The organism is Desulfosporosinus sp. HMP52 (assembly GCF_000765145.1).
Classification (GTDB): Bacteria; Bacillota; Desulfitobacteriia; order Desulfitobacteriales; family Desulfitobacteriaceae; genus Desulfosporosinus.
This window is the reverse complement of record NZ_JMGA01000032.1, coordinates 1-57,671: the sequence shown is the minus strand read 5'-3', so window position 1 is coordinate 57,671 and position 57,671 is coordinate 1. Positions and strand designations below refer to the sequence as shown.

At 40.1% G+C, this 57,671-nt stretch carries 64 protein-coding genes and 1 other annotated feature (1 of these 65 running past the window's edge); of the genes, 10 read left to right on the top strand and 54 right to left on the bottom strand.

From position 1 onward, the window contains the following. Positions 1-9, top strand: the 3' portion of a protein-coding gene (locus DP73_RS13690; RefSeq protein WP_034600231.1) for an NlpC/P60 family protein. Its footprint begins 663 nt before the window's first position; 9 of the gene's 672 nt are visible here — the last part of the coding sequence; its start codon lies beyond the left edge, outside the window; the stop codon is at positions 7-9. Positions 10-120: 111 nt separating this feature from the next. On the opposite strand, the gene DP73_RS13685 is transcribed toward DP73_RS13690, so the two are convergent. The 13 genes from DP73_RS13685 to ilvE form a co-directional block, all read right to left on the bottom strand. Then, on the bottom strand, positions 121-798 hold the full coding sequence (locus DP73_RS13685) for a YjgB family protein (RefSeq protein ID WP_034600230.1): 678 nt from the start codon (positions 796-798) through the stop codon (positions 121-123). Positions 799-1,258: 460 nt separating this feature from the next. Continuing rightward, the gene (locus tag DP73_RS13680; protein WP_034600228.1) at positions 1,259-2,458 is read right to left on the bottom strand and encodes an RNA-guided endonuclease TnpB family protein; all 1,200 of its coding nucleotides are present in this window, start codon (positions 2,456-2,458) and stop codon (positions 1,259-1,261) included. A gap of 737 nt (positions 2,459-3,195) precedes the next feature. Beyond that, complete coding sequence (locus DP73_RS13670) at positions 3,196-4,416, bottom strand: MFS transporter (RefSeq protein WP_205623394.1); 1,221 nt, start codon at positions 4,414-4,416, stop codon at positions 3,196-3,198. Positions 4,417-4,562: 146 nt separating this feature from the next. Beyond that, positions 4,563-5,240 carry a serine/threonine protein kinase gene (locus DP73_RS13665; protein ID WP_034600261.1) on the bottom strand — a complete coding sequence of 226 codons (678 nt, stop codon included), beginning with the start codon at positions 5,238-5,240 and terminating at the stop codon, positions 4,563-4,565. A 331-nt stretch (positions 5,241-5,571) separates the two neighbouring features. After that, positions 5,572-6,825 carry a glutamate-5-semialdehyde dehydrogenase gene (locus DP73_RS13660; RefSeq protein WP_034600225.1) on the bottom strand — a complete coding sequence of 418 codons (1,254 nt, stop codon included), beginning with the start codon at positions 6,823-6,825 and terminating at the stop codon, positions 5,572-5,574. A gap of 52 nt (positions 6,826-6,877) precedes the next feature. Next, positions 6,878-7,993 (bottom strand): glutamate 5-kinase, encoded by a 1,116-nt coding sequence (gene proB / locus DP73_RS13655; RefSeq protein WP_034600260.1) that lies wholly within the window; start codon positions 7,991-7,993, stop codon positions 6,878-6,880. Between the two features lie 2 nt (positions 7,994-7,995). Further along, positions 7,996-8,805: a pyrroline-5-carboxylate reductase gene (gene proC / locus DP73_RS13650; protein ID WP_034600224.1), complete on the bottom strand. Its 810-nt coding sequence runs from the start codon at positions 8,803-8,805 to the stop codon at positions 7,996-7,998. A 746-nt stretch (positions 8,806-9,551) separates the two neighbouring features. Further along, positions 9,552-9,774: a binding site (T-box leader), on the bottom strand. A gap of 126 nt (positions 9,775-9,900) precedes the next feature. Further along, positions 9,901-10,962: a 3-isopropylmalate dehydrogenase gene (gene leuB, locus DP73_RS13645; RefSeq protein WP_034600223.1), complete on the bottom strand. Its 1,062-nt coding sequence runs from the start codon at positions 10,960-10,962 to the stop codon at positions 9,901-9,903. 50 nt (positions 10,963-11,012) lie between these two features. Next, on the bottom strand, positions 11,013-12,533 hold the full coding sequence (locus DP73_RS13640) for a 2-isopropylmalate synthase (protein ID WP_034600222.1): 1,521 nt from the start codon (positions 12,531-12,533) through the stop codon (positions 11,013-11,015). 209 nt (positions 12,534-12,742) lie between these two features. Then, positions 12,743-13,741, bottom strand: a complete 999-nt coding sequence (gene ilvC / locus DP73_RS13635) for a ketol-acid reductoisomerase (RefSeq protein ID WP_034600220.1) — start codon at positions 13,739-13,741, stop codon at positions 12,743-12,745. 86 nt (positions 13,742-13,827) lie between these two features. Beyond that, positions 13,828-14,307 carry an acetolactate synthase small subunit gene (ilvN, locus tag DP73_RS13630; RefSeq protein WP_014903616.1) on the bottom strand — a complete coding sequence of 160 codons (480 nt, stop codon included), beginning with the start codon at positions 14,305-14,307 and terminating at the stop codon, positions 13,828-13,830. Between the two features lie 4 nt (positions 14,308-14,311). Beyond that, positions 14,312-16,003: a biosynthetic-type acetolactate synthase large subunit gene (gene ilvB, locus DP73_RS13625; RefSeq protein WP_034600219.1), complete on the bottom strand. Its 1,692-nt coding sequence runs from the start codon at positions 16,001-16,003 to the stop codon at positions 14,312-14,314. A 26-nt stretch (positions 16,004-16,029) separates the two neighbouring features. Beyond that, positions 16,030-16,911, bottom strand: coding sequence for a branched-chain-amino-acid transaminase (gene ilvE / locus DP73_RS13620; protein WP_128751415.1), 882 nt, complete (start codon positions 16,909-16,911; stop codon positions 16,030-16,032). 367 nt (positions 16,912-17,278) lie between these two features. Between ilvE and DP73_RS13615 the strand changes: the two genes are divergently transcribed. The 4 genes from DP73_RS13615 to DP73_RS13600 all read left to right on the top strand — a co-directional run bounded on the left by DP73_RS13615 (position 17,279) and on the right by DP73_RS13600 (position 20,283). Further along, a complete protein-coding gene (locus tag DP73_RS13615; protein ID WP_034600216.1) occupies positions 17,279-18,571 on the top strand; it encodes a homoserine dehydrogenase in 1,293 nt (430 codons plus the stop codon). A gap of 30 nt (positions 18,572-18,601) precedes the next feature. Beyond that, positions 18,602-19,501 (top strand): homoserine kinase, encoded by a 900-nt coding sequence (gene thrB, locus DP73_RS13610; protein WP_034600215.1) that lies wholly within the window; start codon positions 18,602-18,604, stop codon positions 19,499-19,501. Between the two features lie 79 nt (positions 19,502-19,580). Continuing rightward, positions 19,581-19,772, top strand: coding sequence for a hypothetical protein (locus DP73_RS13605; RefSeq protein ID WP_034600214.1), 192 nt, complete (start codon positions 19,581-19,583; stop codon positions 19,770-19,772). A gap of 187 nt (positions 19,773-19,959) precedes the next feature. After that, the gene (locus tag DP73_RS13600; RefSeq protein ID WP_034600213.1) at positions 19,960-20,283 is read left to right on the top strand and encodes a hypothetical protein; all 324 of its coding nucleotides are present in this window, start codon (positions 19,960-19,962) and stop codon (positions 20,281-20,283) included. Positions 20,284-20,341: 58 nt separating this feature from the next. Here the strand turns inward: DP73_RS13600 and DP73_RS13595 are convergent, their stop codons facing one another. Further along, positions 20,342-21,268 carry an NAD(P)/FAD-dependent oxidoreductase gene (locus tag DP73_RS13595; RefSeq protein WP_034600212.1) on the bottom strand — a complete coding sequence of 309 codons (927 nt, stop codon included), beginning with the start codon at positions 21,266-21,268 and terminating at the stop codon, positions 20,342-20,344. Positions 21,269-21,503: 235 nt separating this feature from the next. Between DP73_RS13595 and DP73_RS13590 the strand changes: the two genes are divergently transcribed. Further along, a complete protein-coding gene (locus DP73_RS13590; protein ID WP_034600211.1) occupies positions 21,504-23,072 on the top strand; it encodes an amidohydrolase family protein in 1,569 nt (522 codons plus the stop codon). Positions 23,073-23,098: 26 nt separating this feature from the next. On the opposite strand, the gene thpR is transcribed toward DP73_RS13590, so the two are convergent. The 4 genes from thpR to DP73_RS13570 form a co-directional block, all read right to left on the bottom strand. Further along, entirely contained in the window at positions 23,099-23,644 is a 546-nt protein-coding gene (gene thpR, locus DP73_RS13585) for an RNA 2',3'-cyclic phosphodiesterase (RefSeq protein ID WP_034600209.1), read from the bottom strand. A gap of 22 nt (positions 23,645-23,666) precedes the next feature. After that, a complete protein-coding gene (locus DP73_RS23955) occupies positions 23,667-23,930 on the bottom strand; it encodes a YcxB family protein (protein ID WP_242865763.1) in 264 nt (87 codons plus the stop codon). A 383-nt stretch (positions 23,931-24,313) separates the two neighbouring features. After that, positions 24,314-24,760 (bottom strand): GNAT family N-acetyltransferase, encoded by a 447-nt coding sequence (locus DP73_RS13575; protein WP_034600207.1) that lies wholly within the window; start codon positions 24,758-24,760, stop codon positions 24,314-24,316. A 101-nt stretch (positions 24,761-24,861) separates the two neighbouring features. Next, the gene (locus DP73_RS13570; RefSeq protein WP_034600259.1) at positions 24,862-25,476 is read right to left on the bottom strand and encodes a LysE family transporter; all 615 of its coding nucleotides are present in this window, start codon (positions 25,474-25,476) and stop codon (positions 24,862-24,864) included. A 253-nt stretch (positions 25,477-25,729) separates the two neighbouring features. Between DP73_RS13570 and ilvD the strand changes: the two genes are divergently transcribed. Then, positions 25,730-27,385 carry a dihydroxy-acid dehydratase gene (gene ilvD, locus DP73_RS13565; protein ID WP_034600205.1) on the top strand — a complete coding sequence of 552 codons (1,656 nt, stop codon included), beginning with the start codon at positions 25,730-25,732 and terminating at the stop codon, positions 27,383-27,385. A gap of 63 nt (positions 27,386-27,448) precedes the next feature. Here the strand turns inward: ilvD and DP73_RS13560 are convergent, their stop codons facing one another. The 4 genes from DP73_RS13560 to DP73_RS13545 all read right to left on the bottom strand — a co-directional run bounded on the left by DP73_RS13560 (position 27,449) and on the right by DP73_RS13545 (position 29,857). Further along, on the bottom strand, positions 27,449-27,877 hold the full coding sequence (locus DP73_RS13560; protein WP_034600203.1) for a GNAT family N-acetyltransferase: 429 nt from the start codon (positions 27,875-27,877) through the stop codon (positions 27,449-27,451). After that, on the bottom strand, positions 27,874-28,632 hold the full coding sequence (locus DP73_RS13555; RefSeq protein WP_034600202.1) for a YoaP domain-containing protein: 759 nt from the start codon (positions 28,630-28,632) through the stop codon (positions 27,874-27,876). The genes DP73_RS13560 and DP73_RS13555 overlap by 4 nt, the downstream gene beginning before the upstream one ends. A 66-nt stretch (positions 28,633-28,698) precedes the next feature. Continuing rightward, positions 28,699-29,175 carry an MGMT family protein gene (locus DP73_RS13550; RefSeq protein WP_034600200.1) on the bottom strand — a complete coding sequence of 159 codons (477 nt, stop codon included), beginning with the start codon at positions 29,173-29,175 and terminating at the stop codon, positions 28,699-28,701. Between the two features lie 16 nt (positions 29,176-29,191). Then, the gene (locus DP73_RS13545) at positions 29,192-29,857 is read right to left on the bottom strand and encodes an NAD-dependent epimerase/dehydratase family protein (protein ID WP_034600199.1); all 666 of its coding nucleotides are present in this window, start codon (positions 29,855-29,857) and stop codon (positions 29,192-29,194) included. A 107-nt stretch (positions 29,858-29,964) separates the two neighbouring features. Here DP73_RS13545 and DP73_RS13540 point away from each other — a divergent pair, with 107 nt between their 5' ends. Beyond that, complete coding sequence (locus DP73_RS13540; RefSeq protein WP_282432683.1) at positions 29,965-30,219, top strand: DUF6143 family protein; 255 nt, start codon at positions 29,965-29,967, stop codon at positions 30,217-30,219. An 82-nt stretch (positions 30,220-30,301) separates the two neighbouring features. Here DP73_RS13540 and DP73_RS13535 read toward each other — a convergent pair whose 3' ends face one another. From DP73_RS13535 to DP73_RS13515, 6 genes are all read right to left on the bottom strand, one after another. Continuing rightward, positions 30,302-30,691: a hypothetical protein gene (locus tag DP73_RS13535; protein WP_034600198.1), complete on the bottom strand. Its 390-nt coding sequence runs from the start codon at positions 30,689-30,691 to the stop codon at positions 30,302-30,304. A gap of 112 nt (positions 30,692-30,803) precedes the next feature. After that, on the bottom strand, positions 30,804-31,706 hold the full coding sequence (locus tag DP73_RS13530; RefSeq protein ID WP_034600197.1) for a PhzF family isomerase: 903 nt from the start codon (positions 31,704-31,706) through the stop codon (positions 30,804-30,806). A 39-nt stretch (positions 31,707-31,745) separates the two neighbouring features. Continuing rightward, positions 31,746-32,279 (bottom strand): hypothetical protein, encoded by a 534-nt coding sequence (locus tag DP73_RS13525; protein WP_034600195.1) that lies wholly within the window; start codon positions 32,277-32,279, stop codon positions 31,746-31,748. 22 nt (positions 32,280-32,301) lie between these two features. After that, positions 32,302-32,904: an NnrU family protein gene (locus DP73_RS13520; protein ID WP_034600194.1), complete on the bottom strand. Its 603-nt coding sequence runs from the start codon at positions 32,902-32,904 to the stop codon at positions 32,302-32,304. 219 nt (positions 32,905-33,123) lie between these two features. Beyond that, positions 33,124-33,297: a hypothetical protein gene (locus tag DP73_RS23475; RefSeq protein ID WP_165574413.1), complete on the bottom strand. Its 174-nt coding sequence runs from the start codon at positions 33,295-33,297 to the stop codon at positions 33,124-33,126. 16 nt (positions 33,298-33,313) lie between these two features. Further along, complete coding sequence (locus DP73_RS13515) at positions 33,314-33,490, bottom strand: 4Fe-4S binding protein (RefSeq protein ID WP_034600193.1); 177 nt, start codon at positions 33,488-33,490, stop codon at positions 33,314-33,316. 203 nt (positions 33,491-33,693) lie between these two features. Between DP73_RS13515 and DP73_RS13510 the strand changes: the two genes are divergently transcribed. Next, positions 33,694-33,918, top strand: a complete 225-nt coding sequence (locus DP73_RS13510; protein WP_034600192.1) for a hypothetical protein — start codon at positions 33,694-33,696, stop codon at positions 33,916-33,918. Between the two features lie 86 nt (positions 33,919-34,004). On the opposite strand, the gene DP73_RS13505 is transcribed toward DP73_RS13510, so the two are convergent. The 26 genes from DP73_RS13505 to polA all read right to left on the bottom strand — a co-directional run bounded on the left by DP73_RS13505 (position 34,005) and on the right by polA (position 56,064). Next, the gene (locus tag DP73_RS13505) at positions 34,005-34,859 is read right to left on the bottom strand and encodes an Mrp/NBP35 family ATP-binding protein (protein ID WP_034600191.1); all 855 of its coding nucleotides are present in this window, start codon (positions 34,857-34,859) and stop codon (positions 34,005-34,007) included. A gap of 138 nt (positions 34,860-34,997) precedes the next feature. Continuing rightward, positions 34,998-35,372 (bottom strand): NifB/NifX family molybdenum-iron cluster-binding protein, encoded by a 375-nt coding sequence (locus DP73_RS13500; RefSeq protein ID WP_034600189.1) that lies wholly within the window; start codon positions 35,370-35,372, stop codon positions 34,998-35,000. An 87-nt stretch (positions 35,373-35,459) separates the two neighbouring features. Further along, positions 35,460-35,912 carry a DUF134 domain-containing protein gene (locus DP73_RS13495; protein ID WP_014903640.1) on the bottom strand — a complete coding sequence of 151 codons (453 nt, stop codon included), beginning with the start codon at positions 35,910-35,912 and terminating at the stop codon, positions 35,460-35,462. A 226-nt stretch (positions 35,913-36,138) separates the two neighbouring features. Next, entirely contained in the window at positions 36,139-36,426 is a 288-nt protein-coding gene (locus DP73_RS13490; protein WP_242865762.1) for a metal-sensitive transcriptional regulator, read from the bottom strand. Positions 36,427-36,480: 54 nt separating this feature from the next. Next, positions 36,481-37,062 carry a lytic transglycosylase domain-containing protein gene (locus DP73_RS13485; protein ID WP_034600187.1) on the bottom strand — a complete coding sequence of 194 codons (582 nt, stop codon included), beginning with the start codon at positions 37,060-37,062 and terminating at the stop codon, positions 36,481-36,483. A gap of 70 nt (positions 37,063-37,132) precedes the next feature. Beyond that, positions 37,133-37,741 (bottom strand): dephospho-CoA kinase, encoded by a 609-nt coding sequence (coaE, locus tag DP73_RS13480; protein WP_034600185.1) that lies wholly within the window; start codon positions 37,739-37,741, stop codon positions 37,133-37,135. Positions 37,742-37,751: 10 nt separating this feature from the next. Further along, on the bottom strand, positions 37,752-38,411 hold the full coding sequence (gene ytaF / locus DP73_RS13475) for a sporulation membrane protein YtaF (RefSeq protein WP_034600183.1): 660 nt from the start codon (positions 38,409-38,411) through the stop codon (positions 37,752-37,754). Positions 38,412-38,475: 64 nt separating this feature from the next. After that, complete coding sequence (locus tag DP73_RS13470) at positions 38,476-40,320, bottom strand: ABC-F family ATP-binding cassette domain-containing protein (protein WP_034600182.1); 1,845 nt, start codon at positions 40,318-40,320, stop codon at positions 38,476-38,478. A gap of 218 nt (positions 40,321-40,538) precedes the next feature. Beyond that, positions 40,539-40,919 (bottom strand): DUF2809 domain-containing protein, encoded by a 381-nt coding sequence (locus DP73_RS13465; RefSeq protein WP_034600181.1) that lies wholly within the window; start codon positions 40,917-40,919, stop codon positions 40,539-40,541. A 138-nt stretch (positions 40,920-41,057) separates the two neighbouring features. Next, a complete protein-coding gene (locus DP73_RS13460) occupies positions 41,058-41,507 on the bottom strand; it encodes a GNAT family N-acetyltransferase (protein WP_034600178.1) in 450 nt (149 codons plus the stop codon). 57 nt (positions 41,508-41,564) lie between these two features. Continuing rightward, positions 41,565-42,434: a pentapeptide repeat-containing protein gene (locus tag DP73_RS13455; RefSeq protein WP_034600176.1), complete on the bottom strand. Its 870-nt coding sequence runs from the start codon at positions 42,432-42,434 to the stop codon at positions 41,565-41,567. A 52-nt stretch (positions 42,435-42,486) separates the two neighbouring features. Further along, entirely contained in the window at positions 42,487-43,323 is an 837-nt protein-coding gene (locus DP73_RS13450) for a VanW family protein (protein ID WP_034600175.1), read from the bottom strand. Between the two features lie 156 nt (positions 43,324-43,479). Next, positions 43,480-44,112 carry a tRNA-uridine aminocarboxypropyltransferase gene (locus DP73_RS13445; RefSeq protein ID WP_034600174.1) on the bottom strand — a complete coding sequence of 211 codons (633 nt, stop codon included), beginning with the start codon at positions 44,110-44,112 and terminating at the stop codon, positions 43,480-43,482. 58 nt (positions 44,113-44,170) lie between these two features. Then, a complete protein-coding gene (locus DP73_RS13440; protein WP_034600172.1) occupies positions 44,171-44,653 on the bottom strand; it encodes a GNAT family N-acetyltransferase in 483 nt (160 codons plus the stop codon). Positions 44,654-44,698: 45 nt separating this feature from the next. Beyond that, positions 44,699-44,944, bottom strand: a complete 246-nt coding sequence (locus DP73_RS13435) for a hypothetical protein (RefSeq protein ID WP_034600171.1) — start codon at positions 44,942-44,944, stop codon at positions 44,699-44,701. A gap of 417 nt (positions 44,945-45,361) precedes the next feature. Continuing rightward, a complete protein-coding gene (locus DP73_RS13430) occupies positions 45,362-45,727 on the bottom strand; it encodes a DUF4180 domain-containing protein (RefSeq protein ID WP_034600170.1) in 366 nt (121 codons plus the stop codon). Positions 45,728-45,818: 91 nt separating this feature from the next. Next, the gene (locus DP73_RS13425) at positions 45,819-46,508 is read right to left on the bottom strand and encodes an aspartate/glutamate racemase family protein (protein ID WP_034600168.1); all 690 of its coding nucleotides are present in this window, start codon (positions 46,506-46,508) and stop codon (positions 45,819-45,821) included. Between the two features lie 31 nt (positions 46,509-46,539). Then, the gene (locus DP73_RS13420; RefSeq protein ID WP_052090673.1) at positions 46,540-47,763 is read right to left on the bottom strand and encodes an alpha/beta hydrolase-fold protein; all 1,224 of its coding nucleotides are present in this window, start codon (positions 47,761-47,763) and stop codon (positions 46,540-46,542) included. 58 nt (positions 47,764-47,821) lie between these two features. Then, positions 47,822-48,442, bottom strand: coding sequence for a DUF2238 domain-containing protein (locus DP73_RS13415; RefSeq protein ID WP_081963052.1), 621 nt, complete (start codon positions 48,440-48,442; stop codon positions 47,822-47,824). An 82-nt stretch (positions 48,443-48,524) separates the two neighbouring features. Then, positions 48,525-49,121, bottom strand: a complete 597-nt coding sequence (locus DP73_RS13410) for a dienelactone hydrolase family protein (protein WP_034600167.1) — start codon at positions 49,119-49,121, stop codon at positions 48,525-48,527. Positions 49,122-49,252: 131 nt separating this feature from the next. After that, the gene (locus DP73_RS13405) at positions 49,253-49,972 is read right to left on the bottom strand and encodes an AAA family ATPase (protein ID WP_034600166.1); all 720 of its coding nucleotides are present in this window, start codon (positions 49,970-49,972) and stop codon (positions 49,253-49,255) included. 206 nt (positions 49,973-50,178) lie between these two features. Continuing rightward, on the bottom strand, positions 50,179-50,598 hold the full coding sequence (locus DP73_RS13400; RefSeq protein WP_242865761.1) for a nitroreductase family protein: 420 nt from the start codon (positions 50,596-50,598) through the stop codon (positions 50,179-50,181). Positions 50,599-50,936: 338 nt separating this feature from the next. Further along, entirely contained in the window at positions 50,937-51,596 is a 660-nt protein-coding gene (locus DP73_RS13395) for a pentapeptide repeat-containing protein (protein WP_034600165.1), read from the bottom strand. Positions 51,597-51,744: 148 nt separating this feature from the next. Continuing rightward, the gene (locus DP73_RS13390; RefSeq protein WP_034600164.1) at positions 51,745-52,149 is read right to left on the bottom strand and encodes a molybdenum cofactor biosynthesis protein MoaE; all 405 of its coding nucleotides are present in this window, start codon (positions 52,147-52,149) and stop codon (positions 51,745-51,747) included. A gap of 458 nt (positions 52,150-52,607) precedes the next feature. Further along, a complete protein-coding gene (gene mutM / locus DP73_RS13385) occupies positions 52,608-53,429 on the bottom strand; it encodes a bifunctional DNA-formamidopyrimidine glycosylase/DNA-(apurinic or apyrimidinic site) lyase (protein ID WP_034600163.1) in 822 nt (273 codons plus the stop codon). A 16-nt stretch (positions 53,430-53,445) separates the two neighbouring features. Continuing rightward, the gene (polA, locus tag DP73_RS13380) at positions 53,446-56,064 is read right to left on the bottom strand and encodes a DNA polymerase I (protein WP_034600162.1); all 2,619 of its coding nucleotides are present in this window, start codon (positions 56,062-56,064) and stop codon (positions 53,446-53,448) included. 536 nt (positions 56,065-56,600) lie between these two features. Here polA and DP73_RS13375 point away from each other — a divergent pair. Further along, positions 56,601-57,527 (top strand): DMT family transporter, encoded by a 927-nt coding sequence (locus tag DP73_RS13375; protein ID WP_034600161.1) that lies wholly within the window; start codon positions 56,601-56,603, stop codon positions 57,525-57,527. The last annotated feature ends 144 nt before the right edge of the window (positions 57,528-57,671 follow it).

Here is a 57,671-nt window from a genome sequence, read left to right as displayed (position 1 = left end):
GTCTATTAATACTCTGAGAACCAACCTGAAGCTTATTGTGAGCTTACCACTTACAAGAAGTGGGTGCTTACAAATCTAAAGGCCACGCATTGCGTGGCCTTTACTTAGTTCCTTACTCAATTACCATTGCCGCCCCGGATCATCTGCCATATTGTTCACAGTACCCCTCGGATAAAGAACAAGATAATGATCCATCATTGGATTCGAATCAGTAGCTGTTGGTATTGGGAACACAAACTCAATTTTATATTCCGAACCCACTGTATAGCCAATAATTTCCTCTCCATTTACTTTTTTATTATAAAAGGGCCCATTCTCAACTTTGGTTTTAGCATTATAAGCCGGATCCCCGAATAGTTCCTTTGTTTTAGCCATGGATAGCTGCTGTAATCGTGGATCAAAAGATCGGACTTCGAAGATTTGAGAACCTTTGTTGAAGCCAAAAACCATTGCCTGTTTTGAGTAGGTAGCGTAGTTCCCCTTAGCGGCGGACACCCAGTCAACCTTTTCGGGCTCTCCCCATTGACTCGTAACATCTTCAATCACGGTTGTCTTCACAGGAAAATTACAGTTAATCACTTTCCCTTGCTCCGCTGCTCCCATAATATTTAGCAATAACTCCTTGGCCTCATCCCTGGCTTGGGGTGCAGAGGATGAGTGAGTAGTTTGAGGAGCCGAATCCGTCGTCTTTGAGGGGGTATCCTTAGGATAGTTTAAGGGTGAACACCCGACTATCAGCGCCAAAGCAAGTGAAACAACTACGTACTTTAAGAGTCGTTTTTGGGCTAAATTGATCATGACTTTACTCCTTTTTATTGATTGAGTGATGATTTAAGTATCCTCTTGTTAAGAGACGTCAGTAAAGCTTAATATCTGACGCCTAATTGCTGGCTTGGATTTTTCAACTCATCAATATCATTTATCGATCTCTTTCTCACACTTAACCATAGACATTGTTTCTTCAACCAGGCGCCCAGTCTCTCAAGGTTAATATGAAATACAAGGTCGAATATTAAACCACCTAATACTACGGAGGATAATAGATCTAAGATAACATGCTGTTTAATAAACTGGGTTGCTAATGTGAACCTCCCCCACCTACACTACATTAGAGGTAGGGGCTTCCGGCGAGCCCAAAATATATGTCTCAATGGCATCTCGCTTCACCCGAGGCGCGAGTACATTATTTCGGTAAGGCCGGCAACTATATGCAATTGTTGCATACGGGCCAGGTTCATGGCTTCTACTACCTCCCGCTTTAGGCGATCCGTAGATACTTTTGTTGATCCAATGATAGTTCCCGGAACTTCCCATATTTGTAGTTGCTCAAGATGTTCTTCGCTCCGTGGATATCCCGGTGTTCCTGATATCCGCAAGTACAACTGTAATTCCTAGATGTTGGTTTCTTTCTCCTCCCACAAACGGGACACGTTTGTGTTGTATAGGATTCATCGACTTTTTGTAGACTTATTCCCTCGGCTGCCAATTTGTATTGCAGGTAGGTTGTGATTCGACCAAATTGCCATTGAGACATCTTTTGATTATGTTTGCAAGAACGTTTGTGCTTGTTCTTTTTCTTTTTAGGAGAAGTATTTCGCTGTACACCCTCCATGTTGCCTACAACGACTCTTTTCGCTTTATTTTCCAAGCACCAATTTGCAAATTTACGGGTGGTTTTGTGAAGGGCATCTGTCAACTGGGCATCACTCTTACCCAAGACGTAGTACAAAGCTCGCCGGTACTTTTTCCATTGACGAGAACCTTTTTGACATTTGGCTATCTTCTTTTGCAGTTCCTTCATTTTCTTATTACGTAATCGTTTGAGACTTCGGATCTTCCGACCGGTAATGATCACTCCTTGACCATTATCACACACTGAAGCTATGGTGTGGATTTCACCCAGGTCTATTGCCGCAATGCCAAGATGATCATTTTCTTTTGGAGTTATGCCGTCATCATAGGCTATAGCTAACCGCAAACCCCGGTCATAGACAAGTTCAATCTCCTTAATTTTGCCGGTGGGCAAATCCTTTACCCGAACCACTATAGGTTTTTGTCGTTTACCCCTGAAAAGCCCCAAACTTAACTCGATTTTTCCGTTTTCGCCAACCCGAAACCCATCTTTTTTCCATTTAGTATTGAAATGCTTTTTTTCTTTGTAAGGGTACCGAATTTGGGTGAATCCCAATGCCCTTGCTTTATGAGCATTTTCTCGAGCATCAATGTATTTTTCGTAGACCGCCTGTATGGACTGACTATGGACTTGGTATTGACCTTTGGTTGCTAAATGCAACGTCCCTCTGTCAATCCAGCTACCGTTTTTTTGAAAATGCTCTTTGTCCAATCCTAAACAGTCATTCCAAACATTAGCAGATGTGCGATTACAGGCAAAGAGACGTTCTATGTTGTCTTTAGTAGTATGGAACGTTGTCTTTAAGACTCGGATTATTGTGAACACCCCCTCTAATGTTCTATACCCTTATTTTACCACAGAGAGAACAGTTTCGGAACAGGTGTTCTTGTAATATTTTGGGTCGGCGATTCATCTCACCACCTATAGAGGATGGGAGTCTTCTCGCCGCGCGATGATAATTAAAATAGCAATTGTATAAACTCCACACATTGTAAAAACTTAATAATACATGAATACTTGGAAATGCATTAAAGGTTGGTCATTATTATAAACGAAAGCGATCAGCATGGTCAAAAAGTCGTTACCTACTAAACTGGTCTTGGAACATTTATTAGAAAGTAGAAATAAATCACGTAAGATATTAATAAACCAAAATTGAAAGCTATAAGGGTTCTGTAATATGTCCATTCCCAAAGGCTGCATAAAACACAAGAATTTTTAACTGTTTCATAGAATATCTCCTCTCTCACTTAAGCCACCTAACTTTTAATAATTAAGGCACATCTCTTTTATATGTCGTTCAAATTTGAAGGCTGAACCATATAATTTATAATTGTATTATAGAGTTGAGATCTTAAAAAAAACTTAGTTAAATCTTAGGAATTTCTTAAAATCTAATTAAAACTATTCTGTAGAACATAGAACAATCGTACTCAATCGGCGAAGAGGTCACACATTATAAAGCCTCGATTTTACAAGTTAATTACCCTGCTCATACGCAAAAAAGGACTTGAATCAAAATTTTGATCTCAAGTCCTTTTACTAGGAATTACTTTAGCTAATTAAAGTTTGGGGATTGGTTTTCCTGCTTCTATTAATACTTTGTTACCTAACAAGAAAAATCCTTGAATAAACATTAACAAGCCTGTACCAATAAGCAACCATTCAATCATAATAATGTCTGATAATGGTCCGAACAAGAGCATTCCTAAAGGCATCATGGAGCTTGAAATCATCCCTAGAACTCCAAACACTCTTCCCAGAAAATCTTCCTCTACTTTTTCTTGCAATAGGACTGTTGAAGGCGTGTTGAAAACCGGCATTGCAATTCCTACCAACCCCATAAAAATAAGGTAAATCCAAAAAACCGGAATCATTCCTAGGGCAAAGGTGCAGATTCCAATTACGAGACTTGATAGTGTCATGGTGTGAACCTTGTTCTTAAAACCACCCCAAGAAGCCATAATAATGCCGCCAAGCATCATCCCAATTGAAAAAGTAATTTCTATTGCCGTCAAACGCCAAACATCGTTACCGAAACTACGAGTAACTTGCAGAGGAGTTAAAAAGGCAACAGGTGCTGCTAAGAAAAAGAAGCCGGCACAAAACAAAAAAAACCTCTTCACATATCCATGACTTCTGATGTAATTGAATCCGTCACTCAGATCTCTAAAATAACTCAGAGTTTGTTTTTCTAATGCTTTCGCGTGGACAGGGACATGCAAAAATAAAAGCAAAACTAAAACAGCAATAACTGCTGTGATCACATCTATAAAAAATATTAATTCGATACTAGCCATTGTCAGTAGGACACCACTTAACATTGGGGACAGCAACATAACTAGCGCTTGTATTGTTCCATTCGTGGCGTTCACCTGAGTTAGTTTATCCTCCGGTACTAGTTGGGGGAGGAATGCTCCTACCGCAGGCATTTGAATAGCTGATCCAAGTGCACGTATAGCGGACATTACGAAAAGGAGCCAAAGAGCATCATGGCCTAGTAGAAACAAAATTGCCAGAACCAGCGTCGATAATGCAATCAATGAATCGGATAAAATGATGAGGGTCTTACGATTATAACGATCCGCCCATACCCCAGCAAATGGTGAAAGAAATAAGGTAGGCAAAAAACCGCAGACAATGGCTAATGTCATCATTATTCCAGACTGGGATTTTAAGGTAATATGCCACATAATTGCATACTGAACCAGGGATGATCCAAAGAGGGAAACGGTCTGACTAACTAAAAAAAGTATAATGTTTCTTTTCCAACTTACATTCATATCGATTATTTTCTCCAAATCACTTTGTTGCTGTTTCAGTTTTTTATTCTCACTAAGCATTCAAAACACCATTGTCACTAGTACCAATCGATTATCATTAATTACATTATTTCCCGATCTTTTGACTAGTATAAAAAAAACTTGCATCAGAAGTGAAGTCTTTCCTGAAAAGGATTAATGAGATCTTTCACAAAATCTTGAATATTTAGGCTCTCGGGTCTTGTCTGGTTATACCATTTTCGTACATTTTCTATAAGCCAGAAAGGCAGGGCTTTTCCATCAAATAGGTGATAGTGCTCCTTATACCCTTCTTTCAAGTATTCCCACCTTTTATCATTTCCTGGCGTCATATACTCAGAGACATCAACAAGTTTTACCTGACCCTCATGAAATAGTATATTTTTCAGATGAATGTCTCTTGGGTTCAGTCCTCTGCTGAGTACATAGTCTATCGCATTATCAACCTCAACTATGACCTGTTTAGGTATATGAATTCCTTGTAAAAGACAATCATATAGAGTCATTCCTGCTTCGTAACTAATTACCAGATAGTTTAATCCTTTGCCATAATACACAGGAAAATACTTCGAGCAACCTAGCTTCAAATAAACTTTGCTCTCTTGTTCTAACTTTTCTAGCTTGTCATTACTAAACACTTTATAGGCATACTGAGGTGCGGATATGAAGCGAAACACTGCGGCATCCGTCCCTCTCCCGATACACTTAAGCGTATTAGATTTAGATTGCACGAGAACTAGCTCATTTTTGCCATTTAAAGAGACTTTCACTTTACTTAATTCTCTCTTCGCAATATCCCACTCCATTAATGCCACACCCTTTGTCTCATGTCTCAATGATGCTCCACTTTTCGCATAAACTCTAACCTTTATTACAATCACATAAAACTATTAATCAATTTACAAATTATACTCGTCTTAGAGTAATCCTAGTCTACCATAAAAGGCCGCCAAATGGCGGCCTTTTTACAGTAAATATTGCTTTAATGAACCTTTTGCAGCATGGTCTGCCCAAGTACAGCCAATTCGATCTACCTTTACATCTAAGAACAACGTGGATATAAGCAACTCTCAAATAGTTTCACAAACATCGAGGAACCGTAACCGATAAAATCCTGATAAATTTTAATGTTATAAATTAATTAACAATTTGTCCATCTCCATATACCATGTATTTAATCGTCGTCAATTCTCTCAACCCCATTGGGCCTCGGGCATGCAACTTCTGAGTGCTGATTCCTATCTCTGCTCCAAAGCCGAAGCGTCCTCCATCCGTAAATCGTGTTGAAGCATTTACATAAACCGCAGCTGCATCTATTTCTCTCAAGAACCTTTGAGCCTTTGAGTAGTTCTCTGTGATAATCGTTTCCGAATGCTTTGTAGAATATCGATAGATATGATCAAGAGCCCCATTTAGACCTGGCACGACTTTAACACTTAATATAAGATCGAGATGTTCTTCCACCCAGTCTTCTTCACTGGCAGGGGAAGCGTAAGACAAGATTTCACACGTTCTCAAGCACCCTTTAATCTGAACTTGCTTTTTTTGCAGTTCTTCACCAATCAAGGGAAGAAAGTCTTCCGCAATCCCTTCATCAACAAGCATGGTTTCCAAAGCGTTACAGACCCCTGGATTTTGGGTCTTGGCATTGATAATAACAGGGACAGCCTTCTCAAAATCTGCATCTTGATCAACAAATGCATGACACATTCCGGTTCCCGTTTCAATCACCGGAACAGAGGCATTAGTTACCACCGCTTGAATCAGCCCTGCCCCGCCCCTAGGTATAACCACATCAACATATTCATTTAAACGGATTAACTGTTGAATCCATTCTCTATTTGTCTCTGTAATTAATTGAATTGAACCTGCTGGCAATCCGCTTGCCTCAGCAGCTTCAGCTATAACTCTCGCCAAGACTTTATTGCTTTCTAAGGCCTCTGACCCGCCCCTCAGGATTACAACATTTCCTGACTTTAGACACAAGGCAGCTGCATCCACTGTTACATTAGGCCTTGCCTCATAAATCATGGCCACGACTCCTAATGGAACACGAGTTTGTTGAATACGCAAGCCATTCGGACGTGTCCACACTTCCCCTTCTCCAACCGGATCTCGTAACGCTACTACCTCATTGAGAGATTGACTAATTTGAGCGATACTCGCTGATGATAATTTTAATCTATTTACTAAGCTTTTCTTTAGACCCTTCTCTTCAGCAGCTTTAACATCTAGGCTATTTGCCCTAAGGATTTCTTCCTCATTTTTTAGGAGTGCTTCTGACATAAAGATTAGGGCTTTATTTTTGGCCTCCGTGCTGGCAAAAGCTAATTGTCGGGCTGCTTGTTTTGCTTTATTCCCTATCTCAATTAATTCCGGAAAAAACATAATAATCGACCTCCCTTAGAAAACATTATATTAAATTCCATATTAAACCTATGCCTTATGCATCAACCATAAGTGTCATATTGTCTCGATGAACTACTTCTTCGCCATCGAAGTTCTCAACAAATTGATGCAACTTCTCAGAGTGCAAACCCTTTACCAGCTTTACCTCAGTATCGCTTAGCTCTACAACACCTCTAGCAATTTCTTCTCCCTGAGAATTAATGATGCGAACGATTTCTTTTCGTTCCCAAGTTCCTTCAACATTTGTAATTCCTTTAGCAAGTAAACTTTTTCCTTCTTCCACAAGAGCTTTGGCCGCACCTTCATCAACTTTAATACTACCCTCAGACAATCCTGCGTAGGCAATCCAACGCTTTCGACCTGCTAGTCGATGTTTGAGCGGTTGAAAAAATGTTCCCAAAGGTTCTTGGCTTTTAGTTGATGGGCTAAGTTCCGGCAATCTTGTAAAGTTTAAAAGCAGCATTCCAATTCCAAAACGTGTAGCTATCTTGGCGGCCCGAAGTTTGGTAACCATTCCTCCAGTTCCTAATAAACTTCCCGCCCCACTTGCCATACATTCAACGGCTGAAACATCGTTAACCTCTTTAATTAGCTGAGCGGATTGATCCTTTTTGGGATTTGCAGAGTATAAGCCATCGACATCCGTTAAAATCACCAATAAATCTGCCCCAACTAGTCCGGCAACTAAGGCGGATAAAGTGTCATTATCTCCAAAACAAAGTTCATCCACTGCAACTGTGTCATTTTCATTAATGATGGGCACAACTTGTAAACGCAGTAATTTCTCTAAAGTGTTTTGGGCGTTTCTATAGTGAGAGGCTTGGGCCAAATCAATACGGGAAAGTAAGATTTGAGCTCCTATTATTCCTTGGCGTTCAAGATAACGGGTATACATCTCGATGAGAACTCCTTGACCCACAGCTGCTACGGCTTGTTTGCCCGCCAAATCACGCGGACGAGCTGTAAGCTTTAGTTGTCCCATCCCGGCTGCTACTGCTCCAGATGAAACGATTATGCACTCAACTCCACTCTGCTTTAAGGCGGCAATGACTGAGGCAATCTCATTAATTGCACGCTCATCAATCCCACCTTGTGGATGGTTTAAGCTGCTGCTCCCTATTTTCAAGACAACCCTGCGAACCTCAGTCATTTTCACTCCGAATACTCCCCTTCCAAGTCTTCCGCTCGCCTAGCACAAGCCCAAGCTGCGTTCTGAACTGTCTGAGCCAATTTTTCCTCCATAAACACATTGAGGGCAGCATAGGTCGTCCCATTGGGCGAAGTAACTTCCTCACGCAATTTTCCCGGTGATTTATCACTTTCTGCAATCATTTTTCCCGATCCAATTAGGGTTTCAAGCACTAAGACCTCTGCTTCCGCTTCACTGAGGCCTAATTCCACCCCGGCCTTGATTAAGCTTTCAGCGAAAAGATAAAAATATGCCGGCCCACTGCCACTGATAGCTGTTAAAGCATTGATATTCTTTTCAGGCACCCACATAATCTTACCTGTGGCCGAAAAGATCTTTTCTCCCACACTGGCCTGCTCATCATTGACATTATCACCTCGCACCAATCCCGTCATGGAATGAAGTACAGCAGTTGAAGTATTAGGCATTGCTCTAACCACTGCAACCCCCGGCAAATACTTATAAAACACCTTCAAGGGGACACCTGCTGCTACACTAATCACAAGTTTATCCTGCAACGAAAAACCTGCTAAATCTTTCAAGACCCCTTGGACATCCTTCGGCTTAACTGCAATAATCAAGACCTTAGAATCTTCTACAAGCTCAGTTAACGAGGTGGCGCTAACCTTATATCTGTCAACCAACCCCTGAAGTCGTCCTCGATTGGAAAGATTAGTCACTCTAATCTCAAGGGCACTATTTGCCTTCTTTAAACCACTAATCATAGCCTCCGCAATATTTCCCCCACCAATAAAACCAATACTTTGTGACATATCACAACCATCCTTCCCAAACCATTATTTATTAAAAAGCCCATCAGAAAAATGCTTTAGGCGACCTTACCTAATTTCAAGCTCATACACCTACTCCTATTAGCATTTCCCTAACTGCAAGAACATTCTCTCTCAATCCCCAAACGTCTTGAACAATAAGTTCAAGGAAACCATACATCCTCAAATTATCCACCTGAACGGTCAATAACTCCCAACTTGCACATCCCCGTTCCCAGCCCCAGTCGACCAGAAAGCTAAGGAGCCAATAGCTTAGTGAACACTTCAGTGGAGTTCACGATAAAGCGAGTGCCGATGCTGAAGGCCAATTGCGCCCGGGTTAACTTCCTGCGCCGCCCAGAGGTTGGCGCAATTCCTTCTGCACCAACGAGCCAGTTAACGCAACGTGTGTGAGCGGGCTATGGCTCCTTACTTGCACATCCCCGTTCCCAGCCCCGTCGACCAGAAAGCTAAGGAGCCAATAGCTTAGTGAACACTTCAGTGGAGTTCACGATAAGGCGAGTGCCGATGCTGAAGGCCAATTGCGCCCAGGTTCACTTCCTGCGCCGCCCAGAGGTTGGCGCAATTCCTTCTGCATCCAACGAGAGAGCGCTGACACAGGACGTGTCGAGTGCACCGCCCGCCAAGGATGGCATAGGGCGGTGCGGAACGCAACGTGTGTGAGCGGGCTATGGCTCCTTACTTTCATAAGACCCAAAGACCTAAAAAAAGGCCCCTTTCATCCTTATATCAAGGACGAAAGAAGCCTTCCGCGGTACCACCTTTATTGCCAATGCCAACTCATCACTGCCAGATTGATCTAACAAAATTCCGCATAACGGTGGATACCGTCCGATTCATCATCAGAGCATCACGACTGGGGTTCTGATACCGAAGGTGGAAAAACTCTCAGCAACTGTTTTTCTCTCTGAACACTATCGTCTATCATACTAGGTCGATCACATGCTATATTCTCTATCCAGTTAGGTATACTTTATCTTAATTAATTAAAATTTTCAAGTGTGTTTCTAACATAACCTGGAAAATACATTAAAACTAAGGCAATGCTCCATCACTTTTAATCACTACTATCATAAACTATTTAAGCGCTTCAACTACAGCATTGCCCATTTCACGAGTGCCCAGAACCTTGTCGCCTGGTTTTGCTAAATCAGCGGTTCTATACCCTTCTTGCAATACTTGCTCAACCGCTCTCTCAATTTTCTGTGCCTCCTCCTCTAATCCAAAGGAGTAACGCAACATCAGAGCACCTGAGAGAATCGTGGCCAAAGGATTAGCAATGTTCTTTCCTGCAATATCCGGGGCTGACCCATGAGCTGGTTCATAGAGTCCTTTACTGCCATTTAAGCTTGCCGAAGAGATCATTCCAATCGATCCCATGAGCATAGAAGCTAAATCTGTCAGGATATCTCCAAACATGTTCTCAGTTACGATTACATCAAACTGCTCCGGCCAACGAACCAATTGCATGGCGGCATTGTCGACATACATATGGGTTAATTCAACTTCCGGATAATTTTTAGCAACTTCAAGAGTAATCTCTCTCCAAAAACGAGAAGACTCAAGGACATTTGCTTTGTCAACAGAACAAAGCTTTTTACGCCGCTTCATTGCCGTTTGGAAACCAAGTTCTACAATACGCTGAATTTCTTCCTCAGTATAGATCAAGTTATCAAAGGCACTTCTTGGGTTAGTTCCTCTCCCTTTCTCACCAAAGTAAAGTCCACCTGTCAATTCTCGCAATACAACAAGGTCAACGTTTTTAACCACTTCAGTTTTAAGAGTAGAGGCATCTACTAACATTGGGAGCATCTTAACAGGGCGAATATTTGCAAAAAGGCCTAAAGCTTTTCTAATCGCCAGCAATCCTCCCAGTTCAGGACGTTGGGGAGCTGGGAGGGTATCCCACTTAGGCCCACCCACTGAACCTAATAGAATCGCGTCAGCTCTCTGTGCAGCTTCAAGTGTTGCATCCGGCAAAGCTTTGCCCACTTCATCAATTGCTGCTCCCCCTATCAAGCCATATTCAAACTTAAGGCTTTGAGGATGATCCTTTAATACAGCTTCTAACACCTTTACAGCTTCCGGGGTTATTTCTAACCCAATACCATCACCGGGAAGTACTAAAACATTAGGCATTATTTTTCCTCCTTCAACTTAGAGATAAGTCCACCGGCACGAATCAGTTCTTACTGTTTAATCTCAATCCAGCCTCGTGTGTAAGCTCGATTTACTGCTTGGAGATAACCTCTTACACTTGCTTCGATAATATCCGTACTAACTCCACGTCCAGCAACTAGATTCTCGCCAAATTTTACACTTACCGTAACTTCCCCTTGCGCATCTTCGCCGCCATCAAGTGCTTGTAGGGAATAATGACTTAATTTCCCCTGAGTTCCCAACACTTTGTCAATGGCTTTAAAAGCGGCATCTACAGGCCCGTCCCCACAGGCGGCATCAGCGAGTCTTTGCCCTTGATACATCAACCCAACTGTAGCTGTGGGAACTAAATGAGTTCCACTTGAAATCTGCAGGTAATCTAAATTTATCTGATCAGTTTTCTCTTTCTGTTCATCTACTAAAGAGAACAGATCGGCTGTGGTCACTTCCCGCTTTCGATCGGCCAAAAGTTTAAACCGAGAAAACAAATCTTCAAAATGACTATCCTCTAACTCCAGTCCCAGATCTGACAGCCTCTGCTGAACAGCGTGACGTCCTGAATGTTTCCCTAGGACAATGGATTCGGCATCAATTCCAATAATACTTGGCGACATAATTTCATAGGTGGAACGTTCTTTCAGCATACCATCTTGGTGGATACCGGATTCATGGGCAAAAGCATTCTTACCTACAATTGCCTTGTTATGCTGAATCATCATTCCCGTCAGACGACTTACTAATTGACTAGTTCTGGCTATCTCTGAGGTTACAATACTGGTTTCCACATCAAACTGATCCCGGCGTGTGTGTAAAGCCATGACAAGTTCTTCTAAGGCTGCATTCCCGGCTCTTTCACCAATTCCATTTACCGTGCACTCCAGCTGATGTACACCTACCCCAACTGCAGCAAGGGAATTGGCAACTGCCAAGCCTAAATCGTTATGGCAGTGGACACTGACTTTCACCTTTTCAATCCCAGTTGTTCGTTCCATAATTGCTTTTAAAAATGCAGCATACTCTTCAGGCGTGGCATAGCCTACCGTATCGGGAACGTTAAGCACAGTTGCCCCAGCTTGAATAACCCCTGAGAAAACTCTAGCCAAAAAATCCACATCACTGCGGGAAGCATCTTCAGCACTAAACTCAATATCACTAACCTTGGATTTTGCCAATCGAACAGCCTGGACAGCTTGTTCAAAAACTTCGTCCGGTGATTTTTGTAATTTGTACTGCATATGTATGGGGGAAGTAGCTATAAAGGTATGAATACGAGGAGACTCTCCGCCTGATATTGCCTCCCAGGCACGTTCTATATCTTTGGCATTGGCCCGAGCAAGGGCGGCCACCCCTACATTTCTTACCTCTTGAGCAATCCTGCGTACTCCTTCAAAATCTCCTGGGGAGGCTATAGGAAACCCCGCTTCAAGAACATTAACCCCCAGTTTTCCTAATTGGTGGGCAATTAGCAGTTTTTCCTCTGCATTAAGTGCTACTCCGGGAGATTGTTCGCCATCTCTAAGAGTAGTATCAAAGATCTCAATCCGCCGCATTACTCAAACATCCTTCCGGTTACTATTGAAAAGCATTGTTGCAAAGAGTGAACAAGTGAATCTGGGTGGAAACTCGACAAACTCGGCTAAGTGTAAATATTGCTGCAAATTCTATCTTAAATTTAATCAGATCATTGCCACGAATGGCAATGATCTGCATTCCTTCAAAATAAGTAGTCTCAGCCGTAAAGCGGCTAAAATGGTATCAACTATTCGTGTTTTTTCAACCAGCTCATCATTCCTCTTAATTGCTCCCCAACTTTTTCAATAGGATGATTTGCTTCGTTACGAGTCATAGCATTAAAGGCAGGACGATTTGCTTGGTTCTCTAGTAACCATGCTTTTGCAAAACGACCATCTTGAATTTCTTCAAGAACTCGTTTCATTTCTTTACGGGTTTCTTGGGTAATAATGCGTTTTCCAATGGTCATATCCCCGTATTGAGCCGTATCAGATACTGAATATCTCATCCAGCTCATACCGCCTTCATACATTAAATCAACGATGAGCTTTAACTCATGTAAACACTCAAAGTAAGCGATTTCCGGCTGATAACCGGCCTCGACCAAGGTATCAAAACCAGCTTTAACCAGCTCAGAGGCTCCTCCGCAAAGGACAGCTTGTTCTCCGAAGAGGTCAGTTTCTGTTTCTTCACCAAAAGATGTCTCTAAAACGCCGGCTTTGGTTGATCCAATTCCTTTAGCGTAAGCTAAGGCCAATTCTTTGGCCTTACCGGAAGCATCTTGGTGAACGGCAATCAGGGCTGGAACTCCTGCCCCTTCAGTGTAAGTACGACGCACTAAATGTCCTGGGCTTTTCGGAGCCACCATGAAGACATCTACATCACTTGGAGGGACAATTTGACCGAAATGAATATTAAATCCATGAGAAAAGACTAAAGCTTTTCCGGAGGTTAGATGTTGCTTAATCTCTTCATTGTATACTTTACTTTGGGTTTCATCCGGAAGCAAAATTTGAATAACATCTGCTCGCTTAGCAGCCTCTTCTACTGTCATAACTTCAAAGCCTGCAGCTTGAGCACGTTCAGTACGCGCACTGCCAGGACGAAGTCCAATAACTACATTCAGTCCAGAATCTTTGAGGTTTTGAGCTTGAGCATGTCCTTGACTCCCATAACCCATTACTGCGATAACTTTGCCTTTTAATAACTCTAAATTTGCGTCTACATCATAATACATTTTTGCCATCTTTCTAAAACTCCCTTTCAACTATAAGCCTTGCCTTTAAATAACCAAAGCCATTTTTTATTATACTACACAAGGAAAATCTTTCACTATGCTTCTGACCGCAAAATTGCAACTTTTCCAGTGCGTACTAACTCCATTAGTCCATAAGGTTGAATTGCGTGGACAAACGCATCAATTTTGGGTATATCACCGGTTAATTCAACGGTTAAATTCGTTCTACCCATATCCACAACCCGCCCGCGGAAAATATCCACTGTTTGGAGAACCGCAGACCGTGTTTCACTACTGACTTGAACCCGAATTAAGGCAAGTTCACGATCAACAACACATTCACCAGTATAATCCGAAACCGAGTGAACAACCACTAGTTTGCTTAATTGATTTCGTACCTGTTCTATGATTTGATCATCCCCATTAACGACGATTGTCATTCGCGATAGCTCGGGATCTTCTGTTTGACAGACTGTCAGACTATCGATATTATAACCTCGCCGGGTAAACAATCCTGCAACACGAATCAAAACTCCAGGATTGTTCTCCACAAGAACTGCCAGTGTATGCAACATATTATTACCTCACAATCATTTCAGTAATAAGTTTACCCGGGGGAACCATAGGTAGGACATTTTCATTTTCTGAGATAGCGATCTCTACCAGTACCGGGCCAGGATGGCTAAATGCCTCCTCAAAAGCGCCACGAACCTGTTCGAGGGAATTCACATGAATGCCGTGGATTCCATAGGCTTCTGCCACTTTGACAAAGTCAGGGCTGCCTTGAAGACTAATTTGACTATAACGCTCAGCATAAAACATTTTTTGCATTTGCCGAACCATACCAAGAACTCCATTATTAAGAAGGACAATCTTAATAGGAAGTTGATTCTGAGCAATGGTACCCAACTCTTGAATCGACATTTGGAATGATCCATCACCGGTTATTACCACGACTTTTTCATTGGGACGGGCAATTTGCGCTCCTATGGCCGAAGGTAAGCCATAACCCATAACGCCTAGACCGCAGCTGGTTGCATAATTGCGCGGGTTAACTGCCGGATAATACTGAGCAGCCCACATTTGATGCTGTCCAACATCTGTGGTGACAATGGTTTCTCCGCCGGCTACTTCTCCGAGACACTGAATGACCATCTGAGGTGTGAGTCTATCCTTGTCATACTCCAGGGTATGATTCGCCTTCCAGTCATGCAGCTGATTCCACCACTCTGTAACTTGAGGTACCGGAAAAGCCGGCAGAACCTCGAGCATCTCTGTTATTACTTGGCGCGCATCGCCAACGATTTGGATATCTGTTTTTACCACTTTCCTGATCTCAACCGGATCGATATCAATATGAATAACCTTAGCTTTAGTCGCAAACCGATGCCCTATACCGCTTGTTACACGGTCATCAAAACGCACACCCACCGCAATTAACAAATCACAATCGTCCACCGCATAGTTGGCTGTCACTGTTCCATGCATTCCAACCATACCTAATGAGTTTGGATGTTCAAAAGGAAGGCTTCCTGTTCCCATCAAGGTAGTAACCAATGGGATGGATGTTTTATCAATAAATTGCCTCAAAACATCTTCTGCTCCTGCTGTAACGACCCCGCCCCCCGCATATAAAACAGGCTTTCGAGACTCGGAAAGCACTTTGACCACTTCTTCAATCTTTCCATTGTTGGCTTGGCCAAACACTTTATACCCTTTTAACTTCATTTCATTAGAAAAAGGAATAACATTTTCAGCCGCCAGAACATCTTTGGGCAAATCAATGAGAACAGGACCCGGACGACCGGTACGAGCAATATAAAAAGCCTCTCTCACAATCCTAGGCAGATCTCGGGCGTCTTTAACCAAATATGAATGTTTGGTAATCGGCATTGTAATTCCAATAATATCTACCTCTTGAAAAGAGTCGGAGCCTATTGAACTTGTGGGAACCTGCCCGGTCAAAACAACCATAGGGATGGAGTCTAAGAAAGCATTAGCGATACCGGTTACCAGATTCGTGGCTCCCGGACCGGATGTCCCTAAGCAAACTCCAACTTTCCCAGTTACTCTGGAATAACCATCCGCTGCAAAAACAACTCCCTGTTCATGCCGCGCCAATACATGACGAACTGGACTATCTAAGAGAGCGTCATACAGTGGAAGCAATACCCCTCCGGGATACCCAAAGATGACGTCAACACCTTCCTGTTGTAAGGCATTTAATAAGATATGGGCGCCAATTAGTCCTGTTTTTTCTTCTTCACTCATTGTTTTCCCTCCCTAAACATTTGCTCTTACATGCTGTATATTTCAGGGCCGTTCACCTGGGTAAGAGCCCTAAACTCCTTCAGTAGCTGTTTAAATATTGAACCCGGTTTCCCAAGCCCAATTTCACGTCCATCGACATTTCTAACAGGAATCAATTCAGCAGCTGTACCGGTTAGGAAGCACTCATCAGCAGTATACATATCATGACGAGTAAACAACATTTCCTTTACTTCTATATCTAGGGTTTGAGCAAGTTGTATTACAGTATTTCGGGTAATACCTTCTAGTATTCCTGCCGAAAGAGGCGGAGTGAGTAAAACATTATTACGGTAGATAAAAATATTATCCGCTGTCCCCTCCGCAACATAACCGTCTTGAGTGAGCATAATCGCTTCTATAACTCCCGCTTGAGTACATTCTATTTTTGCTAAAACATTATTAAGATAATTAAGGGATTTGATTCTGGGATTTAAAGAATCCGGATTATTCCTTCTTATTGCAACGGTTTTCACATTTAGCCCTTGCTCGTACATGGTTTGCTCAAAAAGCTTGATTTGTGCTGCTATACAGATAATCGTGGCTTTAGAACAATTATTGGGGTCGAGTCCCAGATCTCCTTTTCCTCGTGAAACGACCAGGCGTATATAGGCATCTTTCAAATCATTTTTACGGAGTGTTTCGAGGACAACCTCAGCCATATCTTCCTTATTAATCCCGATGGTAAGATTAATAGATTTAGCTGATTCATAAAGGCGTTTTAAATGTTCTTCTAATTTAAACACTCGACCGTGATACGCTCGAATCCCCTCAAAAATGCCGTCCCCATATAAAAAGCCATGATCAAAAACTGAAACTTTGGCATCTTCTTCAGCAACAAATGAACCATTTAAATAAATGAACATTCTTATCTCCTCCACTCCTATTGTTAGTAAAAGAAATTAAAAATCCCAAGCGTAGTCCCCTTAGCAACGTGGAACTTTCCGCTTGGGTTTTTTCTACCCACGGTGTAAACCCATTATGGATTCTGTACCGCTCGGACCAGTCAGGTTCTCCCTTAAGAGAGAGCTTACCTCGGAACCCTAGATACACTTCCTGTTATATTACATTTGTATCGAGAACTTTGTGTATATGATACAGAATACATTCCTCAGTGTCAACCCTAATTTCTTAGAATTGTAGGAAATTCCTATAGAATTTCCTTGTCAAAGCTAGATAGTCCAAGGTATAATGTCCACTATGCAGATACATTTGTATTTTCGAGAGGAGTGACTTATCATGTCCATTAAAATAGGTATCTTAGGTCTAGGCACTGTAGGATGCGGTGTTGTACAAGTATTGCAACAAAATGCTGAAGATATACAAACCCGTACTCATTGCGATCTTCAGATAAAGGCAATCCTTGACCGTGACCTTCATCGTGAGCGAGATGTCAGCGGCGATTTTCTGCTGACAGATCAGCCCGAAGAAGTTCTTCATGATCCTGAAATAGACATTATTGTTGAAGTAATGGGCGGTATCGAGCCTGCTCGTACCTTTATACTAGATGCTTTGAAACATGGAAAAAATGTCGTTACTGCTAATAAAGATCTTATAGCAGTTCACGGTCACGAATTGCTTGACGCAGCCAATGAAGCTGGAAAAGACTTATATTTTGAAGCAAGTGTCGGAGGTGGAATTCCGATTATTGCGGCTCTAAAAGAATCCCTTTCAGCCAATAAAATCACTCATTTGCTTGGTATCATTAATGGAACCACCAACTATATTCTTACTGCAATGGCTGAACAGGGACGTGAGTATGCGGAAGTTCTTGCTGAAGCCCAACAACTAGGGTATGCCGAAGCCAATCCTTCATCCGATGTGGATGGCTTAGATGCTGCACGTAAGCTGGCTATCCTTGCTTCTATAGCATTTAATTCGCGAGTTGCACTTAATGACGTCTTTGTAGAAGGTATCTCAAAAATCACCCGTGAGGATTTAACCTACGCTGCAGAGCTGGGGTGCACAATTAAGCTTTTAGCTGTAGCTAAACATCAAGATGAAGGAATTGAAGTTCGCGTTCACCCGGCTATATTGCCTCTCACCCATCCCCTTGCTTCAGTAAATGGTGTTTTTAACGCTATTTATGTGGTTGGAGACGCTGTTGGAGAAACTATGTTTTATGGACGCGGTGCAGGTTCATTGCCTACTGGGAGTGCAATCGTCTCGGATATTATGCGCATTGCCCGCAATCTCAAATCGAATTCCATGTCTTCAATCAATTGTACTTGTTACCTTGACTTACCCCTCAAATCCTCGTCAGACTTTTATACCGCCTTTTATATACGTCTGCTTGTCAAAGACGAACCTCGTGTCTTGGCAACTCTGGCTTTACTTTTTGCTGAAGCGAACATTAGTTTTGCTTCCATTATCCAAAAACAACGAGGTAAGGATCAGGCAGAAATAGTCCTAGTAACTCACCCTTGCCGTGAAGGTGCACTCCAGGAGGCCCTCGATTCTGTTAAGGCCTACAGCAAAGTCCTTAGCATTGATAACGTTATCCGTTTTGAAAAAGATTATCCAGAATCATAATATCCCAATTCTTTATAAGGGAGGAATATGATGTTCCAAGTTAAGATACCCGCCACTTCTGCCAATCTCGGACCTGGATTTGATTGTTTGGGCATGGCCCTTCAGTTATACAATAGGATTACAGTAGAAACCAACCGACCTTTTCGAATTACTTTGTCAGGCTCTTACAAAGAGGGCATTCCAACGGATGATACTAACCTGGTCTGGAAAACAATGTGCCATTTTTGGGATCTTATCAATTACCCTATCCCTAATCTCGACTTAACCTTTGAAAACTTCATTCCTCCTGCCAGAGGCTTAGGAAGTAGTTCAGCTGCCATTGTCGGAGGACTGGTAACCGCCAACACTTTAGCCGGATCCCCCTTCACAAAATTAGAGCTTCTTCAGGTAGCCAACGCCCTTGAAGGGCACCCCGACAATGTTACTCCAGCTTTATATGGTGGTGTTACTTTATCAGTTTCTACTGAAAACGGAGTACTTCCAAGAATTTTAACTCAGTCTCCTAACTTTAAAGCAGTTGTGACTATCCCCAATATGCACCTAAACACCAAAAAGGCGCGTGGGATCTTACCAGATCAAGTACATCGTAAAGATGCCGTTTTTAACATTTCCCACGTCTCCTTGCTTACTGAAGCTTTTATTAGAGGAAACTACTCGCTCTTAAAAGAAGGTATGCGTGATACACTTCACCAAAATCAACGCGCTGCTCTGATTCCCGGATTACTGGAAACACTTGAAGCAGCTCTCGAAACAGGTGCCTATGGCTCTGCCTTAAGTGGATCCGGCCCCACGCTGTTGGCCTTAATCCCGGATAACCTCGAAAAAGATGTCCCTTTAAGTATGACGAAGGTGTTAGAGCGGCATGGAATAAACGCCACGGCTTTGGTTCTGAATATCGATACCAGCGGGGCATTCACTTCCCTAATCTAGGTAACAACTTGTACTATTCCCTCATAACTTATAGTAAGACCAGCCTATAGGCAGTCAAGAAGATATAGGGGGACATGAAATGTCAGATTTAGTTATCTCAGATGAAAGGGCCTGTGTTAAACCCTGCTCTAATGATGTAATAAGTATGTTAATAGGCGCATTTATTGCCGGAATTGGTCTCTTTCTCATTGGTTCTCCAACATCCGGTGCAGTTACTACCATCGTGGGATTTATTCTTTTCCTTATAGGAGTTATCCTTTTCACCCTTTAAGTGCCAATCATCATTTGCATACTTGAGGCCGATGTCAACGATAGAGTTCGCTGACATCGGCCCTTTTTGCGTCGGAAAAACAGTTACAAACCATATTTGCTGATTGTATAAACAATCGGACCTAATTCTACATATCCTAATTAGTAAATAATGGATTTTGTTATCGTTAGAAAGGAGTAAGATTCCTATGAATAGAGACTATCATGCAATTAAGCTATTCAAGAAAAATAGGGAGATAGATAGTACTGATTATGAGCCGCTGGTAAAAGAAGACTCTTCAAACACAGAGCAAAAAATACCGGAACTCATCATTCGACCCTTGGAGTCAAAAGAAAGGGAAAACAGTTCAACAAATTCCGAACTACCTCCTCTTCTGCCAAACTTCTCAACAATTGCTCAGACCCTACTGGGGGTATTCACAGAAAACCGTAATAACTCTCCTCTCAACTTATTAAAAAATAAAGATATTCTAAGCTGGCCAATTTGGTCAATATTCAAAAGTCCTAAATAGTTATTGAAATGACTAAAGCCGCTGTTTTGCATCATCAGCATCCAACGGCTTTAATCGATTAGTGAATTGGTACAACCTCATTAGAGGTTTGATCAATAGGATTCGTAGATTTTAAGCTGTCTAAGTATTTAACTGCCTGCAAAGCAGCCGTTCCTCCTTCTCCGGCTGCCTTAATCAATTGATAGGGCTGCCCTGTACAGTCTCCTGCTGCAAATAAACCCGGCATACTTGTCTCCAGTTTATGATTAACCTTAATCGCCGAGTCCTCCATTTCAAGGCCAGAGATTAGTTGTTCAGCCGGTAAGGTATCGCGTAAGATAAAGACGCCCTCAACCTCTAATTGTTCATTTCCAAGGTCAAGCTTTTCCACTTTTTGATTCCCAATTATTTCTTTAACCTTACCTTTTTTAATCTCAACTCGGGAGTCAACTTTAACAATGTCAGTGTAATAGGGGATATAGTAAACTTTCGAACAAATATTTACCATATAATTTGCTTCATCTTCCCCTTCTTGATTATATGAAATAATAGCAACTTGTTTATCTTTATAAAGAGGTCCATCACAAGTAGCACAATATCCTACCCCACGGCCTAATAATTCAGCTTCTCCCGGAAATAGCTTTTCAGCGGAAACCCCTGTGGCAATAATTACAGAATCAGCCTCAAAAGATTGATCTTTACCCATAAGCGTATAGGGCGGCCCGGGATAAATATTTGTCACTTTAAAATACTTAATGGGAATGTCTTTTTCCATTACGTGATCCAGGAAGCGCTGGCGAAGTTCCTCTCCCCCTATTTCTGGGGTTCCAAGCCAGTTGTCAACTTGTGGGGCTTTAGCGAGTTTGGGACTACATACTTCCGAACCTAGTAAAACAAAATCTCGATTACGAATCTTGGCATTAAGAGCTGCAGATAAACCAGCAGGTCCACAACCGATAATTGCTAATTCATAGTGATCTTTTAAACCATTCAGTTCTTCAGACATCAAAACATCCTCCTTTTTGCGTTACAATATGTCATGGCATAGTGTTCCCCGAATTATGCCAATACATATAAACTCAAAGAGATATTTTGAACTCGTTAAGGTTTGTGAGGGATTGCATTTTCCCTAAACCCAGTTTGACGGTAATTGTTCAGAATAATATAATACACCCAGGATTTATGTCAGCATAAAACTGAGGAGTAATAAAATTGATGTTAAGAATATCGATGATTATGGCATGAAATGTGATCTTTTAATAACTAATGGAACAATAATTGATGGTACAGGAAGGTCTGCATATAATGGCGATCTGGCTGTCAATAAAGGGAAAATCATTGCTATCTCCCCCCTTATAAATTGCCAAGCCGATAGAATTATTAACGCTGCCGGCTTAACCGTCTGTCCAGGATTCATTGATCCTCACGTCCATGAGGAGCTTACAGTTTTACAAAGGAGTATATTCGAAGAGTATTTGCGTCAAGGAGTTACTACCATAATTAACGGTAACTGCGGCCACTCTATAACTCCCTATTCTGCTGATAATATTTATAGCTACATGGTAAAAAAAGGGCTCATTTCCCATCAAACAAAAGAACGAAATAAGCTCAGCGTTCCTTCATGGACAAACTTTGCCGGCTATATAGATGTTGTCAAGAACAAGGGTTCCAATTTGAACATGGGGTTTCTCCTAGGACATGGCACTATAAGATGGAGTATTATGGGAGATGCAAAAAACAGGAAACCGACCAACATTGAAGAAACTAAGATTGTCAATTTACTTGAAGAGGGTATGGAGCAAGGGGCATTAGGACTATCGACGGGTCTAACCTATAGCCCGAGTAAATATGCGGATACTCACGAAATCATCAAATCTGCTAAAGTAGTGCAAAAATACGATGGTATATATACTTCTCATATCCGAAGCTATTTAGGTACCCTAGAAGCGGTAAAAGAAGCCATCCAAATTGGTACCGCTACAGGCATACGGGTACAGGTATCCCATCTAACCCCCAATTGTCCGGAAGGATTCGATGAGATATTAAAAGCCCGGAAAAATGGATTAGAGATAGCTGTCGATACTATCCCCAAAAGCAGCGGACATTTTCGACGTAAGGATAGATTGTTCCAGTATTTAACAACAAAAGAGTTGCTAACCTTTGAAGAAAAACGAAAGTTAGTAAAAAGATTATACTCTAAGGAGAATCTAACCATTGTTAACACCGGCGTCCCCGACCTGGAAAATCGAACGTTAAAAGAAATTTCTTTAGAACGTATGATCAGTGTCGATGAGCTCATCCTAGAACTATTAGATAATGACCGTAAAGAAATTACCTTCTGTCAGGGCGGACTTATTCGAAAGGATTTTCCCGGTACACCTTATACCCATAATATAGCCCACAACCCGTATTTGATGGTGGGCTCAGATAAGGTAAATGGGGAAATAGACGATCCCTTTGCCTGGTACGAACTGTATCGAAAGGGTGCCTTTCCTATTTTTATTAATTTGTGCCGAGAAAGTGGTATCAAACTTGAGGAGATTATTCGCAGGATTACCTCTTTGCCGGCAGAACATTTTCGTTTAAGTAACAGAGGGACACTCAGCCAGGGAAAAGTCGCTGATATTACAATTATTGATATGAATAATTATAATTATCCTACCGATAATGAAATCAACTATAAAACCCCCTTGACAGTATGCAAAGGGGTTAAGTATACAATTGTTAACGGCAGAGTAGCCTTAAATGATGGGATAATAGAGAATACATATTCTGGCCAATTATTATCGAGAAATGGTCAGGTGTTATGACAAAGCAAGATTATGTTAAAGCACGATTAAGTTTCTAATCGTGCTTTAAATACATCTGTATAGACTCTCTTCCCGCGGATAGCCTTACTCTCAAACAGAACAATTTCAGATACCAAAAAATCACCAATTTTTTTTGCCAAAGCGTCTTGCATTGCAGCGTTGTTACAATTAGGTCTTGATGCCAAAGTTATATGGGGTTTAAATTGGCGTTCTTCTACTCGAAACCCCTTATCCTTTAGCTGGACATGCAGGTAATCCCTTACTTTATGAAGTTCATCTAAATCTCCATTGACCGCTGTCCATAAGGTATGAGGCCTCTTAAAAGACGGGAATGCCCCTAAGCCAGTAATATTTAAGTCAAAAGGCTTACAATCCCTGGCAACCTGAGAGATTATTTCTGACAGTGTTATAACCTTGTTCGGGTCTATTTCCCCTAAAAATTCTAAGGTAATATGAAAGTTATCCTGGGATTTGAAGAACCCGCTAACTCCACGAGCTCTTAGCTCAGACTGAAATTCAACAAGGGCTTCTTTAAGGTGAACAGGCAAATCAACCCCGATAAATAATCTCATAGATCGTCTCCTCAAGAATAATTTAGTTGTTTGATTTCCCCTTTTGTTTTAACAGTGCCAATATCTCATTCTTTTTATCCAAGTTTTCAAAAATTCTATTCGGAATAATATGTGCTGAATTGGCATTTACATATACATAAATATGTTCTTTGTCTTCAACAATATCATGTATTTCATTATACTGAGTCTTAGCTTCACTGTTCTCACTTAGATCCACGATCCCCGTGTTCGACAGGGTTAAGTCGTGTCTTCCTATTACACTTTGGTTTTTACCTTGTTCCAGCATCCTTGAGATTTTCCTTGTGACAATCTTCCTTATCCGTTTAGGGTAAAATGCAACCCAATATAAATACAACAATATACAGACAGTTAGCCAATACTCAAAGGGTATAGTACTAAAGTTTCTCAGAATAAAGGGTAAAATCAAAAAGGATAATGAGAGAATATACCGTTGTAAATAAAACGACCTCCGAGATAATTTAGAATAGGTAATATGGAAAATATTAAAATCAATTAGATCCTGCTTATTCAGTTCATACTTTAAATTCATAGTCGTCTCCCTTCAATCTCCTAACACTTGCCATTCCTTTATGGATAACTGACGTAAAGAATCATTCAGTCATCCAATATTCTACCATAATTTTTAACAATCCAGACTCAATTAATTCTCTAATTGTCAGGATGAGTTAGTTTCTTTTTATAACCCATATGAGTATTAGGATCATATCCTGCAGATTCGTAAAATTTACAGGCATCAATCCTGTTACGCTCAGTTACTAGAATTATCTGAGAACAGTTCTTTTCAATGCCCTTTTTTTCTAACTCTGCAATTAGTAGTTTGCCAACTCCATTATTTCTACAACACTCGTCAACAATCATATTTTCCAACACCAAAAAGGGCCGGCATTCTCCATATAACTCCCCACAGATTACCCCCATTACAGAACCCATTAACTGATTGCCTTCAACTGCACTAAGCATAATGTGGGAACCACTTTTTTGTATTTTCCTAAGCCCTTCATACATCTTTTCAATGCATGATTCTTCATTCCAAAACTGTTTATATAACCGTGCTAACTGTGGAATATCATCAGTAATCATTTCACGAACAATCAGACTAAAACCTCCCCTCTTAAAACTTAGGAATAAATAGTGGTCACAGCAATAAACTCTTGCTCAACGCTGGAATTATGCCTTGTTGAAAGAATTCAATGTCTTTATTCCCAAGTCATTAGTGCTATTAGACCAAAAACAATAATGATTAACCCTGATACCCGATTGACCCATAATAATCTGGAGTCACTAAATCGTTTCCGAAATATGTTTATCGTAAAACTTAAGAGCATCCACCACGAACCCGACCCGAGAAACACTCCCAATACTAAGCTAAACGAAGATAGATAACTTGATTTATTCGTCCCGAGACCTAATCCAGCAAAAACACCCACAAATGCAATAATGGTCATGGGATTGGTAAGCGTAAGTAAGAATGTTGAAAGGTAATTGCCTAATAAACCATAATTATTGACTAAAGTTGGATTTTCAGCCGGTCTTTTAATAAACGTTCGAATTCCGAGATAGCATAAAAAGATCCCCCCAACTATCCTCAGCCAAGCTTGGTGCCCTATTAGAAAGCTTGTGATCACGGTTAATCCCAACCCTGCTATCATACCATAAGCAGCATCTGCTGTCGCAGCGCCAAGTCCAGACAAAAATCCAGCCATCCTCCCATATTCCAAAGTACGTCTTATACACAATATGCCTATTGGGCCAACCGGCGCGGCAATAGAAAATCCCAAAATGAATCCTTTAAGAAAAAAATCTGATTCCACTATGCTCAAATCCTCTCGCTCCGGATTGATTAAACTAAGGAAAACTTCCATCAATTATGTTCTTGAAACACTCCCGAATTTCCTTTAGTATTATAAACTCTGGCCATCTGTATTTCTGATTAAGTATTGAACTATCCGCCTTTCTTAGGTCTTATGTCTTGGTTTTAGGTATATTGTTTTTTTGGTTATAGACATTGGACATCATACAATCTATAATATAATCATACATCAAGAATGAAAGGGTGTTTAAATAATGAATAGTGCTGCAGTAACCAGAACTTCGCCACACCGTGCATTATTAAATGCGTTGGGTTTAACCAACGAAGAAATGGAACGTCCCTTAATCGGTATAGTTAGTTCTAAGAACGATATTGTCCCCGGTCATATGAATCTGGATAAAATTGTTGACGCAGTTAAATTAGGCGTCGCCATGGCTGGCGGTACACCCCTTGTTTTCCCTGCGATTGCCGTCTGTGATGGGCTTGCCATGGGGCATCAAGGAATGAAATATTCCCTTGTTACAAGAGAATTAATTGCCGACTCTACCGAAGCCATGACATTGGCTCATGCCTTTGACGCTTTGGTAATGGTTCCAAACTGTGATAAAAATGTTCCCGGACTATTAATGGCTGCCGCAAGACTAAATATCCCTACCATATTCGTCAGTGGCGGACCTATGCTTGCCGGGAAAGTGGATGGTCATAAAATTAGCTTTTCCAATGTCTCAGAAGCTGTCGCCGAATTTCAAGCAGGAAAAATCACTAAAGAAAAACTACTGGAATACGAAAACAAGGGCTGCCCGACTTGTGGTTCCTGTTCAGGAATGTATACCGCCAACAGTATGAACTGCCTCACCGAAGTCTTGGGGATGGGGTTAAAGGGGAATGGAACCATCCCGGCAGTTTATTCTGCTCGGATTCAACTGGCTAAGCATGCCGGCATGCAAATCATGGAACTGCTGAAAAAAAATATTCGACCAAGAGATATTATGACTAAGGAAGCTTTCGATAACGCTTTAACCTTGGATATGGCTCTGGGCTGCAGTACTAACAGTATGCTGCATCTTCCAGCCATTGCTCACGAATGCGGAATAGAATTAAATCTGGATATCGCTAACGACATCTCAGACAAGACACCCAACCTCTGCCATCTGGCGCCGGCAGGGCATAATTTCATTGAAGAGCTCGACGAAGCAGGCGGTATCTACGCAGTCATGAATGAATTGAATAAACTAGGTTTGGTAAATACGGATTTGCTTACCTGTTCAGGTAAAACTGTGGGAGAAAACATCGCCGGCTGTGTCAATAAAAACCCTGAGATTATCAGACCAGTAGAAAACCCATATAGTAAAACGGGTGGGATTGCTGTCTTGAAAGGAAACTTAGCCCCTGATTCCTGCGTCGTCAAGCGATCGGCAGTAGCCCCAGAAATGCTTAAGCATCAAGGCCCGGCAAGAGTATTCGACTGCGAAGAAGATGCTATGGAAGCTATCAATTCGGGGAAAATTGTCCCTGGAGATGTTGTCGTAATCCGCTATGAAGGTCCAAAAGGTGGCCCAGGCATGAGGGAAATGTTAAATCCTACTTCGGCAATCATGGGACGTGGCCTGGGTGAAAGTGTCGCTCTAATTACTGATGGACGCTTTAGTGGTGCAACCAGGGGAGCGGCTATCGGTCATGTTTCTCCTGAAGCAGCAGTTGGAGGTAACATTGCCTTACTCGAAGAGGGCGATATTATTCAAATTGACATTATGGCTAACACTATTAATTTCGCCATTAGCGACGCAGAACTTGAAAAACGCAGAGCAGCTTGGAAGCCGAGAAAGCCCAGAATTACCAGTGGATACCTGGCAAGATATGCCGCTTTAGTAACCTCAGGTAATAGAGGTGCAATCTTAGAATATAAGTAATAATAGTTTATATTAAAGCTACCACCTCAGGTGGTAGCTTTAATCATTCTTTTGAGCCGGGGTCTATTGTTCTATTACCATATTTATTACCATTTCGCCTGTTTCCTCTTGAACTTCTTGACTTACAGTTTTAAATCCATTATTAATATAAAATTTCCGAGCATTGATATTTTTACTATACACTCCTACATACAGTTGCCTTCTCATTTTCTTTGCCTGCTCAAGTAAACTTTTACCGATTCCTTTACCCTGTTTGTCTGGTACAACAAATAAGCCACCAATATAGTTTTCAAGTAACGAAATAAATCCCAGTAAATGATTATTTTCCTCAGCAACATATGTTTCCGCCTGGGGCAGATATTTATATCGCAACTCATCTTTATGGGATTCCCACATTTCCTTAGGAATAAAGTTATGAGCGATAATGCTGGCCTTGTACCAAATCTCAGTCAGTTCTTCTATATCAGTATCCTTTAGTTTTCGAATAATCATATTACCCCCAGATTTGACAATATCCTTTCGAACTTTTTATCTGAAAGGATTTCATTGGTAACAAAGTTACCATTGTAGAATAAGCTATAGGTTGTAAATGGTGCCGGTGCATTCCGGGCCTGTTCAGTGTTTTCATGCTTAATTACTCGAAAGCCAATCCCTTTTCTTTCTGCTATCTCCACAATCAACCCAACATACTTTTCTGTAAAAGGACATTGATTACTATAAAACAGTACAAATCCCTGTTCTTCAATTTTGGCGCTCTTTGCACATGACTTAAAGCATGGATTTTCATACTTCTCTTCAAAAGGAAGATACATAAGCTCGTAATACGGTTGAGCTGTGTCAGCTAACAAAAACCCTTTATGCCTTAAATATTTCGGGTCTGATAAAAAAGGCATTTTCTTTTTCGACGAAAGAGCAACCAGTCCTTTCTTCCCCTTGGTTTCACTATCGTTTATACATTCAGTTATAAGCTTATTAGCTATCCCTTGACCTTTGAATTGACCTGAAACCCAAAGGCAGTTAATGAACATATACCCCGGCGCTTCTATAGGGCACCAGGCCTTTTCAGCAGGGATATATTCAATAAAGACTTTTCCTCTAACATCACCTTTTTTAAATACAAGACCCTCTGCGAAACGATCTGCCATCCATGCTTTCTTTGAAGAAACCTGAGAATCTGTATTATTCGAAATGGCACAGCAGATATGTTCCTTGTCAAGATTTTCTTGGCTGATTGTTATAATGTTCATCAAGGCTCCTCCAATTACAAGCTAAAAATCACCGTAAAACAAAGATGATATTGAAAATGTCCTATGTTATGAAAACTTAAACAGGGCTTTCTCAAAATCTTTTACAAAGCAGCGCTTGCCTTTCTTGATTACCTCATGCCCTTCCATCTCTAACAACATTTTCTGCTGGTCAATTCCCCCGGGGTACTTGTCATTTAATTCCCCACCTTTTTTCAAGGTACGCCAGTAAGGAGTTATATCCTTGCTTCCCAAAGCTTCGCGTTCTTGTGAGGCATTTGCTGCAATGTTAATGAAAATTCCTGCAGTAAGATGACAAGTATAGTCAGCCTCATGCTTCAGAGCTAAGTAGTTTCTAATTCCATCGGAAGTAATAACCTTCCCCTCCGGGATTCTTTTCATTACCTCGTCATATTCCTTCGGAGCTGCGATAAGCATGTTTCCGCATCCAAAACCCTTAGCCATCTTATTATCAATACCTATGAATTCGATCTTGGGCAAGTCTCCGGAACTATTAAGTTTCTCGTTGAAAGACTTTTTTGCCATATCCACCCCTCCATATTTATATCAAAGATATTTCTTTTATTGCATCCGATCGATAGGTATAAATACCAGTTTCTTTCCCTTGAGCAGCCTTATACATTCCTAAGGCAACTGTTTTAGCTTCAATAGGTTTATACTTTTTCAGCCTGCCTACAAAGGCAAATGAAATTCCTTTTGCTAAAACTTCTGCTGCCGATTCACCCAATCTAACCTCCTTTCTATCTCCAAGCAACAACGAGGGTCTGAATATATGTAATGAATCAAATCCTATCTCTTTCAGATTTTCTTCAAGAAGCCCTTTCATACGTGAATAGAAAACTTTGGAATGGAGGTCTGCTCCCATTGAACTGACAACGAGAAACTTAACTGCTCCAAATTCCTTTGCAAGCTTGCTTATTTCCAGCGGATACTCAACATCTACTTTTTTAAAGTCTTTCCGATTTCCCGCTTTCTTTATGGTCGTTCCTAGACAACAAAACACATCGTCCACCTTAAAGCACTCTTTATGCTGAGCCAAATTTTCAAATTCAATTACATGCTCTTCAAGCTTCAGATGTTTGAAACCCAGGGGTTTTCGGACGAGTATCTGAACCTTTTCGTATTCCGGAGCACTTAACAAGCAATTGAGTAATTCTCCGCCAACTAGCCCACTTGCCCCCAATAAAAGTGCAGACTTTCCTGCCATTGATAATACTCCCTTTCTTGATTAACCTTTGCTCCTAAATGGGGGTCTATCCTTATTTCATCTCTATCGTTGAGATGAAATCTACTATAGTACTTGTTGGTTAATTAATCCCACATCCGGTACCAAAAGTGGGTGTGCAGTTCAACCAAAATGTCACTGGAGTTCCAGTTGGCGGTATTAATGTCTTTGATCGAATAGTTTCTTCTGGCGCAACCCTTGTCAGTGAAGAGGACGGAAAGTTAATCTTCCCCTCCGGAGGTAATTTAGTACTTTTGCTAACCTCCCCGGGATCGGTGCCAATGACATTTTCGGCAATAGTGGCCTTTGGCTGGTGGGAAGAGAAAGGAAAGCATTGTAAGTAATAAGGAACTAAGAACTAATTGCTAAGACCGTCGCCCTTCCCTTAGTTCTTAGTTCTTTTTTTATCTAAGCTTAATCTTAAGATTAATTATCATTACATTCACTTTTTCCTCTAACTAGTTCCCATCCATTTAAGCCTATATAAAAGCTTAATGCAAATATCAACCAATCAATTTCAGTATAGTCGCCATTAACGACATACCACAATGCAATCAAACCGATAAGAATCGGTAAGAGTATATCCGCCCAAAACAGAATTCCTGAGATTACTTGATCGTTTGAGATGCTCTTCGTTTTCCGGTTAGGAAAGATCAGCCAAATCATAACTGCAATAGCCACTCCAAGTAAAGGTGCTTTTAAAAAGACTTTTACTACCCAGGACATAGGATAATTCAATATTCCATGAAAAAAGAAAGCTAAATAAATTACCGTACCAAAGATGATTGCCAAAATCCTCCCTTTCCCTACAGACATTTATTCTCCCTCACTTTCAACAAACTATGATGTGCACTATAAATTATTTACATCGATCTTAAAGGAATTGTCTTCTGAATAGGATTCGTCCTAATAACCTGATAGTGTCTATTTAAATTTCAATTTCTGTTTTAAAGACAATAACCGCTTCCCCGCCAATTTTGACTTGTTCCGGCTCGCCTCTCTGTAAGCGAACCGTCACCTTTACCAGACCGCTTCGTCCTATTGCGTACCCTTGCTCACCCGTGAAAGAAAAGCTTAAGTTATTATGGTTAACCAAGCCATGTTTAACTAAATACGCTCCAAGAGGACCGTTAGCGTTTCCTGTCACCGGATCTTCGTTAATACCAATAGCTGGGGCAAACATTCTTCCATGAGTTAAAATATCTTTGCTTTCTGTATCTAAGGTGAAAACAAAAAAGCCGTTGCAATTAATCATTTTGCTAATTTGAGCTAATGCTAACAAATTTGGAGTCAACTCGTTCAATCTTAGTCTGCTTTTAATTCCAATCATAACTTTGGAATGCCCTGTTGAGACGATTTGAATTGGACATCGTTGATCTAGTTCATCTTCTCTTAATCCTAGGGCATTAACAATATCCTCTCGATTCTTTACAGCAAGTTGTGGATAGAACTCAACTTTGCCTTGAGTCATCATAATGGAATAGTCATTACCCTCTTTAAAGATTTCAACAGGCAAAACCCCAATTCCAATCTTCTGGATTACGGTTGAAGAGCTTAGGTTATGTACTATTGCCCGAACATAGTGCGCTGCAACAGTGGCATGTCCGCACACCGGCACCTCAGTTTTTGGTGTGAAATATCTTAATCTCACCTCATGATCCGTCCCATCGGGTTTTAAGATAAATGCCGTTTCTGAATTATTTAATTCTCGAGCAATATGCAACATTTCTTGATCTGTTAGCTCATCGGCATTCAGAACTACTCCGGCAGGATTACCTTTAAATTTTTCGTTAGTAAATGAATCAACCTGATATATTTTTAGAGTTCTCATTCAATTCTCACTTTCCAATTATTATTTAAGCAATGATCCTCATAATGACTTAAGAAATCGCCTCTGCGGGTTATCATCACCTTTGATAGCTCTTAAACTCAATATCATTTTACTTATTATAAACGACGCAATATACGGAAATGATCCTGCCATGATAACGAAGTGTGCCAGTTGGTAAGACGGTCTGCTCCATATATCATAGGTATTTCTTTTTGCGATTAAGGAACTTAAGCAAGACTCAAGTATATCCTGTGGCAACACTTCAACCAAAGCAAAGAGAAACATTGAAATTAGCACTACAATTCCAGTCACAAAGTTCATGGAAAAGGCAACTTTTTTGTAATCCCCATTTAACGCCGGAAAAACCCATACGCTTAAGAAAGCCGCCGCTGTCAAGACGATCAGAGCTATGTAATGGTAAAAATCAAGATTGACAGTTTGTATCTGGTTAATCATTATCACCATACTTGCCAAGGGTAGTAGAGAGAGGATCAATATATGATTTAAAAGTTTTAGAGGGGTTTTCGATAGGTACCCTGATATAAATATAATCAGACCATCTAGAACTATCATCTTTTACCTCCATTTAATATCTCTATTTCCATTTCTTTAGGAACGGAACCAACGCCGGTACGTCCCTTTGATATTCGATGTACGCAAAACCAAATTCCCTGATTAGTTTCCTTTCTTCTAACCAAATTCCAATAAGTATATAGATAGTGAGGATCAAATGAACGAGTACATCCGCCCTTGTCGAGTCTAGGCTCCACATGAATACTATCGTTGCCAAATACATCGGATGGCGAACTATCCCTAACAAGCCCTTTTTAGTAATCTTCTGTGGTCGAGCAGAATTCATTTTAGTATTAATGTTCATAATCTGACGAATACCGACAAACTCTAAGGCATCGTAGCTCAGGAAAGCCCAGATTATCATGACACTTGAAGTTATAAGTAAGATTAGTTGTAGAATCGTCCACGGCGGAATAAAGTTAAGAATCAAATCGGAATCAAGGGATTTTGTGATTGAAAACAGAACAAGGAATAATGAAATGGATAGTAGATTATATCCTAATCTGTAAAAAGCAAAATATCTTCCCATTACTCTCTTTGCCCAATTAGTAAATTGCAAACTAATAAGAGCACTATGGATAATCCCGAACCCAGACCATATTGAACTAATAATTAGATACTTCAAATTATCCTCCACAAATCTTCCTAAGCACTATGTCATTTCAATCAATTATTTTAATCTAATTCAACAAATAATTACATTTCCCTTTATACCATTCCAATTAATTCCCAAATCTCAGGTAGTACTTTATACTGAAGCTCTAGTTGGCCAAATGGATATAAAAATCAGCCTCCATTGCTGAAGGCTAAATAGACTTAACTTATTTAGGGCGATTCATGTATCTCATTTGGTATAATTTTTTAGCATACGTAGCAACTGCTCTCGTTCCTCTTCTAAATCCTCTCGCTCTGCTACCAGCTTTGGCTGCACGGAATGATAAGGCCAGCGTGCTTTTAAATCTGCCAGTTTTTCCTCCACATGGTCAAGTTTTGTTTGCAGGTCTTCCTTCGCATCCATTGTTCTTCAACTCCTCTTACGCTCTAAAAGTAATTGCACCATGCATACAAGAATCCATACAAGCTTCACATTCAATGCAAACCCTTGGATCTACAACCGCAAGGTGCGAAAACATTGTGATCGCTTCAACGGGACAGGCGTTGACACAACGTTTGCATCCCAGGCAAAGCCTTTCTAAAATAAATGCAGCCATGGCTCTGACTCCTCTCCTGTTTAGTCAAATTTAGCGACAACCCCTATATACCCCGGTACGGTACATAATTCCAATATATTCGCCTCATTCTCATTTGTCAACCCCAAGAAAAAGTTCTGACCAATCAGTCACAAATCCGACATAAATAATTACTAAATTGTAATATAATCAGATAATTAAGGCAAAGGGGGGGGATTTGTTTTATGAATATTTCCGAATTAAGCTACCAAGATTTGAATAAAAAGTTACAACTATTGTTAGATGAGCTAGAAGAATTAGAGGAAGAACGTAGTTTCGTCCTAAAGCAAACCGGATTACATCTACCGGGACATACAGTGAAAAAGTATGAAGCTGAAATTCAGTCTCTTAAAAGTTCTATCGAAAAAGTAAAGTCTGAACTAGTTCTACGAATGTCAAATTTACCTTAAAATACACAAATGGATGCAGGAAGCTTTTCTAACAAAAGGGATTGTAACAACTAGATAGTTGCTACAATCCCTTGTTAATCGTTCAATTAGGCTAGATTCTTATCACTTGATAATTTAATTTGTTCAGCTAAGCTACGAGCAATTTGATCAAAGTCAGCAGACTGGTAGTCTTCAATTTTACCATCATCTGATAATGTTGCTAGCGCCGGATCCAGTGGCAAGGAGCCCAAGAAAGGAATAGCGGTACGCTTTGCTTCTTCCTCTCCTTGAGGTTTTCCAAATACCTCTATCTTTTTGCTACAATCCGGACATTGCACATAAGCCATATTTTCTACCAGCCCATAAATGGGAGGTTCATAATTTCTAACCATTTTAATAGCTTTCCGTACTACCATATTAGCTAAAGCTTGAGGACTTGTTACCATCACAACACCATTAATCGGTAGAGATTGGAATAATGTGATTGCCACATCGCCTGTACCAGGAGGCATATCAATCAAAAGATAGTCTAATTCTCCCCAAATAACATCCTTCCAGAACTGATTAACAACTTGAGTGATCAGTGGCCCTCTCAAAATTACAGGATCATCTTCGTTTTCAATCATAAGGTTGAGAGACATGACCTTGATCCCGCCACGACTGGTTGGTGCAATAATCCCACCTTGGCTTGCGCCAGCCCGTTCCTTAATTCCGAAAATCTTTGGAATGCTTGGTCCAGTTATGTCCGAGTCTAGAATTCCAACTTTAAATCCTTGACGCATCAGGCTTACTGCTAACATACTGGTTACGGAAGATTTACCAACTCCACCTTTACCACTCATAACCGCAATTACTTTCTTAACGTTGCTGGCTTTCTGAGCCTTAGTTAATTGGGGCGCACTAGAACAAGTTTCTGTGTTGCATGAACCAGCTGCAGCACAGCTATTACATGATTCGCTCACTTTACTACCTCCAATATTATTACTAAATTATTCTTATTAGATAAATGTAACCAAAAATTATCTTACTCCCCAAAATCTTCATTTGTCAAGGTTATCCTTTTGTCGAGCCCTTACTCCTAGTATCGCCGTAAAACTTGCTTAGTGATGATCGTGATGGTGACCATCTCCATGATCGTGTGAACAAACTGAACCCGTACTTATGATCTTACCTAATGCATATCGGTTTGCAACATCTGCCACTTTCCCGGATGCTCCAGAAACAACTTCAAGGCCTACAGCATTCAGACCATTAATCATACCTCCGCCAATACCACCGCATACTAGGACTTCTACCCCTTTGCTTTTAAACATATTGGCGAGTCCGGCATGCTGATGTTGGAGACCCGTAGAACTTAGTAATTCTACAAAACGAGCTTCATTTCCCTCAATCTCAAAGACAGTAAATCCTGCAGCTCGTCCAAAATGTGGGTCTAGTTCATCACCATTTGTTGGAATTGCGATTTTTTTAGACATATTATACCCTCCATATCATCATAATGTATCTTTTTAGTTAGTCTGAGGAAAAAGAACTAAATGAATATGTTGCTGTTACATGTTCTATTAACCTTCAGACGAATTCCCACAACAGTCACCTTTGCTGTGCCCAAGTTTTACTTTTTTCATACTCCCGCATTTAGGGCATGCAATTTCATAGCCATGTTTCCCACCAGTTGCACAGGGTTCTGCTTCCCATACATTTCCGCATCCAATACACTCAAACACACGATTTTTCATCAAATAGTGACCACCTCGAATAATTATAGGTCGCCCTTCAACTAATGCAGAAGCAATTTTCGACCTAGCCGCTCCTAAAATTCGCTGAAACGTAGCTCTGGAAACCCCCATAGACGCTGCACACTCAATTTGATCCAAACCCACCTTGTCTTTAAGACGAATGGCTTCTAACTCCTCTAGGTTAATATTTATTTCTTCTAAACAAGATTGTCCCAGTGGAATGAAAGTCTGGCAGACTAGTGCATCGTCGATTAGGCCACAACAACGTCGCCTTGGCATCAAATCAGCTCCTTTTGGGCATATGCTCAATTAAAGTATATCAAATTTCCTGAATAAAGCAATTAAATTTCGGCTTTAAAATAAAATATTTATTTAGAATTAACTTTTATCTCTTCCCCCACAGAAACAGAACGAGGAACACCTACTTACAAGGAGTGGGGTCGTAAATAATAAAACTAAAAAACCGCCCTCCTTAAAAAAGAGTGACGGCTAATGTCCGAATGTTTTACTGGTTAAGTTTCATAAGTGTTTCGATAGCATTATTCAGAACCTCTTGCCGATCCTCTCCGGAGTCAATGGCATCTAAAAGACAGGAACTGGCATAACGTTGAGCTATAATCACAGATGTCTTATGAACTGCTGAGCGAATGGCAACAAGTTGCAAAAGGATATCTTCACAACTTTTCTCTTCCTCTATCATGCGCTCTACACCTGAGATATGTCCCCGTACAGTCTTTAGACGAGTTAGGATTTTTTGAACTTCTTCCTGATCAACCTCTTTCAAATGATACATTCCTTTCACCTGTAATGATACCTATCTTAACGCTTATCGGAGTTACTATCCAAGTTATGTACGATAAAGCTTAATGTATTTTTGATAACTTTTAAAGACACGCTGCACATAATCACGGGTTTCTTTAAAGGGAATATCCTGTTGCTGGATATTATTCGGGTCAATTTGACCGGATTCAATCCATTCTTGAACATGCCCTCTTCCACCATTATAAGCTGCAATCACTAAAGTTTGATTGTTAGAAAATAACTTTTTCAGACTAGCTAGATACCATGTTCCATATTGAATATTCTTCTCCGGATCAAGTAGATACTCATCACTATACCCCTTATCTCCAACACTTTGGGCTATGGATTGAGCTGTACTGGGCATTAACTGCATTAGTCCTACTGCACCCTTATGAGATTCTGATTGGGGGAGAAACTTACTTTCCTCTCGGATCACAGCAAGAACCAATAAGGGATCCACTCCGTATTGGGAAGCATACTTTTCAATGATTGTCCGGTGAGGGTATGGATAGATAATCTTCTGTAAATCTACTAATTGAAAAATGCTATAAACTGCCAAAATACATAGCACAATAACTATGCTAATTTGCCGGCCATTGATCTTACGCTTCAAATTCTTTTTAGCCATCCCATCTCCTTCTCACAATTAAGAAAGGTATTTATCCTTAGTCTATTTTCTCAAAGTCGTCTATTATGTATTAATTGATCTTTAGCCTATCTAGTAATTCTTCCCATTTATTAGAGAGTTGACACACTGTTTGATCCTCGTCCCCAGAATTATCAATAACAACATCAGCTAGCTTGCACTTTTCATCTAGTGACCCTTGGGAAGCAATTCGGGCTTCCACCTCACCCAGACTCAGCTTGTCCCTTGCCAGAACGCGAGAAATTTGCAGGCTGCGTGGTACCCAGACAACCCAAACTTCATCTACATACTTTTTAAAACCTGATTCAAAGAGCAGAGGTACATCCCAAACACATATCTTATCCCCGCGCTGCTCAAGCGAATCTCGGTCTTCATTCATACATTGCCTTACACGAGGGTGCACGATGCGCTCTAAGCGCTTTCGTGCATCATCATCCCTGAAAACCAGTTTTCCTAAAGTGGTGCGGTTTATTTGTTGATTCTTATTTAAAATTTCCGGGCCAAATTCAGAAACTAATTTTGAAATCGTCAATGAGTCAGTTTGCAACAAACGGTGAACCGTATGATCAGCGTCGAGAACTGGTACCCCTTTATTTTTAAACCATTGGGCAACTGTAGATTTACCACTGCCAATCCCACCCGTCAAGCCAATGTTAAACATACTCCTCACCTCAGATCAATTTTCCCAATCCGATTAAGATTAAAACAACACCCGGCAAATATTCCGCCTTACTGGTCCAATACACGGGAATTTTCCCGGCCATTTGCTGACCTAGCCGCAGCATCATTATTTGGGTCAAGGCTACGACTCCAATAACTGACAAAGTCATTCCAGCCATAGCAGCTCCTATTCCACTTGCAAAGGCATCTATAGCTAGAGCACTTCCTAAGAGTAAGCTTTCTTTTAAGCTGATTACCCCAGAACCATCAACATCTGCAATATCCGGGGTCTTAAGAACTTGAATTACCAAACCGAATAATTGTAATTGAAACCTAAAAACCGGTTCTAAAACAGCTTTGGGTTGAGCATAAGCCATAGCTGGCACAGCTTCCGGAAAGACTTCTTCGCTCCCATTCCTAATAGCTTTCCCTAATTGAAAAACTCCTAGAGCGAGTAAAATTACAGCTCCTAATAACCGTGCCGGTATTAACTCAAGCCATAAGGTTACCCATCCACCGAAAAGCATTGATACACCCATTGCCAAAACTGTACACATTGCAATAGCTATAAGCGAATTTACAGGTATTCGAATACGGCGCAGCCCGTACGCCAACCCAACACCAAAACCATCCAGACTTAAAGCCACTGCCATAAGCATAGCTACTCCCATAATATGTATCCCTCCATCTTGCGACTTCAGGATAATATATGGATTCAAAGTCTATTTGGTGAAATCAAACATTTCCAGCAATCCATTCTTCTAAAGCACTATCTCTGCGTTGCTTAACCGTCTCATAATCTTCATGCAGTTTCATAGCCAACTCATAATTAGTATTGGCCGCTCCAAGCTCTTGTTCTAATATTTGAAGTTTTGTTTCTAACTCTTCAATTTCTAATTCAAGCTGCTTCATTCGCTTTTTTTCACGTGCTTGAAGGCGGCTCTCTTGTTGATCTTGTACACTTGTCTTATTATTTCCTTCGAGAGGAGCATCACTAAGTTCTTCTTGCTGTTGTTTATATTCTTTGAACCCGGTGTAATCTCCATCATAAAGCAGCAGTCCGCGAGGGGTTAGTTCAGCAATTTTGTTGGCCACCTTATCTAAAAAGTAGCGATCATGGGAAACCATTAGTACAGTTCCCTCGTACTCCTGAAGAGCTTCTTCTAATACCCCACGAGTTTCCACATCCAGGTGATTTGTCGGCTCATCCAGCAGGAGTAAGTTTCCTTGCTCTAGGAAAAGTTTGCATAAAGCTAGACGGCTCTTTTCTCCTCCACTTAAGACAGATATAAGCTTAAATACATCATCTTTTCGAAACCCATATCTGGCTAGAAGACTTCTAATCTCCGGATCCTTTAAATCGGAAACCATTCGGATCTCATCCATTACCGTACCGGAAGTACCCAGATTTTCATGCTCCTGTGAGTAATAGGCAATTTTCACATTTGCTCCCAAACGAATGGTTCCCTTAAACGGAACCTGATCAAGAATGGCTTTGAGAATAGTCGTTTTTCCGATCCCATTTTTACCCAACAACGCTACTCTATCTTCACGTCTTAGATCCAGTTGTACATTGGAAAAAAGAGTCCTGGTTGCGAAGGAAATCGATAGATCTTCTATTAAAAGTACCCGATTTCCGCTTCTTCCACCACTTCCCATGGAGATTGAAAGTCCATGATCTACCTTGCTAACCTGAATAGGCTTAAGTTTTTGCAGCTGACTTTCCCGGCCCCGAGCCTGCTTGGAGTTGACTCCAGCCTTATTTCTACGAACATATTCTTCAAGCTTAGCAATCTTTTTCGCTAAACGTTCTGCTTCTCGATCTATTGTCTTGGCCTCTATAGCTTTGAGTAATTCATACTCAGAGTAATTTCCGGGATAACTTTTCAATCCGCCGTTTTCCAGACACAAAACTCTCGATACCGTTCTATCTAAAAAGTATCTGTCATGTGAAACAATCAGCAAACCTCCGGAATAATCTCTCAAGTACCCTTCAAGCCATTCCATTGCAGCAATATCTAAATGATTGGTTGGCTCATCTAATATTAAAAGTTCAGGGGCTCGAAGCAAAAGCTTACATAGGGCTAACCGAGTTTTTTGTCCCCCGCTTAGCATAGCAACCTGAGAATTCATTTCCTCTTCTAGCCCTAAACCTGCTAATATTTTCCGAACTAAAGCTTCTAAAGCATAGCCTCCTTGGCGTTCGAAGGATTCAGTCAAAACAGCATACTGCTCCATTACTTTTTCACTTGGAGTGGTACCCATTTTTTCTTCTAACTCCCTCAGTTGTTCCTGAACATTTAGTAAATCTGCACGTTCCTGGATTACACAGTCAAAAACCTTACCTTCATCTTCCACAATAGGAGTCTGAGGCAGATAACCGTAGGAACCAAGGATTTGAACCTCTCCACATTCTAAGCGCATATCACCTATACAAGCCCGAATGAGAGTTGTTTTACCTGCTCCGTTCGGACCAACTAGAGCTGCCTTTTCTCCATTTTCCAGGGCAAAACTAATCCGCCGAAAAAGTGGCTCACCGGATATATCAACACCGCAATCGCGGCAAAATAAAACACTCATTTTTCTGCACCTGCTCTATTGATATTCATCAAAATTCATTTTCATGATACTGGGTTTACTATATAACGTTTTGGGTTCCTTGATAAGGAAATAAAACCAACTCTTGGTCATCCCGATATTTAAACAAACAAGCTCTTATCGAAATTTACTATATCATAGACCTTGTTTACTAACAAACTCAAAACATCCTTCGAGACAAGAAAATATGAATAAACAAATTAATTAAGCCTACGCTCAATCAATAATCCAAAACCAATTCCCAGAGTATAGGAAATCAGATCACTCCATAAAAATCCGTAACCTAAGACTAAACCGCCAATACTAGTGTGCCTTAATGAATCAATCCAATAGGAATGGTATAGTTGACTAATCTCAACAGCATAGGAAAAGATGAGCGCACCGGCTGCAACCACTCTGGTTGGTCTGGCTCTGAATAGGAGACCGAACAAGAAAAAAACCATCAGCCCCCATAAGATATCCCCTAAATACAAATTAATCCAAAGTGGTAAAAACGAAGAGAAGCTTCGTGCGCTTAAGCCACATATCATAACTATTGTCACTAGCATTAGATATCTGATTAAATTCCTCTTACCGTGCATAGTACTCACCATATCCTCCATAGGATTATTTGGTTAAAAGTCACTAATAACATTATTACTTCTTAGCTAAATAATAATAAATCATATCCAGTGAAGGTGGGCAGCTTATTTACCTGCCTCAGCATTATTACTACCTACTTACTTCTTGTGCAAGCAGATTAGTTGGGTGCTATTCCACCCTATAGATTTATAAAAATTCAACGCTGAGATGTTATTCTTATCGGCCAATAACTGCAATCTTTTTACTCCCTTTTCCATCGCCCAGCCTTCAATGGATTTAAGCAATTCTTTACCGATGCCTATTCCCCTAAATTCTTTATCCACTACCAGATCTTCAATAAGAGCGACATGCCCGCCCTCGGCAGTAGAGACTAAAATCTGAGCAGTGCACATTCCAATAACTTGCGAATTGTTCTCGGCAACCATAATACAACCCTTGGAATCATCCTGCAGCAATATTTCAAGACCCTTGCGTTGTTTGCTTTCATCAATTTTGAAATCACGCTCTATTGAAAAAAGGATTTCCAGCAACCTAACGAGTGCGGAAATGTCCGTACTTTCGGCTCTTCTAATTATAGTTTTCGACATAAATGGTTCAGCCTCCCTTTAAGCCTAAAATTCGTAGGTTCTAAACCAATCTTCGTTCTAGGCGTCCCATTGCCTTGGCCGGGTAAATGATGGTCGTATTTTTGTGAAATTATCTCCCTTTGTGGTGTTAATTTGTGCTTGGGTAAGAAAGAGGCTTTTTGTTAAATCTGCGCCTCTGAGGTCAGCATCTCGTAAGTCAGCCCCGATAAAATCAGTTCCCGTCAAGTCAGTTCCTCTGAGGTCTGCAGCGATAAGGTATGCTCCTCTTAAATTTGAACCTCTAAGATTAAATTTTCTAAGGTCTGCTCCAATAAGATTAGCCCCCCTACCGAAGGACTTCTTTCGCCCCGTACTGGTCTTCTGCCCAAGAAGAGCTTCAGCTCGAACAAGTTCACTAGTTTTAAGCAATAAAGCGTTAACCTCTGCACGTTGTGCCGCTACATCTATTTTCAAGAGAGCCTCAGGACTAAGACCAGTTACAAGTTCAGTCTTAGCAAGCATAACTTGGAGTTCCTCATGGATTGTTCGGGTTGGTTCTAATGTCAAAGCTTCCGTCAGATACCAGACCAATTCATGGAGTTGTCTCATAATAAGGAATACCTCGAACATGTGCATAGCAGATTCAGGTTTTTTACGCCAGTCCAGTCCCGAAAAACTTATTTGAGATACTTTTTGCCCCGCGCCAAAGCAATCAAAAGCCATGCAACCTTTCATCCCTTTTTCCCTCAGAGTTTGATGAATGGAGCAGCGAAAATCCGGCTGTAGATTAATGCATGGTTGACCCGCGTCTTTGTTATTGGGGAAGCCTTCCGAAGCTGCGAAGTACAGTGCAACACAACATAAACCGAAACATTTTTCACAATCGGCAATCAGATTGCGGTATGCTTTATGCGTTTTATGAGTATTTATGGAATTATCTTGGCTCATTGAAAATTCTTTTCCTCCATTTCAGGCAATCCTTAATTAAATCTTTTAGTGATTAAATACTACTTGTTAACATAGGCTCGTACATCATTATTGCATGATTTTCAGTGATAAACTCGTCACCTAGCTGATTATTATGGAGGTCAAATATCTGACGTCTTATAACATTGTGACGCATGTACCCGCCCCACCATTCTTGGGTAATCAAATGGTCACTTTCATAAACCTTATATTTATGGGATAGAGGTTGATCACATCGCCATTGGCCTTCCAGATCTGATTCTCCGACATTTATTTGAAGTTGATAAGAATTTAGGGTCTCATTTTTTATTTGGAGATCTATATAATTATAAACAACTGTAGCACCGCTTCCAAAGGGTTGAGTCCTGTTAGCATCCGGAAATACGTCATGAGTGTGGCGCCAGCGTTCCTTTACTTGTAAGGGGGTATGTAAGGTCGTCATCCAATAGATAAGATTGGAAAGTTGGCATAGGCCACCTCCTACTCCTGGTTCAAAAGACCCGTTTATTAGTACCATCCCTTCCAAGAACCCTTTTGCTTTCGTTGGTTTTCCGACCAAGCGCCAAAGGGAAAATGTCTCTCCTGGTTTAAGAACTAACCCATTTATCTTCGACACAGCCAACTTCAAGTTCGTTACCTTGTTTTCTTGCAACCACATATCAACATTTTTAAGCTGCCGATACAATAGGGTTTTATGATTTGCCACATTAAAAGGGAGTGCAAGATTTTGGAATGTAGATGCATACTGGGTTGACCTAGAAAAATGCCATTGGAAGTAGCGACGCCATGTAAAAAAAAGCTTGCCAAAAAGCAACCGGTACTTAGATCGTGTCACCGGCCTTTCAGACTGATATCTAAACTCGCTAGCCAGGGCTTTTCACTCCCTTCATGGGTATAACATAGCTTAACTGTCAGTTTGCTAGTATGTAAAATCCACCTCCATCTATATTTAGTCCATAATTGAATAAAGTCACTATTAAACTCTTTGGAAATAACTAGTTTTTCGCTTTATCGTTCCTGGAGCAAATTAGTCTTTAGGCAAATGGGAGTTAGCACCTGCTTTATAGTGTTTAAGAAAAAGGTTAAAGTATTGCTCTACTATTCTTTGCTGTTCTGTCTCCCCAGTACTTTTTAGAATTTCCATTGCTGCTTCAATCGTGCAAAGTGTTTTTTGAAGCCTACCCCTTCGCAATGTGAACTCGGACTCATAATCCGGCTTTATAGAGATTTGGGGAATACTTTTTAAGTAATCGCACTTCCTAAAGATCTTTCTTGCTTCCTTCCAAGTACCATCAATTAGAATGAATGCGTTCGTTTCTTCTTGAAGGTTGCTTAGACTTTTACTCTCGAAATCCTCATTCTCAGACGGAAACAATAAATATGTATTACCTTTAAAGTTAGTCATCATCTCGATCAATTTTTGCGAAGGTTTGGTTCGTTCCCATAAGAATATTTCTGTTGAAAGGGGGTTTATTAATTTAAGTAATCTTCCAGTACTTGAGGGTCTGGAAAATTCCCTTTCACTTGTTAAAACCCAAAACTTGGCTCTTGAATTTATTGGAGTAACCATATTACATATGCAAGTCAAAGTCGGCAAACCACATTGATTACAACTATCATATAGTTTGGTGATTTGCTTTACTTTAAAAGCATTATCCATTGCGTCATGACTCCTTAAACTGTAGTACTTAAGATTAAAATAATATTCTAAAGTAATGTTAATTTCTAATGTTTAAATACATAGCCTTACTTAATTCTCTAAAACCATTCCTAGCATAAAATTGTTCGGCATTAGAATTAAATGAATATACTTTCAACTCAATTCTATCTACATCTTTATTCTTAGCCCATTCGATGACTCTTCTTAAAAGTAGTCTCCCAATACCATGTTTTTGGTAACCTTCCCTGACAGCTATGCCATCTAATTGTATCCATTCCCTCTTCTTAATAATTGGGAAATTAGATGACTTTTGTAAGTAACATTCTGCAAAACCAACAACTTTTGAATCTGCCTCAGCAACAAAAAGCCCTTTATTAGAATCGTTAATGCTTTCCAGTAAGTACTCTTTTGCCTTTGCATAGTCTTCAGGTAAAATGAAAAGTTCCGGATGATTTAGCCGGTGTTGTTCGTCAAGTTCAACGTATACCTCGCATAAACTTTCATAGTCCTTTATGACTGCTTCTCTAACCTTTATTTCCAAATCTACTCCTCCGATTGTGCCGCTTGAAAAGTTGCGAAATCTGCTTTATCGATGACTATGAATTATCTGATTTGCTCTATGGACATCTTCTTTCCTAACAAAAATTTCATAGTTTGTGCTATTGGGCATAACGGAGTTTCCTATACCGCCAGAAGAGTTATTGGTTATTTTCGTTTTTGCTTTTACCCCATTATCCAGCAGTCTTCCTCGTATGCCGGCATATTTATCCAGGTTGTTTGTAAGATAAACCGTTTCCCAACCAAAAAAATAACTTAATATCCTCTTGAACATTTAAACCCACCTCCCCTTTTAAGCCCTCACCGCAATTTAACCTTTTTGTTGATTGTCTTTCAAGGATCATGAACTTGTTAAGTTCGTAACTTCAATTTCAGCTTAAATGGTCAACTTCAGCCCGAGAGCTATGCCATAAACTAATTATTCCTATTAAGTAAACTTAAACGCCTCCATATAAACGTACTTGTCAAAGTACTCAACAGGATGATTGTAACTAAAATAGCTACTACACATATTCTCGAATTCCAGGTAACTTGTTCATATAATTATACTATATTTTGGCATTTACTTCAGCATATTATCAATGGTGCATCGATGCACCATTTGCCCTCTCTTTCCCGAGGAGAAGTCATCATAAAAATGCACTGAACATTAACCGCTCAGTGCTTGTACTTTACATTTTCTTGATAACAATCATTGGTTACTCAATTTTTGAACAGCCTGCAGTTCATTGGGCAAGAAAAATATATCCTTTCCATTATTACTCTCATAAATGAAATCTTTAAGGCTCTTGCTGGTATACGCTGAAAAATCACCGACAATTGCTATCTTCACATGATAATTGACAAACTTTTGTAAGATTTCACCGGCAAGTTTAGTTCTTAAATCGAAAAACTCTTCGCAAATTGCTGATTTATAAAAAATTATACGATCACAACCTGTTTCGTACCTAATTGTTGCCATTAAATCTAATGCGGATTGGACATCTGTTATCAATATCTCGCTACTAACTACTACAGCAATTTCTATATTATTATGTTTTACGGTATTAATTTTCATACCTTAACCTCCAATTGAACGACTGAACGTTCATTGTGCCTGTTTGCTACAGCGAATGCTAGGGGCTAGGTTTAAGAATTTTAGAAATAGATTATTCTAATGCTAAGTTTACCGCCCCTATGGCATGAAGCGAAGTTGTATCAAATAAGAGTACAGACGAGTCCACTGGTTTAACTAACAAACCAATTTCTGTACACCCTAGTATAATTCCCATCGCGCCTCGTTCTATTAAATCCTCAATGATTCTTTTATATTGGACTCTAGATTCTTCAATAACCTGTCCCAGACATAACTCGTTATATATTACTTTATTAACTATTACCCTATCCGCTTCCACTGGAATCAATACTTTTATACCCATAGTCTCTAAGCGCGATTTATAGAAGTCCTGTTCCATAGTATATCTTGTTCCCAATAGACCAACTGTTTTAATATCGTTAGATAAAACATGTTGTGCTGTAATATCGGCAATATGAAGTATTGGAAGATTAATCCCCGCCTGAATCTCTTTGGCAACCTTGTGCATCGTATTAGTGCAAATAAGGATAAAATCTGCCCCCGCTAACTCTAGACTTTGAGCAGCATCTATTAGAATCTGAGCAGCCTTTTTCCAATCTCCATTTCTTTGACAGATCTCTATTTCCTCGAAGTCTACGCTGTAGAGAATGCATTTGGCCGAATGCAGACCTCCAAGCCTTTGCTTAACTTCTTCATTGATAATGCGATAATATTCGGATGATGATTCCCAGCTCATTCCTCCGATTAAACCGATTGTCTTCATTTAAATTCCCCCAAAAATATTTGATTAGATTCTATTTAAGAATAGCAATACTTTCTTGCGCAGTTAACCCTGTTGAAGATTTAACCGTTATTTTCGTAACTCCCTCAGCAAGTGGAAGTAGTCCACCCCCGAATCCATCGATTTTTAACAGATCTGATTTTTCTACACTATAGTTAGCCGAGACTTCAGTCATTTTGAATCCTGAATCATAGGTTACAACTGAATTGATATGCTTAATAGCCTTATCACTAAGGTATATTTTATTTTCCACGTATAGCTTCATGGACTCAGGCTTACCGATATTCCCGAATAAAAACAGTAATACTGGCTCTATCCGTTGTGCCCAGAAGCGTTCAGAGTGTTCTCCATCAGGAGCTTCATAGGCCACTAGTTCATCAGAGTATTTGTATCCATTATTCATTAATAGCAGAACCCCATTAGCTGCCATGTTAACAAAGCTATCTTCTTTAGACCCTACATCGATCCATATCTTTAGTGGCTTCTTGTCTTTATATACTCCCGTGCTTAACATGTCATATAATTTATTGTCTCCCCAGCCCAGGTAAGGGGAAAGCATGGCAAGTTTGCTAAAAACTTCCGAATGCCTGAACCCTATATTGAAAGTAGCAAGACCTCCAATCGATGCACCCATGAGGGCTGTGTTGTCTCTATCTGATAAGGTTCGGAAATTTTTATCCATAAAAGGTTTTATATCATTTATTACGAAGTCCTCGTATAAATCGCCCTTGCCTAAAACAGGCTCACCCATATCTACCCCATCCCAGTGAGAATATTCACTAGTTCTATGTTTTCCAATATTATCAATGCCAACAATAATGATTTCTTTGATTTTACCTTCTGAGATCAATTTATCTGCTTCGGTATGCATATTAAGTGATTCCTTTGACCAATCAGAAATATCAAAGACACTTTTGCCATCGTGAACATATAAAACCGGAAACTTCTTCTCTTTATCATCATAGTAGCTTGGCGGCAAATATACATGCAGGCTCCTATTATTGTTTAACATAGTTGCATGAAAGTCTTCTATAACAATTAACCTTGGCTTTTTAGCTTGAAACTCTTTATTCATATCTACAGGAAGAAAATTCTGTGCCAAAATATCGACTGGCGTTGTACTCCCCCGAGATTCAAATGGAATAATAGATATCGGTGATTTAATAAGTCCTATTGAAAGTACAGTAAATACACACATTAGTGCTACTAGCCAAGGATATTTACTTTTAATCTCCATTTTTCGCCTCCTCCTTTGAGGTGAGAAATTCTTTCTTAAGTGCAGCAAAGGTCTCTTTTCACTGATTAATGTATTTTTTAAGGAACTTGTCATGGAGATTGCTCATAGATGCTAATGCCATTATTGCTCCTAAAAGTGCCATAAACATGTCCCATTGTGTATCCCAAACATCCCCTTGAGTACCTAAAAATGCATCAGCTGCGCTACCGGTGGCCTCTGCCACTCCCCATTCAATTAATTCATAGGATGCACTAATGGCAAGACAAATGCTAATTATAAGGAATGATAATAATTTACCTCTTTTTAAAGCTGATTTCCGTACTAATATTTCTCTGACGATAATAGCAGGTATAAAACCCTGGGCAAAATGCCCCAGCCTATCATAATAATTCCTAGCAAGATGAAAAGCATCTCTTATCCAATTAAATATCGGCATTTCTGCATATGTGTAGTGTCCACCAACTATTAGTATGATCGCGTGAACTAATATTAAAAAGTAAACTAAATTGGTCAATCTAAATCGGTTATAAGTTAAAATTACTACAGTTAGCCCAATCAGGGCAGGAAGAACTTCTAAAAACCATGTAAATAAATCCTTTGGATTTATAACTGACCAAATGAGCACGGCAAAAAAGACCAATAACAAGCTCCTATGGAATGGTTCTACCCTATCGTTCATTCTAATCCTCCCTGAAATCTCTATTTTACACAGAAAATATGTCAAGGTTATGTAAAGTACTGCCAGCTAAACACAATCGCTGTCATCTACCTTTTAAACTACTTAAAAACCTACTAACTAAGTCCTGTGCGGTTTTTTGAGATTGCTCATTATAATTTTTACTAAAAGGATCACTAAATCCATGTTTCCCATCCAATATATGTGTACTAACAAAAGGCTTCGTTTTAAGAGCATTACTTAATTCTAAAACATCAAAGAACTTTTCTTCCTTTGCCCAAATTAATAATACTGGGCATTTCGGATTTATAAATTCATAGTCCCGTATTCTAGATCCGTAGTAACAAATCGCCCCATCAACTGTACTCTCTAAACCGCTACATAGCCATGCTGCCGTAGCCCCAACACTAAAGCCTAGTAAATATACCCGTTTATAATTGCTATGTGCTTTCTTCAATATTTTCTCAAATTCCTCTGTCATCGAATTGAATCCAATGTGCTCAATAAAATACTGATAAGCTTCTCCTTCTCTATTATAATTAAAGAATTCTTTACCCTTAAGGAAATCAGGACACAAAACATCATATCCCGACTCCAAATATTGTTTACATACCCATTTAATGTGGGGGTTAATACCATAGATCTCATGTAAAACAATTACTGCGTATTCTTTACGTTCCATAATATTTAATATCGCTCCAAGCTATCATACTATTAAAGTGCCATTTCAAAGAACGTTCGGAAGGCTTTCGACACCGAAGTTACTTAAATTCATATCCTCTCCGATATCTCAAACTCTATTAAAAGTGAAGCCTATTCTTCAAATAGTTTTCGTAAATAACGATCTCTATTTTCCAAGAAGCCCTTGGTAATTTGATAATGTGAGGTATCTTCATAGGTTGTTTGAGAAACCGGTGAAGTATCAAAATCGAGAATCTGGGCATCTGGGTAAGCCAAAATAATTGGAGAATGTGTTGCAATAATAAATTGGGACCGACCGCCTTCTACTAAATCCTTAATAATTCTCAACAAGGTGAGCTGACGAGCTGGGGAAAGAGCAGCTTCCGGTTCATCCAATAAATAGATTCCCTTTTTCCCAAACCTATTAGCGAATATCGACAAAAATGATTCTCCATGGGATTGTTTGTGTAGGGAGTTGCCACCATAGGGCTCATAAGCAGCTGGGCCGAGACTATCAATATGAGAGGCAAAGTTGTAGAGGCTTTCCGCCCTGAGGAAAAAACCATTCGTGATTTTGGGTGCCCAGGAAAGCCTAATATAATCACCTAATGCTGATTCTGAGGAATGGACTTCATAAAAGTTATTTCTGCCTCCACCGGCTGTGTTGAAATCACATTTATAGGCAATAGCTTCAAGGAGCGTAGATTTCCCTGACCCATTCTCGCCTACGAAAAATGTCACACTATTGTTAAACTCGATGGTTTCTAAACTTTTAAACGCAGCTATGGAAAACGGATAGACCTCGTGACTTGGGATCCTTTCTTTAAGTAAACTTAATCTTCGCAAGAACATTGCTAGTCTCTCCTATCTCTGCTGGCTAGGTCGTGAAATTCCCTAAACTCACAAGTTAACTCTATCTGATGTAAGTAATTAGATTTGACTTTCTGTCTGGTACATCGACGACAATATCATCTTTATAGCCAAAAATCGCCGCATAGTAAGGCTTGTAGCCCTCTGGTAATTTAAGTTCATGTCTTAATTCTGTTCCTAGAGGTGAATTAAACGCTAATAGGACGAAGAAAATCCAGCAAGCCCCCCCCAATTGATTCTGCAGCCAGAAGTAAATTCTGAGTAGCAGCGGCACAATCGGCTTCAAGAGGTACGAAAGCTTTCTCATCGCCAGAAACAATAATTAGTGTTGGTGCATGGTATAAGCAATTAAATTCCTTATCATTACCTAATTCCCTTAAGTGTTCAATATCCATTTGCTGAGCACCTTGCTTAGCTGCAAGATTCAGTTTCTCTAGTAATTTCTTGTTTTGAATTACAGTAAAATGCCATGCTTGATTTCCAGCGTTAGGAGCATACATTCCCGCCTCAAGTATTGCCTGCATTTCCTCGCCTTTGATTTGCTCTTCTTTAAAACTTCTTGTACTTCTACGCTGCTTAATGACTTTTAAAGTTTCATTAGTAATCATGAAATTATCCCACCATACCAGTTGTTGTTTTGCGACGCGTCCCAAAACGATAATCACAGCTTCGACATAATTGGTAAGAATTTCAAGACTTTTAACCCTACTAAGATTTGATCATCCGACGTATAAATAAGCATGACAAATTGTTGAAATTCGCATGATTATACGACAGGAGGAATATAATGGCTATTTCAGGGACTATATCGGATCTTAAAATACTGGTAGCATTGTATGGTAATGTGACTATAAAAGAAATAATTACATTTAAAGGTTTAAATGTATCTATGGTTGCTTAAGGGATAATTGATTTAACTGTATGAAAATAATCTACAATTTACTATTTATTTTACAATCAAACCTAGTAATCTAGAAAGACCAACCGCTTGCATAGCATTCACTATGATACCATTAATATCTGTGATATTTACTCCTATCCCTTCAATATCACAACTTGTAAAATCTATTCCTCTTAGATTTGTGAAGTTCATTTGAGCCTCAATGAGATTAGAATCTTGAAATTCTACATTAATAAACAATGAGTTTTTAAAATCCGCAGAAATCAATTGACATTGTTGGAATACAACTTGCTTACAATTTGAATAACGAAAATATGCATATTTACTATTACAGTTTATGAATGTTACATCTCTCAATGTAGCTTCACTTAAATTAATACCCACCATCTTACAATTTATAAATTCGACTCTATGCAAGGTAGCTTTACGAAAATCAATATTTGATAAATCACAATTTTGAAAGCTTACATCTATCAGTTCTAAACCTTTCAAAGTGATCTTGTTAAAAATGACTTTATTCAATTTTACTTTTTTAAAAGTCATGCACTCTGCTTCATTATTTTCTAAATAGCAATTTGAAATTATTCCATTGGAGACTATCATTTCGTCCACAATATTTTCTCCGGTTAACTCTATGATATCTAAATCATTGCCAAGTTCTAATTTAGGTTTTAAAACCTTTGTATTTATTTTCTTCTTTTCCATGAGTTCTTACCTCTTTTTAAAATCCCCTCAACCTCAGGCTTCTTCATCATCTACCGATGCTGGAAGTTCATCGGATCCCGTAACGTCCCGCGTGTCCCTACCCTGTTTCTACATTCATTTTCTCTTTGATGTTGCGAGCCTTCTGGCACTATTTTTGTTCAATTTCGGTAACACATTCGCTTTTAATCTTTTCAACCAGAAATTGCAATGCATCAATAACATGCGGTCTGATATCGCCGCCTATCAGTACATACATTATGTCATCGCCTAATTCGAGCTTGCCTTGATTAAGCCAAACCCTAACATGGAAGATACCGTCCATCTTATAGGTTTCGGCAATCGCTGCATCAACCTTTGCAGCATCATAATCAAATTCCATTCCCCTCACCATCGAACCGTCATCAATTCCTTGGCGCACCTTGGCTTTGGGGGTTTGGCGCACAACGCCATTATGAACTAAAAACATCCCTTCCTGTAAAGCCGCAGGATTTTTTTTTGCTTCTTTGAGCCATTCATCCATTGATGGTGATAGCTTTTTCATTTCATTAATCATAAACTAATCCACTCCTTATTTAGGTAGATACCCATTGAATCAAATCAATAATAGGATGAAGCTAAAAATAACATTTTTCCATTTATGATTCTTTGCTTCTAAACGAATGAGAAGCATAAATACATATTCTAATCAAACTTCGTCATGTTAATTCATATTCCTTTTAAACTTAATCATTTATTTACTCTTAAGTTTAAAATATTATATTTAATCCTATTCCACTGTCCTTCTCAGCACTAGCATTTTAGGTAAGACTAATCAATGAACAGCCTCTGCCCGCAGCACATACAAAAGGAGCATTGATCACTGCGTTATAGCAGTTCCAACAGCTCCTTTCACAGCTTCTCTTAGGAGTACTCAATATTATCCTCTATACACTCATCAGGAATGCCCAATGTGCAAGAATATCTCCCAGGAAGTTTTGGCAGACTCATATTTTTAACTAAACCAAAAAACATTTATTTTTGACACTGCGAACAATAGACCGTCGTCCGTCCGGCAAGGCGAATCCGTTCTAATAACTGCCCGCAAACTTTACATGGTTCCCCTCCCCGGCCATATACTTGTAAAGCCCGTTCGAAGGATCCTTTCTCTCCATTGGCATCGCGATAATCTCGAAAAGATGTCCCTTGAGCATCGATCCCCGCCTGGAGGACGTTTCTGATTGCCTCATGGAGTTTAGCTATTTCCTCATCGGATAGGGTATCTACAGTACGGCTGGGTGAAATCCTAGCTTGAAAAAGGGATTCGTCAACATAAATATTTCCTAAGCCTGCTAAGACATGTTGATCTAATAAAGCGGCTTTTACAGAGATTTTTTTCTTCCCAAATCGCTCTTTCAAAACCTGAGGAGTAAACTCCAACTCTAAGGGTTCAGGCCCAAGTTTGCCTAAGGAAGAATCACTGATGCTCCGAGAGGTGGGTATGGCTTGGATACGCCCAAATTTACGAACATCTGAAAAATGAACTTCACCCTTGTCTAAACAGAAAACTACATGAGTATGCTTGTCCGGGAGTTGTTTTTCTGTGTAATAGTTTAAACGCCCAGTCATTCTCATATGGGCAATCAGGGTTAGATCATTATCTAATCTAATTAATAGATATTTACCCCGGCGATCAATCCTTTGAATTTGACGATCGGTAACTAATACTTCAAAGGGTTGATCTTCCCAACTGATAACCGCAGATGACCAAACTAGCTTAACTTCTTTTATTTTCAAACCATTAACATGCTGAGCTAATGTCCTTCGGATTGTTTCAACCTCGGGAAGTTCGGGCATATTATTTCTTCACCCCTTATATTGTATGAAACGGCTTCATTTCGTACCAGTTAGGCCCAACCTTACATTCCACCGTCATTGGCACAGTCAAAGGATAGGCATTTTCCATTTGTTCCTTTAACATGCGGGCAACATTTTTCAGGTTTGCCGGAGCTACTTGAAGCAAGAGCTCATCGTGTACTTGGAGTAGCATTGTTGCTTTAAAGGGTTTCAATCCATCAGCTACTTTTAGCATAGCTAATTTCATGATATCCGCAGCTGTGCCCTGTACCGGCGTATTCATTGCAATCCGCTCTCCAAACTGACGTTGAACTCGGTTGGAATGCAGAAGCTCAGGAATGCGGCGCAAGCGATTTAACAAGGTACGGACTTGTCCCTCTATTTTGGCCTGGGTCACAACATCCTCCAGATACCGTTTAACTCCACTATAGCGCTTAAAATACTGCTCGATATAAAACTTAGATTCTTTACGCGGAATGCCCAAATCCCTAGAGAGGCCGAATTCAGTTAATCCATAGACCAAACCAAAATTAACCGCCTTTGCACTTCGGCGCATATCCGAAGTCACCTCATCCAGTGAAATTCCAAACACTTCAGCAGCGGTTCTGGTATGAACATCTTGTCTCAGGGCAAAGGATTCACAGAGTAAAGGGTCTTGTGAATAGTGGGCTAAAATCCTAAGTTCAATTTGAGAATAGTCAGCAGAGAGAAGCACCCACCCTGGCTCAGTAGGCTGAAAAACCTTTCGCAGTTGTCGTCCCTGCTCTAATCGAATCGGGATGTTCTGCAAATTAGGTTCTGTGCTCGACAAACGTCCGGTTGTTGTCACAGTTTGTTGAAAGGTGGTATGAATCCTACCTTCCTTGGCCTGAGCAAGTAATCCATTTACATAGGTAGACATTAGTTTATTTAATTGCCGATAGTCGAGAATCTTTGCCACAACAGGATGGGCTATGCGAAGTTCTTCTAAGGTCTCCGCATCTGTGGAATACCCAGTTTTCGTCTTCTTGGCCGTAGGCAAGCCCAACTTTTCAAAAAGGATGGTTCCTAACTGTTTAGGAGAGTTAATGTTAAAGGTCTCCTCAGCTAAAGAATAAATATCTTGCTCTAGCTGTCTTAAGGTTAGACTTATTCCTTCGCCGAAGTTTTTTAACGCTTCAGAGTCAATGGCAATTCCGTGCCGTTCCATTTGCGCAAGAACCAAACTTAAAGGTTCTTCTATTTCATGCAAAAGACTAGTAAGTCCCAGGGTACTGATATCTTCTTCAAACTTAGGGGCAACTTGAGCTAAGGCTGCAGCTTCCTCGGCAATATTAGCGAATACCCCTTGACTGGAAAAATACTCTTTAACCAAATCTAGGGGCGCAAACTTCGGTCTCGATGATTGAATTAGGTAGGATGCTAGGCTTAGATCTAAGGCTAAGCCCTTTAGTTCCACACCTTCGTTAGCAAGTAATAAGGCTACCGTCTTGCTGTCCGCTAAGGTTTTAGGAATCTCATCGCTTCCCATTAATCCCAGCCATGCTTCGCAAACTTTTTCCGATATCCCTTCACGGTCCAGAGTAAAGGTCTCTCCTTGGACAGCTACTCCCCATTCCAGCCATTGTCCCCCTTGCAACCCTGTCCCTTTGTATCGACAGGCTAGGGTAAGAGGTTTCTTTTGGGATTTCCATTCGTCTATCTGAATGAGCCAATCCTCTTCTGACATTGCTCGTTCAGGCCAAGTTTCTAACACCGCCTCTAAGTTTTCACTAAGAAGTCCTTCATCATTATGACGCTCATGCCATAAACGAGTTACATTTCTCAGGTCATACTTTTGCAGAACCGGCAGGACTTTAGAGGCCTGTGGACGTCGATAAACAAAATCCTCGCTAGAAAAAGTCATAGGAACTTCCGTCAGCATCGTAGCCAACTTCTTGCTTAGGATGGCCTGGTCGGCATATTCTTTCAAATTACTCTGAACCTTTTTCCCAGATACTCTCTCAACATTCGTCAAAACATTCTCGACAGTTTCAAATTCCCATAGTAATTTCAGGGCAGTCTTTTCTCCGATTCCCGGGACACCTGGAATATTATCTGAGCTGTCACCCATTAGACCCTTAAGATCAATGATTTGATAAGGCCGCAGTTGATAGCGTTCCCATAGGGCCGTTTCATCGTATCGTTCAATCTCACTGATCCCCTTTTTAGTCATAAAAATATTTGTTTTTGGGGATATGAGTTGGAGTGCATCCTTGTCCCCTGTATAAATTTGAATCTCCATTCCCTGAGCTTCCGCTTGTTTAGTTATAGCGGCAATTAAATCATCCGCTTCGTAGCCCGCTAGCTCAAGCTGAGGAACATCCATTTCTGCTAATATCTCCTTGAGATAATCAAATTGTGGGCGCAATCCCTCAGGAGTTTCTTTCCGCTGCGCTTTGTAGCCGGCATACTGTTCAATCCGAACGGTTGCCTTAGTTTTATCGAATGCAACCACCCAGTAATCTGGGTGCTGCTCTTGTTCTAATTTAAAGAGCATGGTCAAAAAACCATGGAGAACATTGGTTGGTCGTCCATCCGCTGTTGTTAACGGCGGAAGTGCATAAAAAGCACGATTTGCAAGGCTATTTCCATCTAATATAAGCATACGCGGCATCCTGAAAACCCCCATTCTTTCACAGTTTACTATATCATACGGAATACCTTCAAACAAACTGAGGGAAAAAGGACTCCCTTTCGCTTATTGGAGTTAGTAGATAGATGGATCCAAGAATTAATCATTATCATAGGAAATTTAGTAGTTATAGTCACCGGTTCGACGTACATTCATTAATCCTTTGTTATATTTAAGAAGAAAAGCCGGGAAAAACGTGGTAAACTTAATGTCAACTGAAAACATCCGTTTGAAAACTTTCAAAATGATACCAACACAACATTAAAAGCTTGAGAGGAAGTGAAATATCCTGGTTTATAGCTAGCATATATGAATAAACTACTAGGGATTACCTTTCGATTAATTATCCTCTTTTCCAGCACTCTGTGCGTAAGCTGTTGGAGTTGCCTTTGATATTATCCGGGGGCATACGCGTTTGGACACCACAAAAAAATCCTTAGTAGCTTAAGTCCTTTATTGCTGCCACTTTATTTAGTCGATTAAGTGATTTTTTAGCATTTGTGACCAGGAACATTCTGATGTCCGATAAACAGGTTCGATTACTGATGGTTCTAACAAGTCTCCTTTGGTCCGGGGCATTTATAACGGGAAAATTCTCCGTTCAAGATTTCCCTCCCTTTGCCCTTACTTTCTTTCGCTTTCTTTTTGCTTTACCATTTATTTTCACAATTTTGTATATCAAAGAACCGAAAAACCTCTTCCCCCGCGGCAAACAATGGCCCGCCCTTCTCTTACTCGGATTTGTCGGCACTTTCTGTTATCATGTCTTATTTTTTACTTCTCTGAGCTATACTACCGCAATTAATTCCTCCCTAATCGGGGCCATTAATCCCATGGTCACTACCCTCTTAGCTGCGATGTTCTTCAGTGAAGGATTAACATTCAAGAGAATGTTAGGGATTTTCCTTTCTTTTAGCGGTGTCTTTCTCTTTATTACCAACGGGGATTGGCAAATAATCTCTCAATTTCAAGTAAATCACGGCGATTTTCTTATGCTGCTTGGCGTATTTTGCTTTTCGACTTATTCCCTACTCAGTCGAAGATACATGAAGCAATATAATATATCCCCTTTCATGATCACAGCTTATACATTCTTAATATGTGTAATCATCTCTTTTCCCTTTGTTTTATGGGAAAACCCAACTACTTACTTATCAACGGCCACAGCAAGAGGTTGGCTCTCTATTTTATATATGAGCGTATTTGCATCAGTATTGGGTTACCTCTTCCAATCAATTGCCATTCAACGTATTGGTGCCTCTCGAACTGCCGTTTTTATTAATCTCGTACCTATCTTTACAATTATCCAGTCTGTGACAATCTTAGGAGAATCCATTACACTCATCAAATTAATATGCGCAGCCATTGTTATCACAGGTGTTTATTTGGCAACACGTCCTGATACACAGACTCCTTTTTTAAATTCACCTAATAAAGTTGCTTGATTAAGCTGAAATAAGAAAAATCTTTCCTTAAGTGAAGCCTTCTTTCAATAATTAATACCCATATTTTATCAAGGAACTTTAAACTCAGTACTTAACATCGGATATTACTTAGAACATACAAGCTAACAAATAAAATGCTCAAAC

Bases quoted from the DNA above. Each gene is read 5' to 3' on its own strand.
- leuB (WP_034600223.1), bottom strand. From the start codon at position 10,962: ATGCCTAATGTTTTAGTACTTCCCGGTGATGGTATTGGGTTAGAAATA.
- DP73_RS13500 (WP_034600189.1), bottom strand. From the start codon at position 35,372: ATGTCTAAAAAAATCGCAATTCCAACAAATGGTGATGAACTAGACCCA.
- DP73_RS13525 (WP_034600195.1), bottom strand. From the start codon at position 32,279: ATGATAGTTCTAGATGGTCTGATTATATTTATATCAGGGTACCTATCG.
- DP73_RS13535 (WP_034600198.1), bottom strand. From the start codon at position 30,691: ATGTCTGTAGGGAAAGGGAGGATTTTGGCAATCATCTTTGGTACGGTA.
- DP73_RS13410 (WP_034600167.1), bottom strand. From the start codon at position 49,121: ATGGAACGTAAAGAATACGCAGTAATTGTTTTACATGAGATCTATGGT.
- proC (WP_034600224.1), bottom strand. From the start codon at position 8,805: ATGTCACAAAGTATTGGTTTTATTGGTGGGGGAAATATTGCGGAGGCT.
- DP73_RS13375 (WP_034600161.1), top strand. From the start codon at position 56,601: ATGTCCGATAAACAGGTTCGATTACTGATGGTTCTAACAAGTCTCCTT.
- DP73_RS13430 (WP_034600170.1), bottom strand. From the start codon at position 45,727: ATGAAAATTAATACCGTAAAACATAATAATATAGAAATTGCTGTAGTA.
- DP73_RS13445 (WP_034600174.1), bottom strand. From the start codon at position 44,112: ATGGATAATGCTTTTAAAGTAAAGCAAATCACCAAACTATATGATAGT.
- ilvN (WP_014903616.1), bottom strand. From the start codon at position 14,307: ATGTTGCATACACTGGCAGTTCTTGTGGAGAACAATCCTGGAGTTTTG.
- DP73_RS13560 (WP_034600203.1), bottom strand. From the start codon at position 27,877: ATGATTATTCGAAAACTAAAGGATACTGATATAGAAGAACTGACTGAG.
- proB (WP_034600260.1), bottom strand. From the start codon at position 7,993: ATGACTGAGGTTCGCAGGGTTGTCTTGAAAATAGGGAGCAGCAGCTTA.
- thpR (WP_034600209.1), bottom strand. From the start codon at position 23,644: ATGAGATTATTTATCGGGGTTGATTTGCCTGTTCACCTTAAAGAAGCC.
- DP73_RS13460 (WP_034600178.1), bottom strand. From the start codon at position 41,507: ATGTCGAAAACTATAATTAGAAGAGCCGAAAGTACGGACATTTCCGCA.
- DP73_RS13595 (WP_034600212.1), bottom strand. From the start codon at position 21,268: ATGTCTGAAGAACTGAATGGTTTAAAAGATCACTATGAATTAGCAATT.
- DP73_RS13590 (WP_034600211.1), top strand. From the start codon at position 21,504: ATGAAATGTGATCTTTTAATAACTAATGGAACAATAATTGATGGTACA.
- ilvD (WP_034600205.1), top strand. From the start codon at position 25,730: ATGAATAGTGCTGCAGTAACCAGAACTTCGCCACACCGTGCATTATTA.
- ilvB (WP_034600219.1), bottom strand. From the start codon at position 16,003: ATGAGTGAAGAAGAAAAAACAGGACTAATTGGCGCCCATATCTTATTA.
- DP73_RS13545 (WP_034600199.1), bottom strand. From the start codon at position 29,857: ATGGCAGGAAAGTCTGCACTTTTATTGGGGGCAAGTGGGCTAGTTGGC.
- DP73_RS13555 (WP_034600202.1), bottom strand. From the start codon at position 28,632: ATGAACATTATAACAATCAGCCAAGAAAATCTTGACAAGGAACATATC.
- DP73_RS13420 (WP_052090673.1), bottom strand. From the start codon at position 47,763: ATGGAGATTAAAAGTAAATATCCTTGGCTAGTAGCACTAATGTGTGTA.
- mutM (WP_034600163.1), bottom strand. From the start codon at position 53,429: ATGCCCGAACTTCCCGAGGTTGAAACAATCCGAAGGACATTAGCTCAG.
- DP73_RS13530 (WP_034600197.1), bottom strand. From the start codon at position 31,706: ATGAGAACTCTAAAAATATATCAGGTTGATTCATTTACTAACGAAAAA.
- DP73_RS13665 (WP_034600261.1), bottom strand. From the start codon at position 5,240: ATGGAGTGGGATATTGCGAAGAGAGAATTAAGTAAAGTGAAAGTCTCT.
- DP73_RS13435 (WP_034600171.1), bottom strand. From the start codon at position 44,944: ATGTTCAAGAGGATATTAAGTTATTTTTTTGGTTGGGAAACGGTTTAT.
- coaE (WP_034600185.1), bottom strand. From the start codon at position 37,741: ATGTTTAACATTGGCTTGACGGGTGGGATTGGCAGTGGTAAATCTACA.
- DP73_RS13470 (WP_034600182.1), bottom strand. From the start codon at position 40,320: ATGAGTGTTTTATTTTGCCGCGATTGCGGTGTTGATATATCCGGTGAG.
- DP73_RS13405 (WP_034600166.1), bottom strand. From the start codon at position 49,972: ATGTTCTTGCGAAGATTAAGTTTACTTAAAGAAAGGATCCCAAGTCAC.
- DP73_RS13415 (WP_081963052.1), bottom strand. From the start codon at position 48,442: ATGAACGATAGGGTAGAACCATTCCATAGGAGCTTGTTATTGGTCTTT.
- DP73_RS13670 (WP_205623394.1), bottom strand. From the start codon at position 4,416: ATGAATGTAAGTTGGAAAAGAAACATTATACTTTTTTTAGTTAGTCAG.
- DP73_RS13510 (WP_034600192.1), top strand. From the start codon at position 33,694: ATGAATATTTCCGAATTAAGCTACCAAGATTTGAATAAAAAGTTACAA.
- ilvC (WP_034600220.1), bottom strand. From the start codon at position 13,741: ATGGCAAAAATGTATTATGATGTAGACGCAAATTTAGAGTTATTAAAA.
- DP73_RS13605 (WP_034600214.1), top strand. From the start codon at position 19,581: ATGTCAGATTTAGTTATCTCAGATGAAAGGGCCTGTGTTAAACCCTGC.
- DP73_RS13400 (WP_242865761.1), bottom strand. From the start codon at position 50,598: ATGATTACTAATGAAACTTTAAAAGTCATTAAGCAGCGTAGAAGTACA.
- DP73_RS13455 (WP_034600176.1), bottom strand. From the start codon at position 42,434: ATGAGCCAAGATAATTCCATAAATACTCATAAAACGCATAAAGCATAC.
- DP73_RS13600 (WP_034600213.1), top strand. From the start codon at position 19,960: ATGAATAGAGACTATCATGCAATTAAGCTATTCAAGAAAAATAGGGAG.
- DP73_RS13485 (WP_034600187.1), bottom strand. From the start codon at position 37,062: ATGGCTAAAAAGAATTTGAAGCGTAAGATCAATGGCCGGCAAATTAGC.
- ytaF (WP_034600183.1), bottom strand. From the start codon at position 38,411: ATGGGAGTAGCTATGCTTATGGCAGTGGCTTTAAGTCTGGATGGTTTT.
- DP73_RS23475 (WP_165574413.1), bottom strand. From the start codon at position 33,297: ATGGATGCGAAGGAAGACCTGCAAACAAAACTTGACCATGTGGAGGAA.
- DP73_RS13490 (WP_242865762.1), bottom strand. From the start codon at position 36,426: ATGTATCATTTGAAAGAGGTTGATCAGGAAGAAGTTCAAAAAATCCTA.
- DP73_RS13465 (WP_034600181.1), bottom strand. From the start codon at position 40,919: ATGCACGGTAAGAGGAATTTAATCAGATATCTAATGCTAGTGACAATA.
- DP73_RS13685 (WP_034600230.1), bottom strand. From the start codon at position 798: ATGATCAATTTAGCCCAAAAACGACTCTTAAAGTACGTAGTTGTTTCA.
- DP73_RS13495 (WP_014903640.1), bottom strand. From the start codon at position 35,912: ATGCCAAGGCGACGTTGTTGTGGCCTAATCGACGATGCACTAGTCTGC.
- DP73_RS13395 (WP_034600165.1), bottom strand. From the start codon at position 51,596: ATGGAAAAGAAGAAAATAAATACAAAGGTTTTAAAACCTAAATTAGAA.
- thrB (WP_034600215.1), top strand. From the start codon at position 18,602: ATGTTCCAAGTTAAGATACCCGCCACTTCTGCCAATCTCGGACCTGGA.
- DP73_RS13615 (WP_034600216.1), top strand. From the start codon at position 17,279: ATGTCCATTAAAATAGGTATCTTAGGTCTAGGCACTGTAGGATGCGGT.
- DP73_RS13515 (WP_034600193.1), bottom strand. From the start codon at position 33,490: ATGGCTGCATTTATTTTAGAAAGGCTTTGCCTGGGATGCAAACGTTGT.
- DP73_RS13640 (WP_034600222.1), bottom strand. From the start codon at position 12,533: ATGCGGCGGATTGAGATCTTTGATACTACTCTTAGAGATGGCGAACAA.
- DP73_RS13550 (WP_034600200.1), bottom strand. From the start codon at position 29,175: ATGGCAAAAAAGTCTTTCAACGAGAAACTTAATAGTTCCGGAGACTTG.
- DP73_RS13425 (WP_034600168.1), bottom strand. From the start codon at position 46,508: ATGAAGACAATCGGTTTAATCGGAGGAATGAGCTGGGAATCATCATCC.
- DP73_RS23955 (WP_242865763.1), bottom strand. From the start codon at position 23,930: ATGCTGGAACAAGGTAAAAACCAAAGTGTAATAGGAAGACACGACTTA.
- DP73_RS13390 (WP_034600164.1), bottom strand. From the start codon at position 52,149: ATGATTAATGAAATGAAAAAGCTATCACCATCAATGGATGAATGGCTC.
- polA (WP_034600162.1), bottom strand. From the start codon at position 56,064: ATGCCGCGTATGCTTATATTAGATGGAAATAGCCTTGCAAATCGTGCT.